This is a genomic window from Halopseudomonas salina (assembly GCF_014637955.1).
Taxonomy (GTDB): domain Bacteria; phylum Pseudomonadota; class Gammaproteobacteria; order Pseudomonadales; family Pseudomonadaceae; genus Halopseudomonas; species Halopseudomonas salina.
Genome location: NZ_BMFF01000003.1, coordinates 366,982 through 421,301, shown reverse-complemented (window position 1 = coordinate 421,301; position 54,320 = coordinate 366,982). Strand labels below are relative to the sequence as shown.

60 protein-coding genes and 1 riboswitch (2 of these 61 only partly in view) are annotated in these 54,320 nt (G+C 59.4%); of the genes, 25 read left to right on the top strand and 35 right to left on the bottom strand.

Going from position 1 to position 54,320, the window contains the following annotated elements; all coding sequences use genetic code 11:
• Positions 1-829, bottom strand: the start of a protein-coding gene (leuS, locus tag IEV54_RS09360) for a leucine--tRNA ligase (protein WP_150278355.1). Its footprint begins 1,778 nt before the window's first position; 829 of the gene's 2,607 nt are visible here — the first part of the coding sequence; it begins with the start codon at positions 827-829; its stop codon lies beyond the left edge, outside the window.
• A gap of 262 nt (positions 830-1,091) precedes the next feature.
• Between leuS and IEV54_RS09355 the strand changes: the two genes are divergently transcribed.
• Positions 1,092-1,385: a hypothetical protein gene (locus IEV54_RS09355; RefSeq protein WP_150278356.1), complete on the top strand. Its 294-nt coding sequence runs from the start codon at positions 1,092-1,094 to the stop codon at positions 1,383-1,385.
• Here IEV54_RS09355 and lnt read toward each other — a convergent pair.
• The 5 genes from lnt to miaB form a co-directional block, all read right to left on the bottom strand.
• Positions 1,305-2,858 (bottom strand): apolipoprotein N-acyltransferase, encoded by a 1,554-nt coding sequence (gene lnt / locus IEV54_RS09350; RefSeq protein ID WP_150278357.1) that lies wholly within the window; start codon positions 2,856-2,858, stop codon positions 1,305-1,307. The two genes, IEV54_RS09355 and lnt, sit on opposite strands and share 81 nt — an antisense overlap.
• A gap of 7 nt (positions 2,859-2,865) precedes the next feature.
• The gene (locus IEV54_RS09345; protein WP_150278358.1) at positions 2,866-3,705 is read right to left on the bottom strand and encodes a CorC family transporter; all 840 of its coding nucleotides are present in this window, start codon (positions 3,703-3,705) and stop codon (positions 2,866-2,868) included.
• Between the two features lie 64 nt (positions 3,706-3,769).
• Positions 3,770-4,243, bottom strand: coding sequence for an rRNA maturation RNase YbeY (gene ybeY, locus IEV54_RS09340; protein ID WP_150278359.1), 474 nt, complete (start codon positions 4,241-4,243; stop codon positions 3,770-3,772).
• Positions 4,233-5,246 carry a PhoH family protein gene (locus tag IEV54_RS09335; RefSeq protein ID WP_150278360.1) on the bottom strand — a complete coding sequence of 338 codons (1,014 nt, stop codon included), beginning with the start codon at positions 5,244-5,246 and terminating at the stop codon, positions 4,233-4,235. Before IEV54_RS09335 ends, ybeY begins: the two co-directional genes overlap by 11 nt.
• Before the next feature lie 145 nt (positions 5,247-5,391).
• Positions 5,392-6,732: a tRNA (N6-isopentenyl adenosine(37)-C2)-methylthiotransferase MiaB gene (gene miaB / locus IEV54_RS09330; RefSeq protein WP_150278361.1), complete on the bottom strand. Its 1,341-nt coding sequence runs from the start codon at positions 6,730-6,732 to the stop codon at positions 5,392-5,394.
• 137 nt (positions 6,733-6,869) lie between these two features.
• Between miaB and IEV54_RS09325 the strand changes: the two genes are divergently transcribed.
• Entirely contained in the window at positions 6,870-7,193 is a 324-nt protein-coding gene (locus IEV54_RS09325; RefSeq protein ID WP_150278362.1) for a DUF1820 family protein, read from the top strand.
• A gap of 7 nt (positions 7,194-7,200) precedes the next feature.
• Here IEV54_RS09325 and IEV54_RS09320 read toward each other — a convergent pair whose 3' ends face one another.
• The 5 genes from IEV54_RS09320 to IEV54_RS09300 are packed head-to-tail and all read right to left on the bottom strand — an operon-like array spanning position 7,201 to position 11,204.
• Positions 7,201-7,800, bottom strand: a complete 600-nt coding sequence (locus tag IEV54_RS09320; protein WP_188434398.1) for a tetratricopeptide repeat protein — start codon at positions 7,798-7,800, stop codon at positions 7,201-7,203.
• 8 nt (positions 7,801-7,808) lie between these two features.
• The gene (locus IEV54_RS09315) at positions 7,809-8,480 is read right to left on the bottom strand and encodes a hypothetical protein (protein WP_150278364.1); all 672 of its coding nucleotides are present in this window, start codon (positions 8,478-8,480) and stop codon (positions 7,809-7,811) included.
• Positions 8,477-9,757 (bottom strand): glutamate-1-semialdehyde 2,1-aminomutase, encoded by a 1,281-nt coding sequence (gene hemL / locus IEV54_RS09310; protein ID WP_150278365.1) that lies wholly within the window; start codon positions 9,755-9,757, stop codon positions 8,477-8,479. The genes IEV54_RS09315 and hemL overlap by 4 nt, the downstream gene beginning before the upstream one ends.
• 11 nt (positions 9,758-9,768) lie before the next feature.
• Complete coding sequence (thiE, locus tag IEV54_RS09305) at positions 9,769-10,407, bottom strand: thiamine phosphate synthase (RefSeq protein WP_150278366.1); 639 nt, start codon at positions 10,405-10,407, stop codon at positions 9,769-9,771.
• Positions 10,404-11,204, bottom strand: coding sequence for a hydroxymethylpyrimidine/phosphomethylpyrimidine kinase (locus IEV54_RS09300; protein ID WP_150278367.1), 801 nt, complete (start codon positions 11,202-11,204; stop codon positions 10,404-10,406). The genes thiE and IEV54_RS09300 overlap by 4 nt, the downstream gene beginning before the upstream one ends.
• Before the next feature lie 146 nt (positions 11,205-11,350).
• On the opposite strand from IEV54_RS09300, the gene IEV54_RS09295 reads away from it, so the two are divergent.
• Positions 11,351-11,773, top strand: coding sequence for an Mpo1 family 2-hydroxy fatty acid dioxygenase (locus IEV54_RS09295; RefSeq protein ID WP_150278368.1), 423 nt, complete (start codon positions 11,351-11,353; stop codon positions 11,771-11,773).
• Positions 11,774-11,818: 45 nt separating this feature from the next.
• On the opposite strand, the gene IEV54_RS09290 is transcribed toward IEV54_RS09295, so the two are convergent.
• From IEV54_RS09290 to IEV54_RS09260, 7 genes are all read right to left on the bottom strand, one after another.
• Positions 11,819-12,466: a pseudouridine synthase gene (locus tag IEV54_RS09290; RefSeq protein ID WP_150278369.1), complete on the bottom strand. Its 648-nt coding sequence runs from the start codon at positions 12,464-12,466 to the stop codon at positions 11,819-11,821.
• 121 nt (positions 12,467-12,587) lie between these two features.
• Positions 12,588-14,246 (bottom strand): acyl-CoA dehydrogenase family protein, encoded by a 1,659-nt coding sequence (locus tag IEV54_RS09285; RefSeq protein ID WP_150278370.1) that lies wholly within the window; start codon positions 14,244-14,246, stop codon positions 12,588-12,590.
• Complete coding sequence (locus IEV54_RS09280) at positions 14,233-14,883, bottom strand: TetR/AcrR family transcriptional regulator (protein WP_150278371.1); 651 nt, start codon at positions 14,881-14,883, stop codon at positions 14,233-14,235. The genes IEV54_RS09285 and IEV54_RS09280 overlap by 14 nt, the downstream gene beginning before the upstream one ends.
• Before the next feature lie 87 nt (positions 14,884-14,970).
• Complete coding sequence (locus IEV54_RS09275; protein ID WP_373286434.1) at positions 14,971-15,171, bottom strand: DUF2788 domain-containing protein; 201 nt, start codon at positions 15,169-15,171, stop codon at positions 14,971-14,973.
• Between the two features lie 103 nt (positions 15,172-15,274).
• Positions 15,275-15,772 (bottom strand): Lrp/AsnC family transcriptional regulator, encoded by a 498-nt coding sequence (locus tag IEV54_RS09270; protein WP_150278372.1) that lies wholly within the window; start codon positions 15,770-15,772, stop codon positions 15,275-15,277.
• Positions 15,773-16,123: 351 nt separating this feature from the next.
• Entirely contained in the window at positions 16,124-17,008 is an 885-nt protein-coding gene (locus tag IEV54_RS09265; protein WP_150278373.1) for a cation diffusion facilitator family transporter, read from the bottom strand.
• Positions 17,008-17,418, bottom strand: coding sequence for a polyribonucleotide nucleotidyltransferase (locus IEV54_RS09260; protein ID WP_150278374.1), 411 nt, complete (start codon positions 17,416-17,418; stop codon positions 17,008-17,010). Before IEV54_RS09260 ends, IEV54_RS09265 begins: the two co-directional genes overlap by 1 nt.
• A 115-nt stretch (positions 17,419-17,533) precedes the next feature.
• On the opposite strand from IEV54_RS09260, the gene hrpB reads away from it, so the two are divergent.
• The 3 genes from hrpB (at position 17,534) to IEV54_RS09245 (ending at position 22,455) form a co-directional block, all read left to right on the top strand.
• Positions 17,534-20,074, top strand: coding sequence for an ATP-dependent helicase HrpB (gene hrpB / locus IEV54_RS09255; protein ID WP_150278375.1), 2,541 nt, complete (start codon positions 17,534-17,536; stop codon positions 20,072-20,074).
• Between the two features lie 554 nt (positions 20,075-20,628).
• Positions 20,629-21,648 (top strand): methyltransferase, encoded by a 1,020-nt coding sequence (locus IEV54_RS09250; RefSeq protein ID WP_150278376.1) that lies wholly within the window; start codon positions 20,629-20,631, stop codon positions 21,646-21,648.
• A 26-nt stretch (positions 21,649-21,674) separates the two neighbouring features.
• Positions 21,675-21,793: riboswitch (yybP-ykoY riboswitch) on the top strand.
• An 89-nt stretch (positions 21,794-21,882) separates the two neighbouring features.
• A complete protein-coding gene (locus tag IEV54_RS09245) occupies positions 21,883-22,455 on the top strand; it encodes a TMEM165/GDT1 family protein (protein WP_150278377.1) in 573 nt (190 codons plus the stop codon).
• A 72-nt stretch (positions 22,456-22,527) separates the two neighbouring features.
• On the opposite strand, the gene IEV54_RS09240 is transcribed toward IEV54_RS09245, so the two are convergent.
• Entirely contained in the window at positions 22,528-23,166 is a 639-nt protein-coding gene (locus IEV54_RS09240; protein WP_150278378.1) for a peroxiredoxin, read from the bottom strand.
• Between the two features lie 115 nt (positions 23,167-23,281).
• Positions 23,282-24,097 carry a M48 family metallopeptidase gene (locus IEV54_RS09235; RefSeq protein WP_150278379.1) on the bottom strand — a complete coding sequence of 272 codons (816 nt, stop codon included), beginning with the start codon at positions 24,095-24,097 and terminating at the stop codon, positions 23,282-23,284.
• Positions 24,098-24,282: 185 nt separating this feature from the next.
• Between IEV54_RS09235 and IEV54_RS09230 the strand changes: the two genes are divergently transcribed.
• Positions 24,283-26,418 carry a methyl-accepting chemotaxis protein gene (locus IEV54_RS09230; protein ID WP_150278380.1) on the top strand — a complete coding sequence of 712 codons (2,136 nt, stop codon included), beginning with the start codon at positions 24,283-24,285 and terminating at the stop codon, positions 26,416-26,418.
• A 10-nt stretch (positions 26,419-26,428) separates the two neighbouring features.
• Here the strand turns inward: IEV54_RS09230 and IEV54_RS09225 are convergent, their stop codons facing one another.
• From IEV54_RS09225 to IEV54_RS09215, 3 genes are read right to left on the bottom strand one after another with little or no spacing between them, the layout of a single operon-like run.
• On the bottom strand, positions 26,429-27,079 hold the full coding sequence (locus IEV54_RS09225) for an SOS response-associated peptidase (RefSeq protein ID WP_150278381.1): 651 nt from the start codon (positions 27,077-27,079) through the stop codon (positions 26,429-26,431).
• Entirely contained in the window at positions 27,076-27,315 is a 240-nt protein-coding gene (locus tag IEV54_RS09220; protein ID WP_150278382.1) for a putative signal transducing protein, read from the bottom strand. Before IEV54_RS09220 ends, IEV54_RS09225 begins: the two co-directional genes overlap by 4 nt.
• Positions 27,316-27,317: 2 nt before the next feature.
• Entirely contained in the window at positions 27,318-27,512 is a 195-nt protein-coding gene (locus IEV54_RS09215; protein ID WP_150278383.1) for a CPXCG motif-containing cysteine-rich protein, read from the bottom strand.
• Positions 27,513-27,625: 113 nt separating this feature from the next.
• On the opposite strand from IEV54_RS09215, the gene IEV54_RS09210 reads away from it, so the two are divergent.
• Entirely contained in the window at positions 27,626-28,795 is a 1,170-nt protein-coding gene (locus tag IEV54_RS09210) for a 1-acyl-sn-glycerol-3-phosphate acyltransferase (RefSeq protein WP_150278384.1), read from the top strand.
• On the opposite strand, the gene IEV54_RS09205 is transcribed toward IEV54_RS09210, so the two are convergent.
• Positions 28,778-29,056 (bottom strand): hypothetical protein, encoded by a 279-nt coding sequence (locus IEV54_RS09205; protein WP_150278385.1) that lies wholly within the window; start codon positions 29,054-29,056, stop codon positions 28,778-28,780. The two genes, IEV54_RS09210 and IEV54_RS09205, sit on opposite strands and share 18 nt — an antisense overlap.
• Before the next feature lie 360 nt (positions 29,057-29,416).
• On the opposite strand from IEV54_RS09205, the gene IEV54_RS09200 reads away from it, so the two are divergent.
• The 14 genes from IEV54_RS09200 to IEV54_RS09135 all read left to right on the top strand — a co-directional run bounded on the left by IEV54_RS09200 (position 29,417) and on the right by IEV54_RS09135 (position 42,621).
• Positions 29,417-29,878: an outer membrane lipoprotein gene (locus tag IEV54_RS09200; RefSeq protein ID WP_150278386.1), complete on the top strand. Its 462-nt coding sequence runs from the start codon at positions 29,417-29,419 to the stop codon at positions 29,876-29,878.
• 284 nt (positions 29,879-30,162) lie between these two features.
• The gene (gene mbhE, locus IEV54_RS09195) at positions 30,163-32,886 is read left to right on the top strand and encodes a hydrogen gas-evolving membrane-bound hydrogenase subunit E (protein WP_150278387.1); all 2,724 of its coding nucleotides are present in this window, start codon (positions 30,163-30,165) and stop codon (positions 32,884-32,886) included.
• Positions 32,886-33,287 (top strand): sodium:proton antiporter, encoded by a 402-nt coding sequence (locus IEV54_RS09190; protein ID WP_150278388.1) that lies wholly within the window; start codon positions 32,886-32,888, stop codon positions 33,285-33,287. Before mbhE ends, IEV54_RS09190 begins: the two co-directional genes overlap by 1 nt.
• The gene (locus IEV54_RS09185; RefSeq protein WP_150278389.1) at positions 33,284-34,774 is read left to right on the top strand and encodes a proton-conducting transporter transmembrane domain-containing protein; all 1,491 of its coding nucleotides are present in this window, start codon (positions 33,284-33,286) and stop codon (positions 34,772-34,774) included. Before IEV54_RS09190 ends, IEV54_RS09185 begins: the two co-directional genes overlap by 4 nt.
• Positions 34,774-35,259: a Na+/H+ antiporter subunit E gene (locus IEV54_RS09180; protein WP_150278390.1), complete on the top strand. Its 486-nt coding sequence runs from the start codon at positions 34,774-34,776 to the stop codon at positions 35,257-35,259. The genes IEV54_RS09185 and IEV54_RS09180 overlap by 1 nt, the downstream gene beginning before the upstream one ends.
• Entirely contained in the window at positions 35,256-35,594 is a 339-nt protein-coding gene (locus IEV54_RS09175) for an MrpF/PhaF family protein (RefSeq protein ID WP_150278391.1), read from the top strand. Before IEV54_RS09180 ends, IEV54_RS09175 begins: the two co-directional genes overlap by 4 nt.
• Complete coding sequence (mnhG, locus tag IEV54_RS09170; protein WP_150278392.1) at positions 35,591-35,956, top strand: monovalent cation/H(+) antiporter subunit G; 366 nt, start codon at positions 35,591-35,593, stop codon at positions 35,954-35,956. The genes IEV54_RS09175 and mnhG overlap by 4 nt, the downstream gene beginning before the upstream one ends.
• 107 nt (positions 35,957-36,063) lie before the next feature.
• Complete coding sequence (locus tag IEV54_RS09165; protein WP_150278393.1) at positions 36,064-38,856, top strand: monovalent cation/H+ antiporter subunit A; 2,793 nt, start codon at positions 36,064-36,066, stop codon at positions 38,854-38,856.
• Positions 38,856-39,182 carry a Na+/H+ antiporter subunit C gene (locus IEV54_RS09160; RefSeq protein WP_150278394.1) on the top strand — a complete coding sequence of 109 codons (327 nt, stop codon included), beginning with the start codon at positions 38,856-38,858 and terminating at the stop codon, positions 39,180-39,182. Before IEV54_RS09165 ends, IEV54_RS09160 begins: the two co-directional genes overlap by 1 nt.
• Complete coding sequence (locus tag IEV54_RS09155; RefSeq protein ID WP_150278395.1) at positions 39,182-40,705, top strand: monovalent cation/H+ antiporter subunit D; 1,524 nt, start codon at positions 39,182-39,184, stop codon at positions 40,703-40,705. Before IEV54_RS09160 ends, IEV54_RS09155 begins: the two co-directional genes overlap by 1 nt.
• Entirely contained in the window at positions 40,705-41,208 is a 504-nt protein-coding gene (locus IEV54_RS09150; protein WP_373286439.1) for a Na+/H+ antiporter subunit E, read from the top strand. The genes IEV54_RS09155 and IEV54_RS09150 overlap by 1 nt, the downstream gene beginning before the upstream one ends.
• Positions 41,193-41,462 (top strand): K+/H+ antiporter subunit F, encoded by a 270-nt coding sequence (locus IEV54_RS09145; protein ID WP_150278397.1) that lies wholly within the window; start codon positions 41,193-41,195, stop codon positions 41,460-41,462. The genes IEV54_RS09150 and IEV54_RS09145 overlap by 16 nt, the downstream gene beginning before the upstream one ends.
• A gap of 9 nt (positions 41,463-41,471) precedes the next feature.
• The gene (locus IEV54_RS09140; RefSeq protein ID WP_150278398.1) at positions 41,472-41,819 is read left to right on the top strand and encodes a Na+/H+ antiporter subunit G; all 348 of its coding nucleotides are present in this window, start codon (positions 41,472-41,474) and stop codon (positions 41,817-41,819) included.
• A gap of 283 nt (positions 41,820-42,102) precedes the next feature.
• A complete protein-coding gene (locus IEV54_RS09135; RefSeq protein ID WP_150278399.1) occupies positions 42,103-42,621 on the top strand; it encodes an Hcp family type VI secretion system effector in 519 nt (172 codons plus the stop codon).
• Between the two features lie 112 nt (positions 42,622-42,733).
• Here IEV54_RS09135 and IEV54_RS09130 read toward each other — a convergent pair whose 3' ends face one another.
• Positions 42,734-43,294 carry an OmpA family protein gene (locus tag IEV54_RS09130; RefSeq protein ID WP_150278400.1) on the bottom strand — a complete coding sequence of 187 codons (561 nt, stop codon included), beginning with the start codon at positions 43,292-43,294 and terminating at the stop codon, positions 42,734-42,736.
• Between the two features lie 147 nt (positions 43,295-43,441).
• Here IEV54_RS09130 and IEV54_RS09125 point away from each other — a divergent pair, with 147 nt between their 5' ends.
• The gene (locus IEV54_RS09125) at positions 43,442-44,095 is read left to right on the top strand and encodes a hypothetical protein (protein WP_150278401.1); all 654 of its coding nucleotides are present in this window, start codon (positions 43,442-43,444) and stop codon (positions 44,093-44,095) included.
• 6 nt (positions 44,096-44,101) lie between these two features.
• Here the strand turns inward: IEV54_RS09125 and IEV54_RS09120 are convergent, their stop codons facing one another.
• From IEV54_RS09120 to IEV54_RS09100, 5 genes are all read right to left on the bottom strand, one after another.
• Positions 44,102-44,803: an ABC transporter ATP-binding protein gene (locus IEV54_RS09120; protein WP_150278402.1), complete on the bottom strand. Its 702-nt coding sequence runs from the start codon at positions 44,801-44,803 to the stop codon at positions 44,102-44,104.
• Positions 44,804-44,815: 12 nt separating this feature from the next.
• Positions 44,816-45,580, bottom strand: coding sequence for a high-affinity branched-chain amino acid ABC transporter ATP-binding protein LivG (gene livG, locus IEV54_RS09115; RefSeq protein WP_150278521.1), 765 nt, complete (start codon positions 45,578-45,580; stop codon positions 44,816-44,818).
• A gap of 5 nt (positions 45,581-45,585) precedes the next feature.
• Positions 45,586-46,845, bottom strand: a complete 1,260-nt coding sequence (locus IEV54_RS09110; protein WP_150278403.1) for a high-affinity branched-chain amino acid ABC transporter permease LivM — start codon at positions 46,843-46,845, stop codon at positions 45,586-45,588.
• Positions 46,842-47,768 (bottom strand): high-affinity branched-chain amino acid ABC transporter permease LivH, encoded by a 927-nt coding sequence (gene livH, locus IEV54_RS09105; RefSeq protein ID WP_150278404.1) that lies wholly within the window; start codon positions 47,766-47,768, stop codon positions 46,842-46,844. Before livH ends, IEV54_RS09110 begins: the two co-directional genes overlap by 4 nt.
• A gap of 110 nt (positions 47,769-47,878) precedes the next feature.
• Positions 47,879-49,000 (bottom strand): branched-chain amino acid ABC transporter substrate-binding protein, encoded by a 1,122-nt coding sequence (locus tag IEV54_RS09100; protein ID WP_223825504.1) that lies wholly within the window; start codon positions 48,998-49,000, stop codon positions 47,879-47,881.
• A 307-nt stretch (positions 49,001-49,307) separates the two neighbouring features.
• On the opposite strand from IEV54_RS09100, the gene IEV54_RS09095 reads away from it, so the two are divergent.
• Positions 49,308-49,616, top strand: coding sequence for a DUF2288 domain-containing protein (locus IEV54_RS09095; RefSeq protein WP_150278406.1), 309 nt, complete (start codon positions 49,308-49,310; stop codon positions 49,614-49,616).
• 14 nt (positions 49,617-49,630) lie between these two features.
• Here IEV54_RS09095 and phnE read toward each other — a convergent pair whose 3' ends face one another.
• Genes phnE through IEV54_RS09075 form a run of 4 tightly spaced genes read right to left on the bottom strand, consistent with a single transcriptional unit; the run spans position 49,631 to position 52,916 of the window.
• Positions 49,631-50,395, bottom strand: a complete 765-nt coding sequence (phnE, locus tag IEV54_RS09090; protein WP_150278407.1) for a phosphonate ABC transporter, permease protein PhnE — start codon at positions 50,393-50,395, stop codon at positions 49,631-49,633.
• The gene (locus tag IEV54_RS09085; RefSeq protein WP_150278408.1) at positions 50,392-51,231 is read right to left on the bottom strand and encodes a PhnE/PtxC family ABC transporter permease; all 840 of its coding nucleotides are present in this window, start codon (positions 51,229-51,231) and stop codon (positions 50,392-50,394) included. The genes phnE and IEV54_RS09085 overlap by 4 nt, the downstream gene beginning before the upstream one ends.
• Positions 51,222-52,046, bottom strand: a complete 825-nt coding sequence (locus tag IEV54_RS09080) for a phosphonate ABC transporter ATP-binding protein (protein WP_150278409.1) — start codon at positions 52,044-52,046, stop codon at positions 51,222-51,224. Before IEV54_RS09080 ends, IEV54_RS09085 begins: the two co-directional genes overlap by 10 nt.
• A gap of 3 nt (positions 52,047-52,049) precedes the next feature.
• Positions 52,050-52,916, bottom strand: coding sequence for a putative selenate ABC transporter substrate-binding protein (locus IEV54_RS09075; protein WP_150278522.1), 867 nt, complete (start codon positions 52,914-52,916; stop codon positions 52,050-52,052).
• A gap of 165 nt (positions 52,917-53,081) precedes the next feature.
• Between IEV54_RS09075 and IEV54_RS09070 the strand changes: the two genes are divergently transcribed.
• Complete coding sequence (locus tag IEV54_RS09070; RefSeq protein WP_150278410.1) at positions 53,082-53,894, top strand: hydroxypyruvate isomerase family protein; 813 nt, start codon at positions 53,082-53,084, stop codon at positions 53,892-53,894.
• On the opposite strand, the gene IEV54_RS09065 is transcribed toward IEV54_RS09070, so the two are convergent.
• A protein-coding gene (locus IEV54_RS09065; RefSeq protein WP_150278411.1) for a PA0061/PA0062 family lipoprotein crosses the window boundary here: on the bottom strand, positions 53,869-54,320 show its 3' portion. The gene runs 7 nt beyond the window's last position; only the last 452 of its 459 coding nucleotides appear in the window; the start codon falls outside the window, past its right edge — the gene reads right to left on this strand; its stop codon occupies positions 53,869-53,871. The genes IEV54_RS09070 and IEV54_RS09065 overlap by 26 nt on opposite strands.

Here is a 54,320-nt window from a genome sequence, read left to right as displayed (position 1 = left end):
TGGCAGCGATGGTGGCCAGCGGATGTTCCGCTGCAACTGCCATATAGGTCACACCCATCAAGGTGTCAGGGCGGGTGGTGAAGACCTTGAGCTTGCCGTTCTCGCCAATACTTGCCTGGTCGTAGGGGAAGTGCACTTCCATACCTACCGACTTGCCAATCCAGTTACGTTGCATGGTCTTGACTTGCTCAGGCCAGCCGGTCAGGCCGTCCAGGGAAGTCAGCAGTTCTTCCGCGTAGTCGGTTATACGGAAATAATACATCGGTATTTCGCGTTTCTCGATCAACGCGCCGCTGCGCCAGCCCCGGCCGTCGATAACCTGCTCGTTGGCCAGAACAGTCTGGTCGATCGGATCCCAGTTGACGGTGCCGTTCTTGCGATAGATAACGCCCTTCTCGAACAGCCGGGTAAACAGCCACTGCTCCCAGCGATAATACTGTGGCGTACAGGTGGCAAATTCCCGCGACCAGTCCATCGCCAACCCCAGGCTTTTCAGCTGGGTGCGCATGTAGTCGATGTTGTCGTAGGTCCACTTGGCCGGCGCTACGTTGTTGTTCATTGCCGCATTTTCCGCAGGCATGCCGAACGCGTCCCACCCCATGGGTTGCAGCACGTTGCGGCCCTGCATGCGATGGTAGCGGCTGATCACGTCGCCGATGGTGTAATTGCGCACGTGCCCCATGTGCAGCTTGCCGCTGGGGTAGGGGAACATGGACAGGCAGTAGAAGGTGTTCTGGTCCGGAGTCTCGGTTACCTTGAAGACTTCGTTGCGGGTCCATTCTGTCTGGGCTGTGCTTTCTATATCGCGGGGAGAATACTGTTCTTGCATGTGAACGGTCTGGGCTCGTCTGGCGGAAAAGGTAGTCATGCAGCGCGGGTCTGCGGTGATCCCGGAGACGCCCTTGGAGCAGTCAATCGATGCTGGACAGGCCGCTGCATAAATCAATAGCGCAGGATACACCACCGGGCTGCAAGCAGGTAGCCCATGCCATTCGTCGCCGCGGACCTGCGTAGCGGCTCAAGGCAACTATGCTCAGGTTATCTGGCGAGCGGATTTTCAACGCAGGCCTACACCAGAGGAGACGAGTTTCATGAAAGGGACGGTACCCGAATCGCACGAGCGGAGCCGGGATTCCTCCTACGGACGACTGTTGCGTCGTCTGGATCAGGCAATGGATATGGCGCGCACGCGCCAGTGGATGGAGGGAAACCCTCCGGCTCTGACGGAGCTGGAGCTCAACGGCCTGACACAGGAGGATCAACGGCTGCTCTGGCGTATTCTGCAGGCACTGGAGAGCGGCGTTTCACTTCCTGGTGGCGGGGGCAATTCTGCGAGCTCGCTGGCGCTTTACCGCGCAGCCTGCGAGACAGGCCAGCACCACTAGCCATAATGGCCAGTCTGGCCAGTGCAAATAGGGCGTCAGCCCTGTGCGGGGCTGCACTTCGCCAGTCAGTACCGCCTGCTCGAACTGCGGTATGCGCTGGGTAATTCTGCCCCGATGATCAATCAGCGCGGTCACCCCGTTGTTGGTGCCGCGGATCATCCAGCGGCCGCTTTCCATTGCCCTCATGCGCGCCATCTGCAGGTGCTGCAGGGGGCCGATCGAACGACCAAACCAGCTATCATTGCTGATGGTAATGAGCAGCTCGCTTTGCGCTGCCAGGCGTGCGGCAAAATGCGGGTATACCGCTTCATAACAGATGAAGGGCGCGAGTCGGTATCCGGCGGCTTTTAGTGGCTGCTGAACGGCAGGTCCGCGGGTAAAGCTCGACATGGGCAGGTCGAAGAAGGCGATCAAACCGCGCAGGACCTCCTCCAGTGGAACATATTCGCCGAAGGGGACCAGTTTGTGTTTCAGGTATTGCTCATCCTGCTGACCCGCAACCATGATGCCATTATAGATCTGTAGTACATCATTGTCGTACTCATCCACCGGGATGCCGGTAATCAGTGTGGTGCCCTGTTCCGCAAGGCGCGCGGCCATGCCGTTGGTAAAGGCCAGCGCCTGGCTCTGCAGAACCGGAACGGCGGTCTCGGGCCACAGGATCAGATCAACAGGCGCCAGGGCGATGCTCAGATCGCGATAGAGTGTCAGGGTCTGGTCAATGTGATCCGGATCCCATTTGCGTGACTGGGGGATGTCCGCCTGAATCAGTGCAACTGACAACGGCGAGCCGGTAGGTTGCGTCCATTCCAGTGTGGAAAGGCCCATACCGCCCAGCCAGATGACCAGCAACAGGGCAGTGCCCGTGCTGGCTGACCGGATACTCCGCCACAGGCCCGGCTCGCTCAGCAGGCAGGCGGACAAAACGCTCAGAAAGCTCAACAGCCAGACGCCGCCTAGCGGCGCCCAACCTGCCAGCCAGGTGTCGGTATGCCCATATCCGTGGTAGAGCCAGGGAAAACCAGTGAGAAACCAGCCGCGGAAAACCTCCTGCAGCACCCAGAGCGCAGCAAATCCCCAGCAGGCCAGCCAGGGATTGCCTGTGGGCCGCAACCAGCGGGCCCATAGCCATGCCATCAGCGCGATCACCAGGGCCAGACCGGCGACAAAGCCGGCGGTCAGCAGTCCGGCGAGAATCGGCGAAGCATAGCCATGCACATGGATGCTGATATATACCCAGGATACGCCGCTGGCGAACAGACCCAGACCCCAGAACCAGCCGCGCAGTGCTGCCTGACCGGGTTGTAATTGTTGGAGCCCCTGGAACAGCAAGGCGACCGAGAGCAGACCCAGCGGCCACAGCCCGAAAGGGCTGAGCGCAAGGGTACTCAGCGCGCCTGCCAGCAGAGCCAACAGATGGCCCGGCCAGCCGGGCGCGCGCAGCCAGTTGAGTAGGGTGTTCAGCAGGGGCATGGCATTCTCAGGATTCGACGACGGTTACCCGCAGCAGGTGCACCCGGCGGCTGTCTGAATTGAGCACGCGCACGCGGAACCCGTCCAGCTCGACGACCTCGTTGCGTCTTGGCAAATGACCAAATGCATTCATTACCAGGCCGCCCACGGTATCGAATTCCTCATCCGGGAACTCGGTGCCGAAATGCTCGTTGAAGTCTTCGATCGGAGTCAGCCCCTTAACCAGGAAATCACCGCTATGCAGCGGCTTGATCTGGCTGTCTTCGTCTATGTCGTGCTCGTCTTCGATGTCACCGACAATCTGCTCAAGCACGTCCTCGATGGTCACCAGGCCGGAAACGCCGCCGTACTCGTCAATCACGATAGCCATGTGATTGCGCGTGGCACGAAACTCCTTGAGGAGCACGTTCAAGCGTTTGGACTCGGGCACGCAGGTGGCCGGACGGAGGATTTCCTTGATGTTGAAACGCTCGGTGTTTTCCTCTAGCAGCAGGGGCAGCAGGTCCTTGGCGAGGAGAATACCCAGCACATCATCCAGGCTGTCGCCGGTGACCGGGAACCGCGAGTGGGCCGCCTCGATCACTTCAGGCAGAAACTCGCGGGGTGACTGGCTCGAGCGGATGGTGATCATCTGCGAGCGTGGGATCATGATGTCGCGTACCTGCATGTCGGAGACCTGCAGCGCGCCCTCGATAATCGACAGTGCCTCGATATCCAGTACTTCGTTGGCATGCGCTTCGCGCAACAGTTCCAGCAGTTCCTGGCGGTTCTTGGGTTCATGGACAAAAGCCTGGACCAGTTTGTCCAGCCAGGTCTTGTGTCCGTTGGTCGATCGATCTTCGCTCATGGTTCCTTTCTACTCGTTGTGGAAATGTGTATAGCGTTTGGAAACAGTTGTAATAGGTATTGTGTTACAGGGATTCGCTCAAATACGGGTCGGCAATACCCAATTGCGCCAGCAGCTGGCGCTCCAGCGATTCCATTTCATCGGCTTGTGCATCTTCCATATGGTCGTAGCCAATCAGATGCAGGCAGCCGTGAATGACCATGTGGGCCCAGTGTGCCTGCAACGGCTTTTCCTGCTCCTCGGCTTCGCGCGCCACAACAGGAGCGCAGATCACCAGATCGCCCAGCAACGGTATATTCAGCTCGGGTGGCAGGTCGGCAGGAAAGGACAGCACATTGGTCGGATAGTCCTTGTGCCGGTATTCCCGGTTGAGAGTCTGGCTTTCTTCCTCGTCGACCAGGCGAATAGTCAGTTCGTGGCCGGGTCGGTCCGAGAGGGCGAGCCCGGCCCAGTGCCTGAAGCTCTCGTCGTCGGGCAGCTCGGCAGCAGTGCTGGCGCGCTGTATATCCAGTTCGAGGGGTGCCGGATCAGGACTCATTACTGCGTTCCTTGCGCTCGCCTTCCTGACGCAACTCGAAGCGGTCGTAGGCCTCGACAATGCGCTGCACCAGCGGGTGGCGCACCACGTCCTTGGATTTGAAGTGGGTGAAGCCGATACCTTTCACGTCTTTGAGGACATCAACAACGTGTGACAGGCCCGACTTGGTACCGCGGGGCAGGTCGACCTGGGTCACGTCACCAGTTATTACCGCGGTGGAACCAAAGCCGATGCGCGTCAGGAACATCTTCATCTGCTCCAGCGTGGTGTTCTGGCTTTCATCCAGAATAATAAAGCTGTTATTCAGGGTGCGGCCACGCATGTAAGCCAGGGGAGCGACTTCGATTACCTGCTTTTCGATCAGCTTGGCCACGTTCTCGAACCCGAGCATCTCGTAGAGCGCGTCATACAGCGGGCGCAGGTAAGGGTCGATCTTCTGTGCCAGATCCCCCGGCAGAAAACCGAGTTTCTCGCCGGCCTCGACCGCGGGACGGACCAGCAGGATGCGCCGCACCTGTTCCCGCTCCAGCGCATCAACCGCGCAGGCAACGGCAAGATAGGTCTTGCCGGTGCCGGCCGGACCAATGCCGAAATTGATGTCGTATTCCTGAATTGAACGCACGTAGCTTTGCTGGTTCGGCCCGCGCGGCTGAATCGCCATGCGTCGGGTGCGCAAAACTACAGGTGCATTCCCTGCGCCGTTGTAGAGAGTCTCGCTGAGATTCTCCAGCCCGGATTCCTGTAGAAACAGGTGAACCGTATCGGGAGCCAGTTCGGCCTGGTCACGGGTTTCCCGGTACAGCTGGCGCAGCACTGCTTCAGCCGAGCGGGCCAGTTCGGCCTCGCCAATCAGCTCGAATTGATTGCCGCGATTACGAACCTCAAGACCCAGGCGCTGCTCGATGAGCAGAAGATGTTCATCGAACTGGCCGCACAGGCTGGCCAGGCGGCGGGGGTCGACGGGTTCGATGCTGAAACGATGGATGTGCAGGGGAGCGTTCAAAATAATCTGTCAGTAACCTCGTAATAGTCGGGAAATCACAGCATAGCGCGCCAGAGGCGCGATGCAAAGATGCCGCGATCAGCGGTCTGCGCGCACCGCGGGTGCGCGTTCCGGAAGGGCTTGCGGGCGTGTTTGAATGGACGGTTCAGTGGACGGTCTCGGCCATCAGCGTGCCACGCAGGGAATGCGGCAGAGCCTCATCGATAACCACGTCCACGAACTGTCCTATCAGGCGCGGATTGTCGCAGCGGAAGTTGACGATACGGTTGTGCTCGGTCCGGCCCTGGAGCATGCCTGGGTCCTTCTTAGAGTAATCACTGACCAGAATGCGCTGCACCGTGCCGATCATGCGACGACTGTTGTCGAATCCCTGCTGATTCAGACGATTCTGCAGAATTTGCAGACGCTGCTTCTTGACCTCGACAGGCGTTGTGTCGGGCAGGTCAGAGGCCGGTGTGCCGGGTCGGGCGCTGTAGATAAAGGAGTAGGAGAAATCGAATCCGACGTCCTCTACCAGCTTCATCGTCTGCTCGAAATCCTTTTCGGTCTCGCCGGGGAAGCCGATGATGAAGTCCGAGCTCAGAATCATGTCCGGCACCGCCGCACGCAACTTGCGCACCCGCGATTTGTATTCCAGGGCAGTGTGATTGCGCTTCATGCCAGCCAGCACCCTGTCTGAGCCGGACTGGACTGGCAGGTGGAGGTACTTGACCAGTTCCGGCACTTCGGCATGGGCGCGAATCAGGCTGTCGGAAAACTCCAGCGGATGCGACGTGGTGTAGCGGATACGGTCGATGCCGTCGATCTCGGCGATCACGCGAATCAGGTCGGCCAGGTCGGCTATCGTGCCTTCATGGGTCTGACCGCGATAGCCATTGACGTTCTGGCCCAACAGGGTGATTTCACGCACGCCGTTTTCGGCAAGATGTATGCACTCTGCGAGCACGTCATCGAAGGGGCGGCTGACTTCTTCGCCTCGGGTGTAGGGCACCACACAGAAGCTGCAGTATTTGCTGCAGCCTTCCATGATCGAGACGAACGCAGTAGGGCCGTCAACGCGGGGTTCGGGCAGACGGTCGAATTTCTCGATTTCCGGGAAAGACACATCAACCTGCGGCTTGTTTGTAGTGCGTGCGGCGTTGATCATTTCCGGCAGCCGGTGCAGCGTCTGCGGGCCAAAAACCACATCCACGTAGGGTGCGCGGTCGCGAATGGCCGAGCCTTCCTGGCTGGCCACGCAGCCGCCGACGCCGATGATCAGGTCAGGATTCTTTTCCTTCAGTGGTCGCCAACGGCCCAATTCGGAAAAAACCTTTTCCTGGGCTTTCTCACGAATCGAACAGGTATTGAGCAGGATGATATCGGCTTCATCCGGGCGATCGGTCATTTCCATCGCCTGGTTTTCACCAAGCAGGTCGGCCATGCGCGAGCTGTCATACTCGTTCATCTGGCAGCCGTGGGTCTGAATAAAGAGTTTCTTGGCCATGGGATGCGCTGGGCGTAGCCTCGTCAAAAGCGAAATTATACACTGATGAGGAAGCCGATGTCCTGCGCTGTGGTATCATCCGCGCCCGTCGGATGCACTGGTCCGGCTCGCTTGCCACAGGTTCTTACAGTTCAGCTATGAGCAAAGACAAACAACCGATTTTTCGCGTGATCTTCCTCAATCAGGGGCAGGTGTACGAGTTGTATGCGCGCAACATATTCCAGAGCGATCTCTGGGGATTCCTGGAAATAGAGGAATTGCTCTTCGGTGAGCGTTCCCAGTTGCTGGTTGATCCTGCGGAAGAAAAGCTCAAGACCCAGTTCGAGGGTGTGGAGCGCAGTTTTATCCCCCTGCAGTCGATTGTGCGCATAGATGAAGTTGAGCGAATCGGTCAGGCCAAGATCAGTGAAGCCAAAGGCGGTGGTAACGTCATGAGCTTCCCGATGCCTCCGCAAAACTGATCAAGCATCAAGGATCAGGGGACTCAACGGCGGGGACTGAGGGGCCGATCGGACCTGGCTGCTGATTCTGCAGTTGCTGCAGCTGTTCTTCGCGGAGTTGGGTCAGATAATCGCGGAACAGCGTACCCAGTACATGGGTGGCTACTGAAAGCTCGTTCTCGTTCATCTGCAGTGCTATCCGGTCGCTGGCATCCATGGCCGCTTCCTCGCCGTTGACTGCCGACATTTTCAGAATGATGTACGCCTGGGGCAGATTACGGGTAACGCCTTCTCCCTGGTAGTGCATGAGCCCCAATTGGTACTGCGCGCGGGGGTGCCCTTGAATTGAGGCCCGCTCGAACCACTCTAGGGCCTTTTCGATGTCGCGCTCGACCCGTTCACCCTGGTAAAAGAACTCCCCCATTTCATATTGTGCCTGCAGGTCGCCATTTTCTGCGGCGCTGCGGCAGGCCTCCAGTGCCAGCTCCAGGCTCTCATCATCCACCCGGTTGAAGGCACACCTTTCCTCGGTACTGACCAGCAGGGGATTGCCGTCCTGCTCCTGCGCGTACACCGTCGTGCTGGTAATTCCAGTCACCAGGCAGAGGAACAGAAAGGGTTTGCGCATGGGAATGATCATGACTCTGAAGGTGTCTCGTGTTCGGGTTGATTCTGGCTATCATTGTGCGCCTGTTCGGCAAGCACGCCAACCGCCATTCCGGCGGCTATGAAGCCGGGTATCAACCAGCTGGCGTGGCTCGAGGCATCCAGCAGGCTCAGCAACGGCAGTTGGCCGGTAAGTCCGCTGATCAGCGTCGGCGCCAGCAGGCAAACGATGGCAGCCAGACAGAGAATGCCCACCCTGCGGTCCCTGCCGATGTTGAGTAAGCCGCTTGCAGCCAGCCCCACTGCGCCGATCAGAGTCAGCAGCCAGAGGTAGCCCGTCTGCCACTCCAGGTACCGCGACAGCTCGTAGAAAGCGAGAATGCCCAGAATGATGCGGCTCCATATCACCGGCTGCCAGCGCCAGCCGCTGGCCAGATAGAGGCACGCAAACCCCAGCAGGGGCAGGCTCATATGTTGCGCCGCAAGCCCCATGATGCGTTGGGCATGCTCGACGCTCTTGCCAACCATGTCCCATTGCACAAACGCCAGGGGCAGGGCGCTACTGGCAACCAGCACCAGAGCGACCAGGCCGGCGGTTATGGCGCCCCGTGCGCCTTCGCGTCGGCCAACTCTATGGCGCCAAAGCCACACGCAGAGTCCCAGCGCACTTGCTCCAAGCAGCACATAGACGATGGCAGTCATAGGGCGGCAAAGGCCTTTTCTGCCGCATCCAGCGTGAGTTTGAGCTCGGTTTCGCCGTGGGCAATGGAAGTGAAGCCAGCTTCGAACGCACTGGGCGCCAGGTAAACGCCGCCAGCGAGCATCAGATGGAAAAAGCGCTTGAAGCGTTCCACATCGCCTGCCATCACATCATCAAAGGTCAGAATGTCATCGGCTCCGGAGAAATACAGGCCAAACATGCCACCTGCCTGGGTGGTAACAAAGGGTATTGACGCCGCGTCGGCCCGCTCCTGCAGCCCTGCGAGCATCCGTGCTGTGTAGTCGCTCAGCTCGGCGTGGAAGCCGGGGCGCTTGAGCAGTTTCAGCGTGGTCAGGCCGGCGGCCATGGCCAGCGGATTACCTGACAGGGTGCCGGCCTGATAAACCGGCCCCATGGGAGCGATCACCTCCATGATGTCGCGCTTGCCGCCGAAGCAGCCTACGGGCATCCCACCACCGATAATCTTGCCGAAGGTGGTGATGTCCGGTGTGACGCCATAGTGCGCCTGGGCGCCGCCGAGGGCCACGCGAAAACCGGTCATTACCTCATCGAATATCAACACCACACCATGCTGATCACAGAGCTGGCGCAAGCCCTCCAGAAAGCCCGGCACCGGTGGCACGCAGTTCATGTTGCCGGCCACTGGCTCGACGATAATGCAGGCTACGCTGCTGCCCAATTCCGTGAGCATGGTCTCGACGGCGCCGATGTCATTGAATGGCAGTGTCAGGGTGTGCTTGGCAAAATCGGCAGGAACGCCAGCCGAACTGGGCACGCCCTGGGTAAGAGCGCCTGAACCGGCCTTGACCAGCAGGCTGTCGGAGTGCCCGTGGTAGCAGCCCTCGAACTTGATGATGTTGTCGCGACCGGTATAGCCGCGGGCAAGCCGGATGGCGCTCATGGTGGCTTCGGTGCCCGAGCTGGTCATGCGTACCATCTCCATGGAGGGGACCAGGCTGCAGACCAGATCGGCCATCTCGGTTTCCATTGCCGTCGGCGCGCCAAAGGACAGGCCATGCTGCAGCTGCTCGCGAACTGCATCCAGCACCGCCGGGTGGGCATGACCGAGAATCATCGGTCCCCAGGAACCGACATAGTCGACGTAGCGCTTGTCGTCCTCGTCTACTACGTAAGCACCCTCGGCATGCTTGAAGAAAAGCGGCGTGCCGCCGACGCTTTTGAAGGCGCGTACCGGCGAGTTCACGCCGCCAGGTATGTGTTTCTGGGCGTTGGCAAAGAGGGTTTCGGAGCGGGACATGGAGGGTTCCTTCAAAATGTTGACTGGAAGAGTTCGGTAAAACCGCGGGCACGACGCTCGACTTCGACAGCACTGGGCGCGCCGAACAGGCCATTGACCACGGCGAGCATGTTGGCGCCGGCGCCAATAAGCTGCGGGGCGTTATGCAGCGTGATACCGCCGATGGCCACTATGGGCAGGCTGAATCGCTGACGAGCCTGCTCCAGCAGCACCGGCGTCGCCTGGGGCGTACCGGGTTTGGTAACGGACTGGAAAAAGCGGCCGAAGGCGATGTAGCTGGCACCGGCGGCCTGGGCCTGTTCGGCAAACATCAGGTCGGCGTGGCAGGTTGCGCCAATGATTGCGTTATTGCCGAGTTGTGCACGGGCTTCGCGCAGGCATCCGTCATCACGACCCAGATGCAGGCCCACACCCAATTCAGCAGCCAGCGGCAGATCATCATTGATGATCAGTGTTGCCCCATAATATTCGCACAGGCCCTTGAGCTGCCTGGCCTCGTCGAGCCGGCGAGCCGGATCGTCTGACTTGTCCCGGTATTGCAGTATCCGCGCGCCACCTGCGAGGGCAGCGTCTACCCAGGGCAAGAGTCGGCCCTGGGTGAGCAGATGACTGTCGGTGATCGCATACAGACCGTGGAGCTGTTCACTCATGAACAGAAATCCAGCGGTAGCCGCCGGGGCACGTACTGACCCAGGCCGGGCTGCTCGGCATCACGCAGAGTCCGCCAGGTATAGTCCAGCGCCGAGCGTACTGCGCTGACCAGCTCCTCCCCGAGCGCCAGGCGGCCGGCCAGGGCGCTGGCCAGGGTGCAGCCGGATCCGTGGTAATTGCCTGGCAGGCGCTGGCAGGTAAAGGTGTGCTGACTGCCGTCCCGGCAATACAAGCGGTTGTGAATTTCGCTCTCATCGCCATGGCCGCCGGTAATCAGCAGGTTACGACAGTAAGGCAGCAGCCGGGCGGCGCATTCATCGGCAGTGCCTTCGGGCAGCTCGGCCAGAATGCGCGCCTCGGGCAGATTGGGTGTGGCAATCAGAGCAATAGGCAGCAGATTTTCCCGCAGGGCCAGGGCGACGTCGTCCTTGCCCAACGAGCCACCGCCCCCTGCGCGCAGCACCGGATCGCATACCAGCGGGAGTTCAGGGTGATCCTGCAGCAACTCGATGATGGTCTCGACCATGGTCAGGTTGCCCAGCATGCCGAGCTTTACCGCCGACACGGGCATGTCATTCAGCACCGCGTTGGCCTGAGCCAGCACCCATTCGCGGTCTAGCACGCGGAAGTCGCTGACATTCACGGTGTTCTGTACGGTCAGTGCTGTTATTGTTGGCGCTGCATGACAGCCCTGGGCTATCAATGCCTCGATATCGGCCTGCAGGCCGGCTCCGCCGGACGGATCATGACCGGAAAGACAGAGAACCACGGGGCGAAAAGGGAGTAGTGTTTTCATGGGCTAAGCTTACCATCATGCGTTGGGTGTCGGCAGGGGAGCAGCAGTGCTTTGCGGCCGGTAATTATCACCGGACGTATCTTGGGCCGCCATGGCCTGTGGGCGAATTCTCAACTGACAACCTACAAAAATAATTGGAGTAGAGCATGCGTGCGATAGATCAGTGGTTCGATCAGTACGGAGAAAGTCATCAAAACGCGGTCAACAAGCTGCTGCACTGGATCTGTGTGCCATTGATAACCTTCAGTGTTCTGGGCATCCTCTGGGCAATTGATCCTTGGGTGTCGGTAATAGCGGTGGCCGCTGCCATGGCCTTCTATACGATGTTGTCCTGGCGGATAGCGGCTGTGATGCTGGTGGTCAGCCTGCTCATGCTGCTGACTCTCTGGAACATGACCGTTGTTTTCTGGCCCTGCGTCGCGATTTTTGTGCTGGCCTGGATCGGTCAGTTCATCGGCCATCACCTGGAAGGTAAAAAACCATCCTTTTTCAAGGATCTGCAGTTTCTGCTGATTGGTCCGATCTGGCTGGTTGGCGCGCTATTCCGGACAGTCGGACTGCGCTACTAGGTAACCGCGAGTCTCGTCTCGACAGGCAGGTCGGCAGCGTAATAGCTATGCCTGACAGTTATTGGCAGCCGCGTTCAGTTCCCGCCACTGACCCGGCTGCAGATCCCCCAAAGTCCAGTCGCCAATTCGTACCCGAACCAGGCGCAGCGTCGGCAAGCCGACCGCTGCAGTCATGCGGCGCACCTGCCGGTTGCGGCCCTCACGTATGGTAACGCTCAGCCAACTGGTAGGGATATTGGCCCGGTAGCGCACCGGTGGGTCCCGTGGCCATAGCTCAGGCTCGGCAATCTGCTCCACATCGGCAGGCAAGGTGGGGCCGTCCTTCAGGGTAACGCCATGACGCAGCGCCTGCAGTTGGATTTCGGTAGGTACTCCGTCGACCTGCACCCAGTAGGTTTTCGCCAGTTTGTGTTTCGGGTCGGTTATGCGTGCCTGTAAATGCCCGTCGTTTGTCAGCAGTAACAGACCTTCGCTGTCGCGATCCAGGCGGCCAGCCGGGTAGATACCTGGCACGTCGACAAAATCCTTGAGTGTCCGGCGGCCTTGTCCATCGGTGAACTGGGTTAGTACATCAAACGGCTTGTTCAGTGCCACAAGCAGGCAGACGGCCGGCCGCGGTGCGGGCTTGCGGCGCGGGGTTGTCGACTTGCCAGAAATTGGGGGGGTAGGGCGTCGAGGGTGTTTGGCAGGCATAGGCAAATCTGACAGTGGGTGAACAGGTGATGCTAGTGCGGGCCGGTAGATGTGTCGAGCCGAATTCCGGGAGTGGCCGAGTTCCATCTCGGCCGAGGAAGTTGAAATCAACGCCAGAAAATCAACCCGCCGGCGTTGCGCGTGCCACCAGGGCCGCGACATCGGTACCGCGCGGTAGGGTGCCGAAGGCGCGGCCGTGCCCGGCTATACGGCTGGCGATAAAGGCGTCGGACACTGTTGCATTGCCCGCCTCAAGCAGTAGTTTGGCCTGTAACGCTACGGCCACGTCTTCGGTCAGCTGCCGGGCGCGGTACTGGATGTCATCGGTATCGCCAAAATCCGCCTTTATCTGCTGGATATGGCGGGTCAGGTGAGCATCGCCGTGACCGTCTCCCAGTTCGCTGAACAGCACCTCCAGAACGCCCGGCTCCTTTGACAAGGCGCGCAGCACGTCCAGGCATTGCACATTGCCCGAGCCTTCCCATATCGAATTTACCGGCGCTTCGCGGTACAGCCGCGGCATGATGTTTTCCTCCACGTAACCGGCGCCGCCGAGGCATTCCTGGGCCTCATTGATCATTCCCGGCGCGCGTTTGCATATCCAGTATTTGCCTATTGCGGTGACCAGCCGGGCGAATTTTTTCTCGTGTTCGTCGCTGCCGCTGTCGATTGCCTTGCCCATGCGCATGGTCAGTGCCAGCGCGGCTTCGCTCTCCAGGGCAAGATCAGCCAGCACGTTCTGCATCAATGGTTGCTCGGCCAGCGGGCGGCCGCCTACTGCGCGGTATGCGCAGTGGTGTGTAGCCTGGGTCAGGGCCTGGCGCATCAGCGAGCTGGAGCCGATCATGCAATCAAAGCGGGTCAGCGAGACCATCTCGATAATGGTCGGGATGCCGCGGCCTTCTTCGCCAACCATCCAGGCCAACGCACCACGGTACTCCACTTCGCTCGAGGCATTGGCCCAGTTGCCGAGCTTGTTTTTCAGGCGCTGGATGTAAAACTGATTGCGGCTACCGTCAGGCCGGTGGCGGGGCAGCAGAAAGCAGCTCAAGCCTTTTTTGGTCTGCGCCAGGGTCAGGAATGCGTCGCACATCGGCGCTGAACAGAACCATTTATGGCCGACCAGTTCGTATGCCTGGCCTGGTCCGCCGGCGCCAATGGGCTGCGCGCGGGTGGTGTTGGCGCGTAGATCAGTGCCGCCCTGCTTCTCGGTCATCGCCATACCTATGGTCGCGCCCGTCTTCTGCCCTATCGGCAGATTGCGCGGATCGTACTGGCCCGAGAGGATCTTGGGCAGCCACGTCTCGGCCAGATCTGGCTGCATGCGCAGGCTCGGGATACACGCGTAAGTCATGGTCATCGGGCAGCAGGTGCCTGATTCAATCTGGTTGTGCAGGTACATGCTCGCCGCCCGAGCGACATGCGCGCCTGGCCTGGAGTTCGCCCAGGGCGCAGATGTTATGCCCTGGGCGATGCCTGCGGTCATCAGCTCATGGTAGGCGGGATGAAATTCAACCACATCGATCCGGTTGCCAAAGCGATCATGACTTTTCAATACAGGCTTGTTCTCGTTGGCGAGAAAGCCGGCCTGCATCAACGAGTCCCCGGTGAGTTTGCCATAGGCCTCCAGGTGCTCATCGGCCCAACCGCCGCCGAAGCGACGTACCCACTCCTGCAATGGCAGGTCCGCGCGGTACAGGTTGATACCTTCCAGGGGCGGAGCCTGATTGGTGACCTCATGGGTTTCCGCATACAGCGAGGCGTGGTCAGTGGTTTGCATGGTCAGACTCCTTGGCGCCGAGGGCGCGCAGACAGAACAGGGTGAGGGCGCTGGTGACGCTTTCGAGGCTTTCGCTGGGCAGGCCGCTGGCCCTGAGCGCACGTGCCTGTGGGGACAGCGGACCGATCAGTGATTCGGCCACGGTACCGACCATGCAGGCCGCAGTGACAGGGATATTGGGTACATTGAAGCTGCCGTCAGCGTTACCTTCACGAATCAGCCGGGTGAAGAGTTCGGCATAGGCCTCGCGGTAGCGCAGCCGCTGGGCATCAACCTCTGCTTCGACGGGTTCGGCGATCAATGCGTAGGCCAGCTGTCGGCTGTGCCAGGCGCGGGTGGCGAACTGGGTGATACCCCGGCGCAATCGGTGCGCCGCGTCACCCTGACTAGCGAAAGCGACTTTCAGGCTGTCTATTTCAACCCGGGTTGCGCGCGTGAAGACTTCGCAGGCCAGTGCTGCCTTGCCAGGAAAGTAGCGATACAGGCTGCCGGTAGCAATGCCTGCGCTTTCTGCCAGGGAGTTCATGGTCAGTGCGGCGAAGCCGCCATCGGCTACCTGGTGCAGCGCGCAACCCAGAATGTGTTCGCGCAGAGCCTGGTCACGCTCGAGTCGGGCTTCAGTAGTGCGATAGGCCATTGTATGAATCCTGATTCATCTATTCGAACAGTGAATCAGGATTCAGATCTTCATGCAGGAGGGAATTGCGCCATAGGGGCGGGGTTTTCAGACGTCCAGTTGTCCGATGAGGACTGCTTTGATAACGAAGCCCATGACGCCGAGTCCAAGGCCGGTGAAGAGAACTGCAGTGCCGTATCGGCCTGCTTTTGATTTTTTTGCCAGATCCCAGACGATGTAGCCCATGAATGCAACCAGAGCAAAGATCATCAGGGGCATGGCCAAGGCTTCAAATTCTTGATAGCTCACAAAACTCTCCCATTCGATAAAAGTTATTGATCTGGGTCAACATTATACCGAAATCTCTGCCTGGGGCCTGTGGTGCCTTGTCGCAGGTGTAAGGTTGGTGACGCTAGGATACGGAATTTTGCAGATGGCCAAGTGGCAGTTCGGTGCTGCCGACTATCTGGTTAAGTACGAAGCTTGAGCGTACGCTCGATACGCCGTCGATACGCGTCAGGCGGCCCAACAGGAACTGCTGGTAGTGTTCCATATCGGGAACGACGACCCGCAGCTGATAGTCTGCGTCCATACCTGTGACCAGGCAGCAATCGAGCACTTCGGGGCAGTCGCGGATCGCGGTTTCAAAGCCTGCAAAGCGTTCAGGTGTGTGTCTATCCATGCCGATCATCACAAAAGCGGTGAGGGTCAGGCCCAGTCGACGTGGCTCAAGCAGCGCGACCTGACGCCGTATATAGCCGCTGTCTTCCAACTGCTTGACCCGCCTTGAGCAGGGCGAAGGCGATAAGCCGATATGTTCTGCCAGTTCCTGGTTGCTGATGCTTGCGTCATGCTGCAATGCGGCAAGTATCTTCAGGTCGTAGCGGTCGAGATTGTGATCATTTGTCATGTTTTGATCCTTTATTGCTCAATAAAACGTAATAAGCATAATATATTGCTGAAAGGTAACGCATATGTGCAATATTAGACAAGAAATGCCGCCATGGGAGGGGTAATATAGTCCCAAGTTCGAAGCCAAGGCCGGTTCGTCCAGTCCGCTCCCCTATCCCGGGAGAGGAAGGCAAAAATCCTACCGGATTCTCGCCAGCCGGCCTCCCAGCTCACAAGGCCCGGGAATCAGGCAGCCTCCTATCCGGATGTGTACAGGACGCTAAAAAGAACGGCCGGCTCCATAGGGAAGCCGGCCGTTCTTTTGTATGGGGCCTGCGTGTTGCCATTGAACGCTACATTCCGGCCTGGTCTAGACCGGGTCCGTGTGAATCAGTACATCGACCTGGGGAAAACGCTCGACCAGCGCCGTACGTACTGATTCGCCCAGCTCATGGGCCTCCAGCAGCGGCATGTCGGCGGGTAGTTCCACGTGCATCTGCATGAACCAGAGGTGGCCGGACTGGCGACTGCGAAAATCATGCACGTCCAGCACGCCGGGCACGGCACGCGCCAATGCCAGGGCCTCGGTGCGCACTTCATCGGGCAGCTCGTGATCCATCAGAATCTGTATTGCATCAAGCCCGATACGCACGGCGCTATAGCCGATATATACCGCGATGCCCAGGCCCATCACCGCGTCAGCACGCTGGATGCCGTAGCTAGCCAGCAGCAGCGCGACTATGACACTGCCATTGAGAAGCAGATCCGAACGATAATGAAGCGCATCGGCACCGATTGCTGTTGAGCCGGTGCGTGCGATTACATGCTTTTGAATCGCCAAAAGGCCCAGCGTTGCAATGATCGAAAGAACCATTACCCCGATGCCAAGCCATGTGGCGGCGATGGGCTGAGGGTTGACCAGATGGTCAATACCCTGCAGCAATACCAGCAGCGCTGACCCGGTGATGAAGGCCGACTGGGCCAGGCCTGCGAGCGCCTCGGCCTTGCCGTGCCCGAAGCGATGCTCCTGATCCGCTGGCTTCAACGCGTAACGTACGGCGAACAGGTTGATGATCGAGGCGGCACTGTCCATCAGCGAATCAATCAGTGAGGCCAGTATGCTGACTGATCCTGATGCCATCCAGACGCCACTCTTGAGGGCAATCAGACTGAAAGCCACGGTTACCGAGGCGTATGTGGCTAGCTTGAGCAACCGTTCCCGTTCAGGGAGCTCCAGGTGATTGGGCTGAGTCATCACGCGCGCGACGGCAGACCCAAGGCTGCCATTTGCACAGCATCGGGGTGGTCCAGCTGCTGGGCGCGCTCAAGCGGCAGGTCCAAACCAATCTCCTCCTGAAGCAGCGCTTTGAGCTTGACGGTGTCCACCTGGCCATCTGCTCCCACAGCCTTGTTCAATTGCTCAGGGGCAATACTGTAGCGGTTGTCTGGCAGATAGATGGCGCCGGTGGCGAAATCCACAGCAAAGGCGATTACGCCGGGTATGACATAGAAGAGCAGGCCGATACCGTTGAGAATGGCCACGCCCGAGTCGATCTGGCCGCTTATCTGGCCACGGCGCTCAGGATAAAAAATGGTGCCGCAGGCTGCCAATTGGCTGGTAAGGGCCGTGACTAGCAGGGCGGAGGCCAGGGTTTTCATTCGCATGATCGAGTCTCTTGAGGTTGCTGGGTCTGAGTCGGGAACGTCGACGGGGCTACACCCCGCGGTGCGCATTTTATAGGGGTATGATAGCGGCTTTTACCGATGGTGCCGCAACCGAATGAATGATTTGCCCGTCAACCTGATCCTGCCTGAACTCAAGCGCGCGTTGGCTGCCAATCCCGCTGCAGTGCTGCAGGCACCACCGGGTGCTGGCAAGACCACGGTGGTGCCCTTGGCTCTGCTCGATAGCGACTGGCTTGTCGGACAGAAGATCATCATGCTCGAGCCGCGTCGCCTTGCTGCGCGGGCTGCGGCAGAGCGGCTCGCGCAGTTGCTTGGCGAACCGGTAGGACAGACGGTGGGTTACCGCATCAGACTCGAGAGTCGAGTCAGTGCTGCTACGCGTATCGAAGTGGTGACCGAGGGAATCCTGCAGCGCCTGCTCCAGGCTGACCCCGAGCTGCCCGGCGTCGGTTTGGTTATCTTCGATGAGTTTCACGAACGTAGTCTGGACGCTGACCTGGGGCTGGCGCTGTGCCTGCAGACCCAGCAATACCTGCGCGATGCCGCACCGCTGAAACTGCTGGTCATGTCGGCAACTCTCGATGCGGCCGCGGTCTGTGACCTTCTTGATGGTGCGCCTCTGATCAGCAGCCAGGGCAGGCAATACCCGGTGGACGTGCGCTACGGCAATCCCGTCAGACCGGGTCAGCCGGTGGATTATCTGGTCGTGCAATGCGTGCTCCAGGCACTGGCCGAGGAGAGCGGCAGCATTCTGGTGTTCCTGCCCGGGGTCGGCGAGATCCGCAGGGTACAACGTCAATTGCAGGAGGCCCTGGCAGCGCAGAACGAGGTGCAGGTGATCCCCCTGCACGGCGAACTGGATTTTGCCAGTCAGCGCCAGGCAATCGAGCCTGCGGCCCAGGGCCAGCGCAAGGTTGTGCTGGCCACTTCGATTGCCGAAACCAGCCTGACCATTGAGGGGGTGCGAGTAGTGATTGACTGCGGTCTCGCCCGGCAACCCGCCTTCGACCCGGTCTCGGGTATGACGCGCCTGCATACTGTCAGGGTGTCCCGAGCCGCCGCAGAGCAGCGTGCGGGCCGCGCTGGTCGGCTCGAGCCCGGTGTTGCCTATCGTTTGTGGTCGGTAAGCCAGCAGCACCAACTGGCGGCGCGCAGCGAGCCGGAAATATTGCAGGCAGACCTGGCCCCGCTGGCTTTGCAACTGGCTGGCTGGGGCATTCAGGACCCAGCCGAGCTGGCCTGGCTAGATCAGCCGCCGTCGGCCGCCCTGCAGCAGGGCCGTGAATTATTGGAACGCCTCGGTGCATTGCGGCAAGCGGATAACGGCTGGTTGCAAACGCCCCATGGTCTGGCGATGGCCGGCCTGCCGATGCATCCAAGACTGGCTCATATGCTCCTGAAAGGTCAGCGCCTGGGGCTGGGTGAAATGGCCTGCCGCGTGGCAGCGGTGGTAAGCGAACGCGACCTGCTCCGCGGGATAGAGGACGCGGACCTGGCCCGTCGCCTGGCATTGTTTGATGACACCCGCGCGGAACCCTCGGCAGACCGCGGAGCATTACACCGGGCGCGCACCCTGGCAAAGCAATGGCACAGACTGGTCGAGCGCTCGCCTGTTCCCAGTCCCGTGAGCGATCCGCGTAACGAATCCTGGGCGGGCGTGCTCCTGGCCATGGCCTATCCCGATCGTATCGCCAGCCGTCGCGCAGAGCTGGGCAGCGAATATCGGCTGGCCAACGGCCGAGCCGCCGCCTTTGCCAACGTCGACAGCCTGCAAGGCCAGCAGTGGCTGGCAGTAGCCAGTCTGGGCGGCCACGCAGGACAGAGCAGCGCACGAATCTTTCTTGCCGCAGCACTGCTGCCGGAGCAAATAGAAGCGCATTTGCCAGAGTTGCTTGTCTCCCGTGAAACCCTGGAATGGGACGCCAGAAGCGAAACCTTGCTGGCCGAACGGCAGCAGATGCTGGGTGCGCTGGTCTTCAGCCGCAAGCCCCTCACGCAGATCGACCCCAGGCAACGAAGCCAGGCTCTCTGCCAGGTAGTCCGCAAGCAGGGTCTGGAGCTGCTGCCATGGACGCCGGCCCTGCGTCAGTGGCAGGCGCGCGTCAACCTGCTACGCGATCTGGATGTGCAAACCACAGCCGACAGCCGCTGGCCTGACCTCTCCGACCAGGCATTGCTTGATTCCCTAGAGCAGTGGCTGGCGCCATGGCTCGACAAGGTCACCCGACTGGCGCATTTCGGCAACCTCGACCTGAGCTCCATTCTGACCGGCCTCCTGCCCTGGCCCTTGCCTCGCGAACTGGACGAGCAGGCACCCACCCATTGGGAGGTGCCCACAGGCTCGCAGATTCGTATCGATTACAGTGACAGTCCTCCGGTGCTCGCGGTGCGTCTGCAGGAGATGTTTGGCAGTACCGATACTCCCCGCATTGCCGGTGGCCGGGTCGCGCTCAAGCTGCACCTGTTGTCGCCGGCCCGCCGTCCCGTGCAGGTCACCCAGGACCTGGCCGGTTTCTGGACCGGTAGTTACCTTGAAGTCAAAAAAGACATGAAAGGACGTTATCCCAAGCACTACTGGCCGGATGATCCACTGCAGGCAGAACCAACCACGCGCGCCAAGCCCCGCAAAAACTGAAGCCAGCACTCCCTATCCTGCCGAGCCTTGGCTTTTGACCCTGGACAGCAAACCCCTGTGATTCTTGAATATCGAGTCAGGCAGCCCCAGGCCGAGAGTCCACGCCGACACGCTGCAAGTACGTCCCTGTAAGCTCGACGATGGCATCCCTGCCATCGACGGTCGTCTTAGTCCTCTCGCCCTGCGTCTGCTGCCAGCTACTGAGTAACCCGAGAGAAAACCAAACCGTTCCGCGGTCATGTGGGGCTTGGTTTTGACCTTGGACAGCAAACTCTACATCACACCGATGCCAGTTGAGCGCACAGCCTGGCGGGGTGGAGAAAGTGTCTGAAACAGGGACGTTTCTGACAAGCCTCCAAGGACGGATTCACGGCGGCTTTCGGAACCCTGCCAGGCTGGGAGCTACAAGGCTCAGAACCCATTTCGACAATATTGAATCAGGCCACGACAAACTATGTAGCCCAATCTCCTCCTCGCGCACTTTCAGTCTGCGCAGCCCACGCTTACAATCCCCAGCCCCGGGCAATCAGCTTTCACCCAGAAGCGGAGTTTTTATGGAAAACATCAGCCAGATACTTGAGCGCAGCGAAGAGCTCTTTGCCGGAAAGCGCTTGCTGCTGGTCAATCCACCCGCTGACGACCTGGTCAGCAGCATCGACGCCGACTGGCAGGTGTGGACCTGGGACTGGTCAGTGCAGCGGAGCCTGGCAACCCAGCTTGACGAAGAGCGGCTATGTTTCTCACATCTGTGCCCCAGGTTTGAAGGTCTGGATGCCGCCATACTTGTCGTGCCCAAAGCCCTCGAGCGTGCCGAGTACGCATTGGCCCAGATCGTGCCCCTGCTGACACCCGGATGCCCGATTTATCTGGTTGGCGAAAAGAAGGGCGGCATCAGCCGCGCCGAGAAGCTCCTGCAACCCTATGGCAATGGCGCCCGGAAAATCGACTCCGCCCGGCACTGCCAGCTCTGGACCATGCAGGTAGCAGACGGCGCAGAGCCCTTTGAACTGGGCTCCTGGCAACGCGAAGTTCACATCGAGTTGGCTGATCAGAGCATAGACCTGGTGAGCCTGCCCGGCGTTTTCAGCCATGGCCGACTGGATGAAGGCAGTCAGTTGCTCCTCGAAGAACTCGCCCCATTGCCGCCCGGGAAAGTACTGGATTTCGGTTGCGGCGCAGGCGTGCTGACGACAGCGCTGGCCCGGCGTAATCCGGGTAGCCGCTTCGAGATGGTCGATGTTGACGCCCTAGCGCTATACTGCGCTCGCCAGACCCTGGAGCGCAACGGCGTGGAAGCGGAGATCTACCCATCCGACGGCTTGAGCGACGTACATGGACGCCTGGCAGCAGTGGTCAGTAATCCACCGTTTCATACCGGCATTAAACATGACACCAGTATCGCTGAACGCTTTTTCGAGCAGATGACCCGCAACCTGCTGCCCGGTGGTGAGATGCGCATCGTCGCCAATGGTTTCCTGCGCTATCCGGCACTGATCGAAGCGCATATCGGACCCTGCAATGTGCTGCGCGAGAATAACCGCTTCAAGGTCTACTCCGCAGTAGCTCCCGGTTGACCATGCGTAGCCTGTGGGTTATCTTTGCGCCCGTCTTGGGGGAGTAGTCTCTCGATAGAGGCAAGTATCAACATAATTGGTCCGCAGACCATGGTACTTGCGACCCGCCGTCGCTCATGTGTTCAACATGGAACCGACAGGGTTTGACGAGACCTTTGACATATATCGACCAACCGGGGGCGGGGGGTAGATATATGTCAATGGTTTGTCTGACCCGCCCTCTCTGGAAACTCCGTGGAATCCTTTCTGGTCTCGACCGGTATAGTTGCGCTGGCAGAAATTGGCGATAAGACTCAATTACTGGCACTGGTGCTGGCGCTGCGTTTTCGGCGGCCATGGCCTATCGTGCTGGGTATTCTGGTTGCCACCCTGGCTAACCACGCGCTGGCGGGTGCCGTCGGTCAGTTTGTCAGCTCCCTGTTAAGCGATACCTGGCTGTACGGCATGCTTGCCTTGTCTTTTTTCGCAGTGGCAGCCTGGACGCTGGTGCCTGACAAGCTGGACGAAGATGATACCCCGCCCATCAGTCACTACGGCGCCTTCATGGCAACGCTGGTCGCTTTCTTCATTGCCGAGATGGGGGACAAGACGCAGATCGCAACCGTTGTGCTTGCCGCGCAATTTGAAACCTATATCTGGGTAGTCATGGGTACCACCCTGGGCATGATGCTGGCCAACGTACCGGTGGTGTTCCTGGGCAATGCCGCCGCCGCGAAACTGCCTCTGGGCATCATCCGCAGTGTTGCGGCCTTCGCCTTTTTGCTGATGGGTCTGTATGCCGGCTGGCTGGCATTGACAGCGGGCTAGGTGCTGAAAAGCCGGAAGCGCTACTGGCGACTTCCGGCTTTTCGGTTCTTGCGCTTGCTACAGGTGATGCGCTCAGCGATTGGGCTGAGGCGTCATCCGCAGGTAAGGCTTGACCTTGCGGTAGCCTTTCGGGAAGCGACGCTTGATCTCTTCCTCGTCCTGAAGGGACGGCACAATGACCACGTCATCACCGTCGACCCAGTTGCCCGGGGTGGCGCACTTGTAATTGTCGGTGAGTTGCAGGGAGTCGATAACCCGCAGGATCTCGTTGAAGTTACGCCCCGTACTGGCCGGATAGGTGATCATCAATCGGACCTTCTTGTTCGGGTCGATTATGAATAGCGAGCGCACCGTCAATGTGTCGCTGGCATTGGGGTGAATCAGGTCATAGAGATCCGAGACCTTGCGGTCATGGTCGGCAATGATCGGAAAGTTCACCACGGTAGCCTGGGTCTCATTGATGTCGTCGATCCAGCGAGTGTGTGACTCGACCGGATCTACCGACAAGGCTATGGCCTTGACGCCGCGTGCGGCGAACTCGTCTTTCAGCTTGGCTGTCAGGCCCAGTTCGGTGGTGCAAACCGGTGTGAAGTCCGCCGGATGCGAAAACAGCACGACCCAGCTGTCTCCAATCCAGTCATGAAACTTGATGGGGCCCTCACTGGAATCCTGCTCGAAGTTGGGTGCTATATCGCCGAGTTTGATACTCATGTCTTTATCTCCATTTAATGTGAAGCCGACCGCTGCGGCTGGCTACAGCCTAGACAGACTTCCCGCTTTTTGCCTGTTCCGCTGCAGCCGCCGCTCATTGGTAGGTCTGGATCTGTCAGCGCTTGGCTGACGATTCATACAAGGGTTTGACCCTGGGTATGGTCGCTCGCAGGGTTTCAATTCGACCGCCAGTGGAAGGGTGAGTGCTGAGAAACTGCGGAGGGCTGCCCTGAGAGGCGCTGGCCATTTTCTGCCAGAGGCTTACTGCCGCTTCCGGTGCGTACCCGGCGCGTGCAGCAAGCTCCATGCCGATCAGATCGGCTTCGGTTTCATTTGAACGGCTGTTGGGCAGCATCAGGCCGTATTGCACAGCGGCATCGGCCACCTGCATGCTGCCCTCACCCAGGCCGAGTAGGGCGCCAGCGATCTGGGTGCCCATCTGTGAAGTATAGGCGCGGGAAATCGCTTCCCGGCCGTGCTCGCGCAGGGCGTGGGCAATCTCGTGACCCATGATCTGAGCTATCTCGGCATCAGTCAGTTTCAGCTTGTCGACTATGCCGGTATAAAACAGAATCTTGCCGCCTGGAGCCGCGCTGGCGTTGATCTGATCGCTCTTGATCAGATTGACCTCCCAATTCCAGTTTTTCGCTTCTGGCCGGAAGTGGGTTACCTGGGGTATCAGGTGGTTGGAGATGCGGCGCAGGCGATTGAGCATCGCCTTGTCAGTATTCAGGAGGCCCTTGGAGCGCGCCTCGGCCAGCTGTTTGGCGTAAGACTGTGCGGCCATCTTGTCGACTTCGTCACTGGAGAGGCCGCCGAACATGTATTGGGTACGGTCAACGCCTACGGCACCGCCCTGGGTAGTTTGCACTGCCTGGCACCCGGTCAGTATCAGCAGAGGGAGCAAGAGTAGTATGAGACGACTGCGCATTTGGGAATAATCCTGTGTTATGAATTCGACCGATCGAGTCGTTTGATTCGATTGTTTGGTCAGCAGTGTGCACTAGATAGGTACCTGCCAACCGATTATAAATGCCTATCCGTTGAAAATGGTGCTGAAGATCCGCATGTGCCAGCCGATAACGCTATAGGGAATATGTCCAGCCGGGGTAACGCATGAAATTCAAATCCATTCAGTCAGCCATTGTAGTACTTGCTGGGGCTTGCCTGTTCGCTGCAGTTGGTCTGGTCACGCTGTACAGCATCAACTCTGCGAACCGCAGTCAACAATTTGTGCAGGATAGCAGCCGTGAGCTGATCGAGCGCCAGGTCAGGGAGCGACTCACCGCTGTCGCCACCGCTGAAAGTCAGCGCATTCGCCGGCGCTTGAGCGACCCCTTCATGGTTGCCGATCAACTCTCCCAGCTTAACCGCTTGCTGGGTGAACTGGAGCCCGATGGTTTGTCCACACTGATGATGAGCCGGGAGGAAATGGTCCGGGTGTTGCGCAATACCCTGGTGCAGAACCCCGAGCTGTTAGGCGTGTACGTCGGCTGGGAACCCAATGCGTTTGATGATCTCGACCAGTACTTTGAAGGTATCGAAACCGACGGTTACGACGGCACCGGCCGTTTCATGCCCTGGTGGTTCCGCGACGACAACGGAGAGCCGCAGCTGGACGCCTTGTCTGACCTTGAGAGCGAGACGCTCACGGCTACCGGCGTGCGGGAGGGCGAGTACTATCTGTGCCCGCGCGATACCCTCAAGCCCTGTGTCGCCGATCCTGCCCCCTATGACCTGGGTGGCAAGCAGGTCATGTTGTCCTCGTTCACTGTCCCGATTATGTCCGAGGGTGAGTTCCGCGGAATAGTGGGGGTGGATCTGTCACTGGACTTTATCCAGCAGACACTCCAACAAAACAACGCCGGCCTCTTCAACGGCCTTGGCGACCAGGCGCTGATCAGCAGTAATGGCAGGCTGGTTGCCTATACCGGTGATGACGCCCGGCCCGGTGACCCTGCGAGTAATATCCTTGATGCCAATGAGCTGGCCAATATTCAGGCTCTGGGTGATGAGCTGATTTACGATGTGGACCAAGCGGGTGGCCATATCGAACTGGTGATGCCGGTTCCTATTGGCGATACGGGCACACGTTGGACCTTGCTCATCACCTTGCCGTTGGATGCCGTCATGAGCGATGTGGCTACGCTGACCAACGAAATGAAAACCCGTCAGGCAAGCGATACCGCAACGCTGATAGCCATTGGCGTTGTTGTGGCCCTGGGCGGTTTGCTGGTGATGGTGCTACTGGGGCTCAGCCTGTCGCGTCCAGCGCGTCGCCTGGTAGCCATGCTGGATAATATTGCCCAGGGGGAGGGTGACCTGACCAAGCGCCTGACGGTAGATCGGGGTGACGAGCTGGGTTCTATTGCCATAGGCTTCAACCGATTCCTGGACAAATTGCAGGCGATGATTCGCGAAGTAGTCGGGTCTGTTGCCCAGGTCACCGACGCCTCCGAACACACCGCTGATATTGCCATGCGTACCAACGACGGTATTCAGCGGCAGCTGAGCGAGATTGATCAGGTGGCAACAGCGGTGACACAGATGACTGCCACCGCGCAGGACGTGGCTCGTAATGCCTCCCAGGCTGCGGAAGCGGCGCGAAACGCTGATGGATCGGCCAGTCACGGACGTGATGTGGTCAAGGCCAGCGCGGCTGCAACGCTGAGCCTGGCAGAAGATATCAACAAGGCCGTCGCCAGCGTGCAGTCCCTGGCTCGCGATAGCGATAATATTACCGGCATTCTGGCGACCATCCGCGGGATCGCGGAGCAGACCAACCTGCTTGCGCTGAATGCGGCCATCGAGGCAGCACGCGCGGGCGAACAGGGCCGCGGATTTGCAGTGGTGGCGGACGAGGTCCGGAACCTGGCCCAGAAAACGCAGAGTTCGACTGAAGAAATTCAGACCATGATCGAACAGTTGCAGAAGGGCACCCGCGATACTGTGAAAGTCATGGAGCAGAGTCGTAGCCGGACTGAGGAGAGCGTGCTGCAGGCAGAAGAAGCCGACGCTGCGCTGACGTCCATTACCCAGGCTGTGTCGATCATTACCGAGATGAACACCCAGATTGCCAGCGCCGCCGAAGAACAGAGCGCAGTGGCCGAAGATGTAAATCGCAATGTATCAACCATCGATCAGGTGGCCAAATCCGTTGCCGGTGGTGCCCAGGAAGCATCCGAAGCCAGTGCGGGTCTGACCCGTCTGGCTGAGCAGCAGCGCCGATTGATCAATCAGTTCAAGGTCTGATCCGTCCGCGTCACTCCAGGGTCACGGCCTTGCCGCTGGGCGCACAGCATTGTGCGCCCAGCGTGGTCGGGCTGCTCATGGACGGATTGACCGGGTGCATCATGGTTACCTGGGATGTCGCGTTGAGTAACAGGGGCTGAAGAGCGCCGAGGGCGGTTGCTGAGGCGAGCCAGATGGCCTGCTCGGCAGCATTCAAGGTTACCGGCATTCGCGCGGACAGGCGCGCAGGCAGGCCCTTGGCAGGCGCAGTCACCAGGGCGCAGCTATCCCAGAAACTGCCATCCTCCAGGCTGTATCGCTCCCAGAGCCCGGCTATCGCCAGCCCGCCCTGGTGGCGACGAAGGTACCAGGGTTGTTTGCGCTTGCCCTGGGCATGCCAGACAAAGAACCCATCGACCGGAATGATGCAGCGCCGCTGGGCAAAAGCCTCTCCGAACATGGGTTTTTCGTGAAGGAATTCGGCCTGGGCGCTGAAAGCCGCACGATCAAGCTGCCGCAGCCAGCCAGGTGTGAGGTTCCATAGCACCTTGGCACATTCCATCTTGCTTGCAGCTTTGCGCAGAATCAGCAGCTGCTGTCCCGGTGCCAGGTTCCATTGCGGCTTCCAGCCCTCTGGCAGGTCCTTCACGGGCGCGGTAAATTGCGCCAGGCGACCGCTCACAGATCGTCCATTTCAGGCATGATCGGGGTGGCCTGCTGCCAATCACCGATCAGTTCCCGCGCCAGCCCTAGGTCCTCGGGGGCTACCCACAGGCCGAGCAGATCCATTGCCGGTAGTTCGCCCATGCCGCCCTGCAGATACTCACCGCTCAGGTAGCAGTTAATGTGATGGTCAGTCAGCAATTGACGCAGCAGGTGCGCTTCAGACATGTCCTGCGGTTTGTAGGCACACAACATGTTCAGTCCTGTTCCCTGCGCAGATCTACGTGATAATCATCGTTGGCGTGGTCGATCCACAGGTTGACGAGGATCGGCTGACAGCAGACCTGACAGTCCTCAACATAGGCTTGGGTGCCTCCGGACAGGTCAAGCAGCAGTGATATGGGCTCGTCACAGTGCGGACAGTGCAACTGGGCTTCTTCGATCGCCTGCATGTGATTTTGCTCCTGTTATTGGCTTCCCGGCAGTGTAGCCCTATCGGCAATCTGGCGAAACCGGCCGTCGGAACGCATAATGCGCGGCTTGAACACCTTCAAACGAGGATGACATGGTCGAGTTCGACGCGATAAGACCCTATACCGATGAAGAGGTCCCTGCAGTATTGCAGCGACTGACACGGGACAATGAGCTTCTGGGAATCCTGGCCAGCCATCATTTTCCACGATTGAATCGGTGGTTCCCCGGCCTGGTCAAAAAGACGGTAGGGGCGGGGCTACGCCGGGAAGCGCGTCGAATCGATAGCGTGGATGCGCTGCAACAGCGCATCGAGCCTTACCTGGATCGTCTTATCGAGCGCAGCGTCGCTGATGTCAGTTACAGCGGGCTGGATCGTCTGGCCAAGAACAGTCCTTATCTGTTTCTTGCCAATCACCGTGACATCGTCATGGATCCGGCGTTCGTCAATTATGCGCTCTACCATGCGGGACATCCCACGCCCCGTATTGCCATCGGTGACAACCTGCTGCAAAGGCCCTTTGTCAGTGACCTGATGCGCCTGAACAAGAGCTTTATTGTGCATCGCTCGGTGACTGGCCGGCGGGAGAAGCTTAGCGTTTATCAGACATTGTCGGCGTATATCAATCATTCCATTGCAACTGGCAATTCCATCTGGATTGCTCAGGCCGAGGGACGCGCCAAGGATGGCCTGGATGAAACTGATACCGCGATCATCAAGATGCTGTGCATGAGCCGCAAGGGTGAAGACTTCGCCCAGATCGTCCGCAGTCTGAATATCGTGCCTGTTTCCATTGCCTATGAATGGGACCCTTGCGATCAGATGAAAGCGCGCGAGTTGGAGCAGCGTGCGCGCACCGGCACCTATGTGAAGGAGCCAGGGGAGGATGACCGTTCCATTGCGAAGGGATTGACTGGCTACAAAGGGCATGTACACGTGGCGTTCGGTGAGCCATTGACGGGCGAGTACCCCGATGCGAAAGCCGTTGCCCGTGAGGTAGACAGACAGATATTGCAGAGTTACAGGCTGCAACCGAGCAATTTCATGGCTGTCGAAAATCTGCCTGATTTCATGGCCATGCCGGGCATACAGGCGTTCATGGGCAACTGGCGGGAGGGCTTCAAGCCGGAGCGGCTGGCCAGTGAAAAGGCGCGCTTCGAGGAGCGTCTCAGCGGCTGCTGCGCTGCGCAGCAGAAATGGTGGTTGCTGCAGTATGCCAACCCGGCGATCAGTGCGTTGGCTGCTTCAGACCAGAGTGCTTAGCAGGCTCAATGCCATAGCCAGCGCCAGGCAACCGAGCCCAATGCGACGGAACATCCGATTCACCCGGTTATCAAGGGGCGCTTCTTCGCTATTCAGAGTGTTAGCGATGCCTGCAGTCAGTTGTAAGCTTCCGCGCGCTGCGCGCCACTGCGCAGCAAACACCAGCCAGCTACCCGACAGCGCATAGAATAGTGCCAGGCCATTGATGACCAGTGCTGGGTTGCTCAGGTAATACAGCCAGGCAGCCTGAAAAAGGGGCATACAAAAACCTCCGGACATGATGATGTTCGGCAACCTGCCCGGTATTGTTGTTATGTTGGCCTGGCTACGACGAAGCGCGAATTCGAGTTAAAAAGGTACCTGAACGCCACCGTACTCTGCTGGCGGTCCGCCCAGAAACGGGCGCGATTATAGCGCGCCCGCCTGCCTTTTTCGACCGCCTGTTGGGGTAAATCACTCTGTATGGAAACGAAAGAAGGAGTGCTGCAGGCATACTATTGCAGCTAATCCCGGTATTCTTGGCTTTGGATAGCGCCCCCTGCGTGGGTCAATACGATCACTACGCAACATCGGTGGGTTTTCGGCGTCCAACGTTCAGGCCTTATCTAATTGGAGTACCCCATGAAAAGACAATTTGTGTTGATCTGTATGCTCGGTAGCCTGCTCGTTCTGTCGGGTTGCGCCTCCTCATTGACGGGCGAGACTTATAGCCGAGATGACGCTCGCAGGCCCCAGGTAGTGCGCACGGGGGTTGTCGAGACAGTGCGGCCGGTTCAGATCGAAGGCAGCAAGACGATTATCGGCCCGGCTGCAGGCGCCGCAATCGGCGGTGTTGCTGGCAGCGGTGTGGGTGGTGGCCGCGGCGCGGCGATTGCCACGGTGATCGGTGCAGTGGCAGGCGGCATGGCAGGTGCTGCGGCTGAGGAGGGTATCACCCGAGCCCAGGGCGTCGAAATCACCGTTCGCGAGGATGATGGCAGCATGCGTGCCTATGTGCAGGAAGCCTCGCCCGAGGTGACCTTCAGGCCTGGAGATCGCGTCCGGATACAGACGCTCAATGGGCAGACCCGGGTCGTCAAATAGTCTGCAATCGGCTGTTTCAAGGAGCGTTGGGTGGGTGACTGGAACCACCTGACGCTCTTGGGGGATGCATTGTCATGGCCAGATCCCATCAGATTTTGATTCAAAGTGTTTCAGAGGTAACAGTTCTTCTTCTTATTTATAGCGCTCTGGCCGTCGGCCTTTGCAGTTTGATTGTCGGCGTTAGTCAAGATATTCCATCAGGTTCTTAATGTGTAAATTGAGTGTTCCAGGGTTTACGGGAGCGCACTTGATGTCATTACACGATCTACCGGGACCGGCCTGAGATGCTGGCCAGTCTTCTAGCCATTTTCATCAACGGGCTTTGTGCGCCTTTGGTGTATCGCGCGGTTCCGCGCTATGCGGGTTTGCTGCTGGCGCTGGTGCCCGCTGCGTGCTTCGCCTGGTTTGCCTCACAGATATCAGCGGTGGCAGGCGGCGAGATTCTATTCGAGAGTTTTGCCTGGGTGCCCTTGCTTGATGTCGCGGTGACCCTGCGACTGGACGGCCTGGCTCTGCTGTTTGCGTTGCTGATCAGCGGGATCGGCACTCTGATCGTGATGTATTCCGGCGCCTATCTACATGATCATCCGCAACTTGGCCGGTTCTATGCCTACCTGTTGATCTTCATGATGGCCATGCTCGGCCTGGTGCTGGCGGACAATCTGATCGTGATGTTCGTGTTCTGGGAACTGACCAGTATTGCCAGCTATCTGTTGATCAGCTTCAACCACGAAAAATCCGAATCCCGTCGGGCAGCCCTGCAGGCCTTGTTGATTACCGGCGGCGGTGGCCTGGCGTTGCTGGCCGGGCTGGTGCTACTGGGTACTGCTGCAGAGACCTGGCAGTTTTCCCAGTTGCAGGCGGGACTGGTGCAGGCCCACGGTCTGTTTCCGGCAATCATGGTGCTGGTATTGATTGGTTGTTTTACCAAGTCGGCACAGTTTCCCTTCCATCTGTGGCTGCCCAACGCGATGAACGCGCCTACGCCGGTGTCGGCGTATCTGCACTCGGCGACCATGGTCAAGGCGGGGATCTACCTGTTGGCCCGACTCAATCCTACGCTTGGTGGTGGCTTTGGCTGGAGTACGGTGCTGATCACACTGGGTGCTCTGACAGCTTTGCTGGGCGCTGTGCTGGCAATTCGGCAATATGACCTCAAGCGCATGCTGGCCTTTACCACGGTGGCAGTGCTGGGCCAATTGACCATGCTGATCGGCACCAACACCAGCTACGGCCTGCAGGCCTTCGTGCTGTATCTGGTTGCCCACTCGTTCTACAAGGGCGCCTTGTTCATGGCTGTCGGCGCTATCGATCACTCCACAGGCACGCGAGATATCCGCAAGCTGGGGGGGCTTTTCGCGTTGATGCCCCTGACTGGTATCGCAGTGGGGCTGGCCGCCTTTTCCAATGCCGGCCTGCCACCTTTCTTCGGATTTATCGCCAAGGAGTTCAAGTACGCCGGGCTGATGGAAATGGGAGCGGTTGGCTGGAGTGTCACGCTGGTGATGATTCTCACCAATGCCCTGTTGGTCGCTGCCGCCGGTCTGATCTTCTTCAAGACCTTCTTCGGCCAGCGCGGGCATTGGGAAGGGCAGCCCCATGAAGTGAGCCCGGTCATGTGGGCCGGTCCGCTGCTGCTGGCGGTGGGTGGTTTTGGTCTCGGCGCCTGGAACCAGTGGCCTGAAACCTGGTTGGTGAATACCGCCGTTCAGGCCGCAGCCAGTGGCGAGGTCGATGTCAGTCTGTATCTGTGGGGGGGCATAACCCCGGCAGTGCTGGCCAGCGTATTGACCCTGGGGTTGGGGACCATGTTCTACTTTCGGGCTGATTCGGTGCGCGCGCTGGCCAGGCGCCTGGGCAGTGTCTGGGAGTTCAGCGGTGACCTGGTCTGGGACAAGTCGCTCAAACGCCTTTTCCAGTTTGCGGGCGCAGTGGCCGGCCTTTTCCAGCACGGCTCATTGCGTTTGCATATGGCCTTGATGACGTTGATCGTCAGCATCAGCGTACTCGGGGGTCTGTTGTTGATGAAGGCTCAGCCCTTTGACGGTCCGGCGTTATCAGCGGTGTCACTACCGGGGCTGATTGGCTGTCTGTTGGCCCTTGGCGGCGCAGCGGGTGCCGCCTTCATGGGCGGGCGTCTTGCGTTGGTGGCCTCCCTTGGGGCTAGCGGTCTGGGCCTGGCGCTCTTCTTTGTGTCCATCAACGCGCCGGATGTGGCGCTTACTCAACTAATGGTGGAAACCCTGACGGTGGTATTTCTGGCCATGGTGCTGCGCCGGATGCGGGGGGTGCCAGCCAGTGGCAACAACACCCGTGCCATGAATATCTGGCATGCCGGAGTTGCGATGCTCTTCGGCCTGGCTGTTACGCTGCTGATCATGACGGCGGTCAGCCAACCTCTGCCTGGCGATCTGGCAGACTGGTTTCTGGCTAACAGCCTGCCGGCAGGCTACGGCAGCAATGTGGTCAATGTGATTCTGGTGGACTTCCGAGCGGTGGATACCCTTGGGGAGATCCTGGTAGTGGCCATCGCTGCCCTGGCTGCCTCCACGCTGCTGGGTGCCGGCCAGTTACCCGAAGGCAAACCGCGCGGCTTGCCCGAATTTGGTTCTCTGATGCTGCGCCAGGGCATGCGCCCTCTGGCAACCATTCTGCTGGTGGTATCACTGGCTATTCTCTGGCGTGGCCACAACCTGCCCGGTGGGGGGTTTATCGGAGGCTTGGTGGCGGCCACAGGCTTTACCCTGCTGGTGGTTACATTCGGGCGGGGTATTCAGCGCGGGCTCTCGCGGATCGCGCCGCCTACGATTATTGGCCTGGGGCTCGCCTGTGCGGTGGGAGCGGGTTTGTTCGGCCTGGGAGCCCAGGTGGCGTTCATGACCGGCTTCTGGATCGAGCCATTCGGCGTCAAGTTGGGCACGCCATTATTGTTTGATGTGGGGGTTTTCCTGACAGTATTCGGTTCGGTCATGCATATGGTTCGCAACCTGATCGGGAGGACCGCCTGATGGAATGGATTGGTGCCATTACCGCCGGCCTCATGTCGGCGTTGGGGGTCTGGATGATGCTGGACCGGCATCTGATGCGTGTTGTGCTTGGCATCGCGGTGCTGGGCAATGCGATCAATCTGGGGGTGCTTACCGCGGGCCGTTACTCGGGCAGTGAGGCGGCTTTTACCTTCGCCGGTGAGGGTGCACTTGACGCTGCCAATCCCTTGCCCCAGGCGCTGGTATTGACGGCCATTGTGATCGGCTTTGCCTTGTTCGTGTTTGCCCTGTCGGTACTCAAGCGCACCCACGAGCTGCATGGGGACAAGGATACCGACGGTGTCAGCCAGGTAACCGAAGAGCCGGCTCCGGACGAGGACGCTGAACAGGGTCACGGTCAGAGCCAGGGGGGCAGGGAATGAATACCCTTATCGTTCTGCCGATCCTGATTCCCCTTGTGACGCTGCTGCTGGCACTGCTGGTCAGGCGTCATCACGCCTGGGTGACCGCGATCAGCCTCACCGGTGCCGTGCTGCTACTGCTGACCGGCCTGTATCTGGTAGTGATTGCCGCTGGCGGTACTGTGCTGAGCGCGCAGATGGGTGGCTGGGGGGCGCCCTATGGCATCAGTCTGGTGATCGATCGACTCTCCGCCGTCATGGTTGCTATCACCGGTGTGATCGGCCTGGCGACACTGGTCTATTGCTTACGCCAGCCGATGCCGGCAGATTTTCTGCGCGATACGCATCTGTTCATACAGGGGCTGCTGGCCGGTATCTGCGGCGCATTCATCACCGCTGATGTATTCAACCTGTATGTCTGGTTTGAGGTCCTGCTGATCGGTTCCTTCGCGCTCATTGCCCTGGGCGGCGGCGAGCGGCGGTTGTCCGGGGCGATGACCTACCTGGTGCTCAACATGCTGGCGACGCTGCTGTTTCTCCTCGCGGCGGGGCTGGTCTATGGGGCTACAGGCACCCTGAACATGGGGGAGCTTGCGCTGCTGTTCCGCGCCGAGCAAGCCAGCGACGGAGCCTGGCTGGGCGTGATTTTGATGCTGGTGTCCTTTTCGATCAAGGCGGCGCTGTTTCCGCTGTTTGGCTGGCTGCCGGCCAGTTACCACGTGGCCTGGACGCCAGTCTCTGCGCTCTTTGCCGGTCTCCTGACCAAGGTGGGCGTGTACGCCCTGATCCGACTGGTGACCCTGCTCTGGCCGGAGCCGGGCGTTATTCATACGGTGCTGTTGTGGGTAGCCTGCGCGACCATGATCATTGGCGTGCTGGGCGCGGCGGCCCAGACGGAGGTGCGGCGTATCCTGTCCTTTCATATCGTCAGCCAGGTGGGCTACATGGTGCTGGGCCTGGCCCTGGCCACGCCGCTGGCGCTGGCGGGCGCGGTTTTCTACCTGATCCACCATATCGTGGTCAAAGCCAACCTGTTCTTTGTTGGCGGCATTGCGGCCCGTATAACCGGCTCCGAGCGCCTGGCCGCCATGGGCGGCCTGTATGCGCGCACGCCTTTGCTGGCGATTCTCTTTGCCATACCCGCTCTGTCCCTGGCGGGTATACCGCCCCTGTCCGGTTTCTGGGCCAAGTTTGTACTGGTCAAGGCGAGCCTGGACGCAGGCATCTGGGTGGCTGCATTCTTTGCGCTCTTCACTGGCGTCTTTACTCTGCTTTCGATGAGCAAGATCTGGAACGAGAGCTTTCTCAAGGCGCACCCGCAGCCAGCAATGCTTGGCGTGACAGGGCAGGGGCCGGCAGGTGCCTGGATCACGGTAGGCGTACTGGCGATGATTACCGTGTCAATCGGACTTGGTGCCGGGCCGGTTATGGAATACGCGATGGCCGCTTCGGCCCAGCTGATAGAAGCGCCGGCCTATCTGCAACTGCTCGACGGGAGGCGTGAGTGATGTTCTACATTCATCTGCTCCTTGCTGCCGCCCTGGCCGCATTCCTGGCGTCGCTGAGCCCCATGTACTGCTTGTTAGGATTTGCAGCGCTGTATCCGGTCATCAGAGTCGTCGGGCTGATGCATCAGGGCAGTCGTTTGTATGCGTTGCGTCTTGAGGCGGCACTGGTGTTTGTACCCTGGTTCATCTGGCAGGTTTTCAGCGCCTCTCTTGACGTGGCAAAGATTGTGCTCAATCCCCACTGCAAGGTCGAGCCGGCAGTTGTGTGCGTACCTGTCCACACTCGGGACAAGCGCCTGATTACCCTGCTGGGTTGTTTGCTCACGCTGACTCCGGGCACCCTGGCGCTGGATTACCGGGCACGAACCGGTGACCTGTTTGTGCATGTACTGGATACCCGTTCGGTTGATTCTGTGATTTTGGCCGTCAGCGAGATAGAACGCCGCCTGATGCGCTGGGTACAACCCCTAGGAGGTGACCTGTGAATGTGACACTGGCTGGAGCCGGTTGGGTCCTGCCCCTGGCAGGCGGCATGCTGTTGTTGAGTACGTTGCTGATCATGTGGCGTCTGCTGGTGGGCCCTAGTCGGCCGGACCGGGCGGTGGCCGTCGATGCACTGACCATGATCGGGGTCGCCGGGGTGGCGGTACTGGCGATGATGAGTGAGCAGGCGGTATTGCTCGATGTGGCCATCGTGTTGGCGATCGTCAGTTTTCTGGGTAGCGTGGCCTTTGCGCTGCTTTTCCAGGGCACCCACAGTACTGACCGCCCCCAGGTCGCAGGCGAGAGCGATGAAGGTAAGCGGGAGGGCGGATCATGAATGACCTGCTTGCCTTCGCTGGCTCCATGCTGATCTTGCTGGGCGCGGCTTTCAGTTTGCTGGGAGCCCTGGGAGTCTTGCGTTTGCCTGATGCCTACACGCGAATGCACGCGGCCAGCAAAGCCGGCGCGCTGGGGGCAATCCTGGTGTTGCTTGGCGTGCTGGCTGCTACTGCTGGCACCGCATGGGTGGAGATATTGCTGGCGATAGCGGTATTGCTGATCACCGCACCTTTGGCAGCCCACGCCATTTCCCGTGCCGGGCATATGGCGGGCGTCAGACCCAGCGTCGGGCCGCTAGGTGATGCGCTTGATTCCGACCGGGCTCGGGGGGATTTAGTCGGCAGGGAAAGGTCTGAATAGAAAGTCCAAATCCAATCGATTGGCTGAATTCATGACAGTGCAAGGCTGTGTGTGGATAATGAACGGCTTGAAGAAGCCTGAACGGCCATTGATGGAGTAAGTCCTGCATGACCCTGGCGCTGATTGTATTCCTTCCCCTGTTGGGGTGCCTGTTACCCCTGTTGACGGTTCGTTATGGCCGCTCCCTTTGTGCACTGGCAACCATGTTGCCTCCAGCCATCGGCCTGTTTCTATTGTGGCGGCTCTCCGGGGACGTTTTTGCCGGGAAGGTGCTGGTGCAAACCTGGCCCTGGCTGGAACAGATTGGTCTGAATCTGAGCTTCCGACTCGATGGTCTGGGGTTCATGTTTGCGCTCCTGATCCAGGGTATTGGTCTACTGGTTATTCTTTACGCCCGGTATTACCTGTCTAAAAGCGATCCGATGGGTCGTTTCTTCGCCTATCTGCTGCTGTTCATGGCCGCGATGCTCGGCGTGGTCTTGTCGGAAAACCTGTTGCTGATGATGTTCTTCTGGGAGATGACCAGCTTGTCATCCTTCCTGCTGATCGGCTACTGGTCGCACTCCACCGATGCCCGCAAGGGCGCTCGCATGGCGCTGGCGGTCACTGGCGGGGGTGGCTTGGCACTGCTTGCCGGCGTTCTATTGCTGGGTCATATAGTCGGTAGCTACGAGCTGTCGGCAGTGCTTGCGGCCGGCGACCTGATCCGGGCCCATAGTCTTTACCCGGTAGTGCTGGTGCTGGTGCTGCTTGGCGTGTTCACCAAATCGGCGCAGTTCCCGTTCCATTTCTGGCTGCCCCACGCAATGGCTGCGCCCACTCCGGTCTCGGCCTACCTGCACTCGGCGACCATGGTAAAGGCAGGTGTGTTCCTGCTGGCGCGAATGTATCCGGCCCTGGCCGATACCGATCTGTGGTTCTTCCTGGTCAGTATTACGGGGATGATCACGCTGTTGCTCGGCGCCTTTACGGCGTTGTTCAAACATGATCTCAAGGGGCTTCTGGCCTATTCGACGATCAGCCACCTGGGCCTGATTACCCTGCTGTTTGGTCTGGATACCAAGCTTGCCGCTGTGGCGGCGGTTTTTCACATCATCAATCACGCGACCTTCAAGGCGTCACTGTTCATGGCTGCCGGGATCATCGACCATGAAACCGGTACTCGTGACATGCGCCGTATCAACGGGCTCTGGCGCTTCATGCCGCACACGGCCACGCTGGCCATGGTGGCTGCTTCTGCCATGGCCGGGGTGCCGCTGCTCAACGGCTTCCTGAGCAAGGAAATGTTCTTTACCGAAACGCTGCAACAGACCCAGTTCGGCAACTTCAGCTGGGTGATCCCGCTGGTCGCGACGCTGGCGGGGGTGTTTTCGGTCGCCTATTCGTTGCGCTTTATTCACGACGTATTTTTCAACGGCAAGCCGTTCAACCTTCCCAAGTATCCGCCCCATGAGCCGCCGCGCTACATGAAGGTGCCGGTTGAGATTTTGGTCGCCCTGTGTCTGCTGGTTGGCCTGGCGCCCGCGTTTACCGTGGCCGGGTTACTGGCTGTGTCGGCGAGCGCTACTGTGGGTGGCGATTTACCCTATTACAGCCTGGCGATCTGGCACGGGCTCAACCTGCCGCTGGCGATGAGCGTGGTCGCCCTGGTCGGCGGTGTGCTGGTATACGCTGGTCGCAGCCGGCTCTACAACTGGTATGAGGGGCTGCCGGTACTGGATGCCAAGCTGATGTTTGAAAGTGCGGTGCAGGCTCTGGTACGCGGTGCCGGGCAGTTCACTCTATTACTTGAGAACGCTTCCTTGCAGCGCTACCTGGCCTGGATGCTTGTCGCGGCCCTGTTAACCAGCGGTTTCTGGTTGCTGCAGCTGCCGGAGCTGCGCGGCGATGTGGCAATGACTCCGATTGATGGGGTAACGCTGGTAGGCGCCCTTATGTTGATGGCGGCCGCACTGGCGACAGTGCTCTGGCACCGTCAGCGGTTGATTGCACTGGTGATGCTCAGCGTGGTCGGCCTCTTTGTGGCTCTGGCCTTTGCGCGCTTCTCTGCTCCGGACCTGGCACTGACCCAACTGTCGGTCGAAGTGGTGACCATCGTTCTGCTGATGTTGTCGCTGTTCTTCTTGCCCCGTCGCACGCCGGTGGAATCCTCCAGCCTGCGTCAGGTACGCGATCTTGTTGTAGCGGGATTTGCGGGCCTGCTGGTATCGGGCCTGGCGGTTGCAGTGCTGACGCGTCCGTACGAGAGCATTGCCGGCTTTTTTCTGGCCAACAGCAAGACCGGGGGCGGCGGGACCAATGTGGTCAACGTGATCCTGGTCGATTTCCGCGGATACGACACCCTGGGCGAAGTCACGGTGCTGGCGATTGCCGGTATCGCGATCTATGCACTGATCGACGGCCTGCGCCTGCTCACACCGGTAACCGACGCCAATGGCCGGCCCTGGGCCCGGGATGCGCATCCGCTGATGCTGGTAAATCTGTCCCGGGTCATCCTGCCGCTGGCGTTGATGATCTCGGTGTATATCTTCCTGCGCGGCCACAACCTGCCTGGCGGTGGATTTATTGCCGGCCTGATAACCGCGGTAGCCTTGATTCTGCAGTACTTCGCCAGTGGCGTGCAGTGGACCGCCGAGCGCTGGCGCATCGATTACCATTATCTGGCCGGGGCTGGCGTCATTATCGCAGGGCTTACCGGCCTGGGCAGCCTGCTGTTTGGTTACCCATTCCTGACCAGTACGTTCGAGTACGTTGGCATACCGCTGGTGGGCAAGGTAGAACTTGCCAGCGCATTGCTCTTTGATCTGGGGGTCTATCTCACTGTGGTGGGTGCAACGCTATTGATTCTGACCAATCTGGGTAAATTGTCGGTTGGCCGTAATGCCGGGGAGGCAAGCTGATGGAACTGCTCTATGCCATTACGCTGGGCGTGCTGACCAGTTGCGGTGTGTATCTGATGTTGCGGGCCCGGACTTTTCCGGTGGTACTGGGTCTGACTCTGCTCAGCTACGCGGTTAACCTGTTTCTGTTCGCCATGGGACGGCTGGCCACCGGCATGCCAGCCATTCTCGGGGAGGCCCGGGAGTACGCTGACCCCTTGCCCCAGGCGCTGGTGCTGACGGCGATTGTTATCGGCTTTGCGATGACTGCCTATGTCCTGGTGCTGGCGCTGCGGGCCCAGGGTGAACTCGAAAGTGATCACGTTGATGGCAAGGGAGACCATTGATGAATCACTTGCCGGTTCTTCCTGTTCTGATACCCATGTTTGTCGGTGCCTTGCTGCTGCTGATGGCGCGCAGCAGCATGACCCTCAAACGGAGCCTGTCCCTGCTGGCCACCCTGGTACAGGTGCCGCTCGCACTGGTCCTGATGAGCCAGGCCGATGCCGGGACTATTGTCTATGCGCTGGGTAACTGGGAGCCCCCGTTCGGCATAGTGCTGGTGGTTGATCGTCTGGCGGCTCTGATGCTGGGGATTGCTGCGGTGCTGGCCAGCGGCGTGATCATCTATGCTGCGCGTGGTGACGATGGGCTGGGTCGCAACTTCCATGCGATTTTCCAGTTTCAACTGATGGGTATCACCGGTGCCTTCCTCACCGGTGACCTGTTCAATCTCTTCGTGTTCTTCGAGATTCTGCTGATCGCCTCGTACGCCTTGCTGCTGCATGGGGCGGGGTCTGCCCGCGTGCGCGCCGGCCTGCATTATGTGGTGCTCAACCTGTTCGGGTCGGCTCTGTTCCTGATCGCGGCGGGAACGCTCTATGGTATTACCGGCACGCTCAACATGGCTGACATGGCGCTGAGAGTTGCCACGCTGGATCCGGCCGATGCGCCCGTGGCCGGTGCCGCAGGCATGTTGCTGCTGATTGTATTCGGCCTCAAATCGGCGATCTTCCCGCTGTACTTCTGGCTGCCCAAGGCTTATGCGGCGGCGACTGCCCCGGTGGCTGCACTTTTTGCGATCATGACCAAGGTTGGGCTGTATTCCATTCTGCGCGTCTACACCCTGATCTTCGGCGCTGAAGCGGGGGAGCTGGCGAATCTGGCAAGCGCCTGGATCTGGCCGGTGGCGCTGGTCACCATAGCGTTAGGCGCTATCGGCGCACTGGCGGCAGCCAGCCTCAATGGCCTGATTTCGTATCTGATCGTGGTCTCCGTGGGTACCCTGCTGGCGGGTATTGCGCTGGGAACCCAGGAGGCGTTGACCGCCAGCCTTTATTACCTGATCCATACCACCTGGGTCAGCGGGGCCCTGTTTTTGCTGGCGGGTATCATCAGCCGCTTACGCGGCCCCCGCTTCGGGTCCCGTCTGATACCCGGCCCGCAAATGGAACATGCCAAGTTGGTCAGTGCCCTGTTCTTTATCGCTGCGATATCGGTGATAGGCATGCCGCCGTTCTCTGGCTTCCTCGGCAAGGCGATGCTCCTTGCCGCGGCAGGCACAGGCTTAAAAGCGGCGCTGCTTTACCCTGCGCTGCTGGTCGGCAGCCTGGTTGTACTTGTGGCCATGAGCAGGGCAGGCACCACTTTGTTCTGGCGTCATGATGCGGCTCCGGCAATTGCCGAGCCACTGGACAGGCTGCGCCTTGTGGCAGCTCTGTTGTTACTCGTTGGTAGCCCCGGGCTGGTGCTTTTTGCCAATCCGGTACTTACCTACCTGGATGCTACCGCGGCGCAATTACTTGCACCTGCTACCTACATCGAGCAAGTCATGTCGGTCGTTCCAGTCGCTTCGGGAGTTCAACCATGATGGCTCGCAGTGCGTTTTTTCCACACCCCTGGCTGAGCCTGGTGCTGCTGCTCGTGTGGTTGCTGCTCATGAACAGTCTTTCTGCCGGTACCTGGGTATTGGGCGTCTTTCTTGCCTGGGGCATACCGCAGCTGACCGATGTGTTCTGGCCCAATCCGCCAAAACTGCATCATCCCCTGGTGTTACTGCGCTTTGCTGTCCGGGTTCTGGGTGATATTGCTATTGCCAACCTCGAGGTGGCCAAGCTGGTGGTTGGCGCCAATACCAAGTTGCAGCCCGGTTTTATCGAGTATCCACTGGAGCTCACCGATGATTTTGCCATCAGTCTCCTGGCCAGCACTATTTCCCTGACGCCAGGCACCGTCTCGTCCGATATAAGCGATGACCGCCGGACTCTGCTTATTCATGCGCTGACCGTTGACGACGAACAGGCTCTGATCGAGACGATCAAGCAGCGTTATGAGCGACCCCTGATGGAGGTGTTCGAATGCTCTCAGCCGTAATTTTTCTGTGCATGGGCATCATGTCTGTTGCGATGGTGCTGAACATGTTGCGTCTGTTCAAGGGCCCTGATCTGCCTGACCGCATACTGGCGCTCGATACCCTGTACATCAATGCCATTGCACTGATCGTGCTGCTTGGGCTCTATCTGAGGTCCGATCTGTTTTTCGAGGCAGCCCTGTTGATTGCGGTCATGGGGTTTGTGGGTACGGTCGCGATTGCCAAGCATCTGTTGCGTGGTGACATCATTGAATAGGAAGCCAAGATGCTAGAAGCCATACAAAGCGCCAGTGCCGTAGAATGGGTTGTGGCTGCGCTCATTTTGCTGGGCAGTGTATTTGCCCTGATCGGCTCTATCGGGCTCTGGAAGCTGCCGGATTTCTATATGCGGCTGCACGGCCCTACCAAGGCGTCAACGCTCGGTGTAGGTGCTCTGGTGATCGGCTCACTGGTGTATTTCAGTGCCACCCGCGACGGGATCAGCCTGCATGAGCTATTGATAACACTTTTTCTGTTTATCACTGCGCCGGTCAGCGCACATATGTTGGCCAAGGCCGCGATGCATGGTCGGGTGACTCGCGTCGAGAGAACCCGGGGCAAGCCCTGGGAGTAGGTCGGGGGTGTGCAGCTTCTTGCGCAATTGCTTGCACCTCAAAGGCTTATCTCGGCTGGCGGGTGAGGCCCTCAGCGGCCTCCGGTCTCTCTGGCAACTTCCTGCGCGCAGCTGCGCAAGGCTTTGCGCAATATCCCGTGAACTGGCGCACAGTTTGATTTTTCGGCTGATGAAAAATAGCGTATGTACTTGATTTTAAAAGATAATATAAGTTCGGCACAGGTCTTGTAAGTAGATGAGCTCCAGGGCGTAGAACGTCCACAACCCCGCAAGGAGAGCTCCGATGCCAACACCCGCTTATATGTCCCTCGAAGGCACCAAGCAAGGTCTGATCACAGCAGGTACTTTTACCGAGGACTCGGTCGGCAATATCTTCCAGGAAGGCCACGAGGATCAGATTCTGGTTCAGGCCTTCGATCATCAGGTAATCATCCCGCGTGATCCGCAATCCGGTCAGCCAACCGGTCAGCGCGTTCACAAACCACTGATGATCACCAAGGTGTTCGACAAGTCTTCCCCGTTGATCTTCAACGCCCTGACCTCAGGTGAGCGCTTGAGCAGTTGCCGCCTGGAGTGGTATCGCACCTCCGCTACCGGCACCCAGGAGCACTACTATACGATTGAGCTGCAGGACGCGATCATCGTTGATGTGCAGTCGCACATGCCCAATTGTCAGGATCCGAATCTGTCGCACTTCACCCATCTGGAAGATGTGTACTTTACCTACCGCAAGATTATCTGGACCCACGAAGTCTCCGGCACTTCCGGTTCCGATGACTGGCGCACGCCGATCTCTGCCTGATCCCAGGCTTGCCGGTTAAAAGCCAGGCATTAAAAAACCACCTTCGGGCTCAAGCCCTTGGGTGGTTTTTTGTTTCCATACTGCGCGGTGCGCTGGGTAAAGGCTTCGCGGTTCAGGGCTGCGTAGCGGCCAGCGCAATACTGCGAGCAGGATAGGGTGTCAGACGAATCTCCACCCGGCGGTTGAGATCGCGGCCGGTCAGTGTGGAGTTATCAGCCATCGGCCTGTCTTCACCCATGGTGTGCAGGCTCATGCGCTGGCTACTCACACCGCCGAGCATCAGCACGCTGGCCACAGCCTGAGCGCGCTCCATGCTCAGGCGCCGATTGAGCTCCCGGTCACCGTCGCTGCTGCTGTGCCCGATTACCGCGTACTGACTGCCCATGTCATCCTTCAGCGCTTTCGCCACCTTGCCCAGCGGTGCCAGGCCCGAAGGCAACAGAAGCGTGCGCTTGGGGTGGAAAGTGCCGTCGACGGGAATGATCAGCCGGATCTGCTCGCCTTCACGCTGTACTTCAAAACCCTGCGCCTCGGCAACCGCGGTCAGGCTGGCTATCCTGGGCTCTGCCCAGGGCGGCGGCGGTGCTACAGCCACAGGGGCGGGTGGAGGGGTAGAGCAGGCGGTCAATGCCATTGAGATGATGACGGCGGAAACGGCGGTTAGTTTTTTCATATTGCCCTGGGAGTCGTGCTCAAATGTTATTGGTTACTGGCGTTGCTAGGGTAGTTGCGATACTCCTGCTAGGCTAGCACCAGTTGATCTTTTTGTGACCAGTTACCTTTAAGTATTTCTGTATATTATTGATTTCGAGGACCGCAAATGCCCGTTTCCCGTTGTTCGATGCCCGCAATGAGCACCACGCTCGCGCTCGTTACCCTATCCGGCTGCGCCTGGTTGCCGCAATCCGATGGGGAAGGGTCCTCGCGAACCAGTGGGCTGATGCACCTGACAGAGGAGGGGGCACGGCTTGAAACCTGTTCCGGCTCTGCCCATCAGGTGCGGATAGACGGTGAGTTGAGAGCTCTTTTTGAGCGCGTGGCGGAGCCAGCCCAGAACGTGCTCTTTGTCGAACTCCGCGGACAACTTGTTGACGGCAACAGCATCAGCCCCGGCGCTGTTGTGCGCCTGGGTGCTACTGGTGATGGTTGTGCAGACGAGGTTGCTGCGGCCAGCCAGTGGGTTGCGGAAGGCGAGCGGCCCGAATGGATGGTACGCATTGCCGGCTCCGGCCTGCAGCTGACTACCCTCGGTGACGAATGGCAACCGATCATCACCGAAAAACTACCCGACGGCGTGCGGAGTTTCCGCACTCTTGAGGGCGAGCCAGTTGAGCTCTGGGTATACCCGAAACCCTGCTTCTCCCGTCTCAACGGATATTACTATCAATCCAGTACACGGCTGCTGACAGCGGGTGAGAGCTTCGCTGGCTGTGCCTACCCGGGCCTCCTGACAGGCCCGCCATCCGCTGACTAACCCAGCCTAGCCGCCGAGATAGGCGCTGCGCACCTGCGGGTCGCTGAGCAAGGCTTCCCCGGTGTCCTGGGTCACGATGCGACCGTGCTCCATCACGTAGCCGCGATCAGCCAGCTTCAATGCCTGGTTGGCGTTCTGCTCGACCAGAAAGATGGTCACGCCCTGTTCGCGCAGTTGTTCGATAATCTCGAATATCTGCTGGATAATGATGGGAGCCAGGCCCAGGGAAGGTTCATCGAGTAGCAACAACTTCGGTTTGCTCATCAAGGCTCTGCCGATTGCGAGCATCTGCTGTTCGCCACCCGACATAGTGCCGGCCCGTTGCTGGAACCGCTCCTTCAGCCGTGGAAACAGGGTCAGGGTGGTATCCATCTGCTCCTGGAACGCGTCCCTATGGGTAAAGAACCCGCCCATGCTTAGATTTTCTTCCACGGTCAGGCGCGAAAACACCCGCCGACCCTCGGGTACTATGGCGATGTCCTTGCGCATGATCTCGGCAGTGGTAAGCCCCGTCAGCTCTTCACCGGCATAGCGGATACTGCCGGTGGTAGCGGCCGGATCGCCGCACAGCGTCATCAGCAGGGTAGTCTTGCCAGCCCCGTTGGCGCCGATCAGGGTAACAATCTCGCCGCGCTCCACCTCCAGACTCACATCATGCAGTGCCTGAATCTTGCCGTAGTGGGTTGATACGTTCTTCATGTACAGCATGCAGATTAACCCTCAGGTTTCGCCAAGATAGGCCTTGATGACGTCAGGATTCAGCCGGACTTCTTCCGGTGTGCCCTGGGCCAGCGGACAGCCCTGGTTGATCACCACGATATGATCGGAAATATCCATAACCAGCTTCATGTCATGCTCGATGAGCAAGACCGTGAGGTCGTGGTTATCGCGCAACTCGGCGATCAGCTCCTTGAGATCCTCTGTTTCCCGCGGGTTGAGGCCGGCAGCTGGCTCATCGAGCATCAGCAGGCTGGGCTGAGTGACCATGCAGCGGGCAATTTCCAGACGACGTTGCTGGCCGTAAGCCAGGGTATTGGCGGTGCGGTTGGCGAATTCGTGCAGATTTACTCGGTCGAGCCAGTAAGCCGCGCGGTCCAGGGCTTCCTTTTCGCTGCGACGGTAACCCGGGGTCTTGAACAGACCCGCCAGCATGCTGGTATTCATGTTCTGATGTTGTGCGACCATCAGGTTCTCGACGACGGTCATTTCCTTGAACAGGCGCACATGCTGGAAGGTCCTGATCATGCCTTTGCGGGCAACCTTGAAGCCCGGCAGACCCTGAATCTCTTCGCCGCGAAACACGATCTTGCCATCGCTAGGCTTGTAGAATCCGGTCAGGCAGTTGAATACCGTAGTCTTGCCCGCGCCATTGGGCCCGATCATCGAGACGATCTGTTTTTCGTGTACCTGCAGGCCTACACCGTTGACGGCCAGCAAACCGCCAAAACGCATGGTCAGGCCCGATACGTCGAGCAGGGGAGTCATCGCAGTCATGTTCTGAGCTCCATATGCGGACGCTTCATCGGTAATAGACCCTGGGGCCGCCAGATCATCATCAGCACCATCATCAGACCGAACAGCAGCATGCGGTATTCATTAAACTCGCGCGCCAGCTCCGGCAGGATAGTCATGATGATCGCCGCCAGAATAACACCCACCTGTGAGCCCATGCCGCCCAGCACGACGATCGCCAGAATGATCGCCGACTCGATAAAGGTGAAGGACTCGGGGCTGATAAAGCCCTGCCGCGCAGCAAAGAAACAGCCTGCGAAACCAGCGAAGGTGGCGCCGATGGTGAAGGCGTTGAGTTTGATTGCAGTGGGGTTGATGCCCAGCGAACGGCAGGCTATTTCGTCCTCGCGCAAAGCTTCCCAGGCGCGACCGATGGGCATGCGCAGCAGGCGATTGATTACATAAAGAGTGATCAGCACCAATGCCAGGGCCAGCAGGTACAGGAAAATGACTCGATGGCTGGAATCGTAGTCCAGGCCAAAGAACTCGTGAAAGGTCTGCATGCCCTCACTGGCACGGCGGCTGAATTCCAGGCCGAACAGGGTAGGCTTGGGGATGCTGCCGATACCGTTCGGGCCATTGGTCAACCAGGTCATGTTGTTAAGCAGGATTCGGATGATTTCCCCGAAGCCCAGCGTCACGATCGCCAGATAGTCGCCGCGCAGCCGCAGAACGGGAAAGCCCAGCAGGAAGCCGAAAAGCGCAGCCATGGCGCCGGCGACCAGCAGGCCGGTCCAGAATCCCAGGCCGAAATACATCGCCAGCAGCGCGTAGGTGTAGGCGCCTACTGCATAAAAGCCGACATAACCGAGATCCAGCAAGCCCGCCAGACCGACCACGATATTCAGGCCCAGGCCAAGCATGATGTAGATCAGCACCAGCGTCGCCAGATCCACACCGCCACGGTTGGCCATGAACGGGAAAACCACTGCCCCGGCAATCAGAAAACACCAGAACAGACGCTGCAATGCCGGTTTGTCACGCAGATCGGCAAGCTTGGGTGGCGTTTTTGGCACGCTGGGAATCGCGCGCCACAGACCATTTATCTGGTCGCGGAACAGGTTGAAGAAGAACAGGAATGCGGCCGCTGCGGCAATCTTCCACAGTACGTCTTCACCTGCGCCGGTGACCGTCAGCCCGGCTCCGCTTTGCTCCAGGCGCACGCCCATCAGCAGTGCGGTGAGCACTATCACTACCACGGCGGAAATGCAGGCCGCCTTGAAATTGAGAGACCTCATACTTTCTCTACCTCCGGGCGACCGAGAATGCCGCTGGGGCGGAAAAGCAGAATGAGAATCAGCAGACTGAAGGCCACCACATCCTTGTACTCGCTACTGAAATAGCCTGCGGTGATGGCCTCGGTGATACCCAGCAGCAAACCACCCAGCACCGCTCCAGGTATGCTGCCAATGCCACCCAGTACCGCGGCGGTAAAAGCCTTGAGGCCGGCCATGAAACCGATATAGGGGTTGATCACGCCGTAGTACATGCCAAGCAGAACGCCGGCAACAGCTGCCAGTGCGGCACCAATGATGAAGGTCAGCGCAATGATGCCGTTGGTATTGATACCCAACAGATTGGTCATTTTCAGGTCTTCAGCACAGGCCCGGCAGGCGCGGCCCATGCGCGAGCGGGTAATGAAGAAGGTCAGGCCGGTCATGGTGATCAGTGTGACGGCAAAGATGATCATCTGCATGTAAGAGAGAGTTGCTGCAAAGCCGTCTTCCGGGCCGATGGTGATGCCACCGGTGATCATGCTGGGCATGGCGATATCCCGTGAGCCTTGCGCCAGGCGTACCAGATTCTGCAGGAAGATCGACATACCGATAGCAGAGATCAGCGGAATCAGTCGGTTACCACCGCGCAAGGGGCGGTAAGCAACACGTTCGATACTGTAGCCGTAGGCACTGGTTACTATCATGCTGACGATGAACGCACCGATAATCATCAGCGGTACATATTCGATGCCGAATAAAGCGAGGGCGGCAATGGTTATGAATGCAATGTAGCTGCCGATCATGTAGACCTCGCCGTGGGCGAAGTTGATCATGCCGATGATGCCGTACACCATCGTATAGCCGATCGCGATCAGCGCGTAGGTACTGCCGACCGTAAGGCCGTTCAGTATCTGTTGCAGGAAATAATAGAGTGACTCGGGCATGGTCACGACACCTGGAATAGCAGGATGAGCAATGCGGGTCAGGACAGACGGGCATCAAAAAAACGGGCCCCGGGGCGAATGTAGCTTTGCCCCGGGGCCCGAACCTGGTGTTACTCGGTCAGAGCAGACTTGGTTGCGTCAGCGTGCCATTTGTAGACAACGAAGTTGAAGTCCTGCAGGTCACCCTTTTCGTTAAAGCTCAAGGTGCCGGTAGGTGTATCGAACTCGTTGCTGCGCAGGGCCTTGGCTACTTCGAAGGTATCATTTTCGCCGGCCAGCTTGATGCCGTCAGCAATGATCTGCACCGCTGCGTAAGCCGGGAATACGAAAGGACCTGATGGATCTTCGTTTTTTGCCTTGAATGCAGCAACCAGTTCGGCGTTACGCGGATCCTGATCGAATGCCTTGGGCAGGGTAACCAGCAGGCCTTCTGACGCCTCACCGGCGATCGCGGAGATGTCGGGGTTACCCACACCTTCAGGGCCCATGAAGGTCACATCCAGACCCTGTTCGGAAGACTGACGCAGGATCAGGCCCAGTTCGGGATGGTAGCCACCGTAATAGACAAAATCGACGCCTTCCTGACGCAGCTTGGCGATCAGTGCAGAGAAGTCCTTGTCACCGGCAGTGATGCCTTCAAATACCGGTACCGCTACACCACCCTCGACCAGCACGTCGCGCACGGCTGTGGCGATGCCTTCACCATACTGCTGCTTGTCGTGAATAACAGCGACTTTCTTCGGCTTGACCTGCTCGACAATATAGTTGCCAGCAGTTGGGCCCTGCAGGCTATCCAGACCGATGGTGCGGAACACCAGCTCGTAGCCACGCTCGGTGATTTCCGGGCTGGTGGAGGCGGCGGTAACCATCAGAATGCCTTCGTCTTCGTAGATATCAGAGGCGGGCTGCGTAGAGCTTGAGCACAGGTGGCCTACTACGTACTGGATCTCTTCGTTGACAATGCGGTTGGCCACGGCTACAGCCTGCTTCGGATCGCAGGCGTCGTCGAATACGACACCTTCGAGCTGGCTACCGTTCACGCCACCGGCCTTGTTGATCTGTTCGATGGCCATCTTGGCACCAATGAACTGCATGTCGCCGTACTGGGCAACGGGGCCAGTGACGGGGCCGGCGAGGGCGATCTTGATGTTGTCTGCTGCGAGCGCAAAGTTGCTGGCACCGGCAACTGCGGCGGCGGCAATAAACAGGGAGATTGCTTTTTTCTGAGCCATTTTCATTTTATTTTCTCGCTTGATGTTCGTTAGATCGAAGAGTTGGCGGTGTCGGCAGGTGCCATATCCTGTCCCTCTCCCGGAACTGTACCGGCGCAGTTTAGCAATGTGCGTGTGCGCAGGGAATCAGCGGTTGGTAATTTCCGGGTCATTTATGGGCCAATGTCCTCTTGCTGCAACATTATGTCTGAAAGTCGACACGCCCTTGTCACAATAGGCTTTTTTCCCGGACTTGCCGACCAATTGTTGCAAGTGCAGGCAGGATGGTTACCATGCGCTGAATCAATATTGATGAGGATGCATCGCCATGACAGGCCCCGATGAGACCTACGCCGCAATTCTGGGCGCGACTTCGCAGATCGAGTGGCAGGCGCTGGAGCGGCACTTTGCTGCAGGCAACCTGCTTTCGGTAAGCCGCGAGCTGGACCTGGTGGAAGTGGCTGGCGCCTTTACCCGTGACGACACAGGGCAGGTTCGTCGCTGGATGGAAGACAAGCAGCTGGGCCCCGCCTCGGATGAGGAGGCGGCGGACTGGAGCCGGCGCAACCCCGACACTTTGTGGGCGGTGGTCATTCGCCCCTGGGTGCTGGTGCAGGAGCGCGCCGCAACACATTGATGCGGCCAGCTCTTTCAGGCCAGGCGCCGTCTCAACCAGGCGCTCAGACCATCCACCGCCAGGACCAGTAGCAGCATGGCCAGAATCACGCTCAGCGCCCTTGATTGCTGAAACAGGCTGAGCGTGACATAGAGCATCTGGCCGAGCCCGCCCGCTCCCACAAAACCCAGCACCGCGGCCATGCGAATATTGTTTTCCCAGCGATACAGGCTGTACGACAGCCATTGCGGCAACACGTTGGGCAGGGTGCCGTAGAAAAAAGCTGCAGTGGCCCCGGCGCCGCTGTCCTGCAATGCTCTTGCTGGCTGCCGGGGGCTGTTTTCCAGAGCCTCGGCAAACAGCCTGCCGAGCACGCCGGTGGTATGCAGGGCAATAGCCAGCGTGCCGGCAAAGGGTCCGAGACCCGCGGCCAGTACCATCAATGCAGCCCATACCAGCTCCGGTACCGATCTCAGTGCGTTGAGCAGCAAGCGCGCCAGCCCGCGGGCTATTTCCCCCAATCGGCCTGCGGCGAGCAGACTGATAATGGCCCCGGCAATAACGGCGAGCAGCGTGCCGACGGCGGATATTGCCAGGGTTTCCAGCAGCCCCCAACCGATCTTGCGCAGCCAGGGCGCAGAGGTATCGGGTGGGAAAAACGACTGTGCGTAGGTTGCCATCTGCGCGGGCCCGTCGCCCCGCGTCAGGGCGCCCAGATCCATGCTCAGGTACAGGAACGACGCGATAATCGCTGTCAGGATCGAGCCAATCAGAATAAGTGTCTGCCAGGGCCGGTTCATGCCAGCCTCCGGCGCAGTACGGAGCTGAGCTGATCGGCCAGCAACACCAGAAGCAGAAAGCTCGCCAGGATGGTAACCACTTCGCCGCCGGCAAACATGCGAATCGATAGATCAATCATCTGCCCCAATCCGCCAGCCCCGACAAAACCCATGATGACCGAGGCGCGAATGGCGCATTCCCAACGATACAGGGTGTAGGAAGTCAGCTCCTGTGCGGCGCCCGGCAGAATGCCGTAAAAGAACGCGGCGAGTCGCGAGCTGCCACTCTGCAGCAGGGCGCGTGCGGGGGCCTGATCCACAGATTCGTAGATCTCGGCGTATACCTTGCCGAGCATGCCACTGTAGGTGATGGCGATGGCCAGTACCCCGGCAGTGGGGCCAAGCCCGACAGCGCGCACAAAGAGTAACGCCCAGACAATCTCCGGAATACTGCGCAGCAGTATCATCACCAGCCTCACCGGATAGCGCGCCACGGATGACCAGCGCGCCGGCTGGCCTGTCAGCAACGATGAGACCGACAAGGATCGGGTGGCCAGCAGACTCATGGGTACGGCCAGTAACAAAGCCAAAGTCAGGCCTGCGGTGGCCATCGCCAGGGTTTCCAGGGTGGCGGTTGCCAGCAGGGCAAGAAAGCGGGGGGATAGATCAGGTGGCCAGAAACCTGCCAGAAATCGTCCCATGACTGATGCGTTATCAGGGTCGATCAGAGTGGCCGGGTTGAACTCGGTCAATACCAGTCCCGGCCAGAGAATAATCAGCGCCGCGACGGTCATAAGCAGGCGGGGAAGTGCTGCCGGATCACGCCATCGGTTGCGCGGCGGTAATCCTACAGGCATCGCGGAGCGACCCCTGCCACAGGCCCGAAAGTCTGGGGAACCGGATGGTTTGCTTGCGCTTGCACCGGGCCCAGTTCGTCGTTGGCATACAGGGACTCGAGCAATGCGTCGGTTACCTGCCCGGCGGGGCAGTCAAAATGAACCCGCCCCGCGCGCAGCCCGATTACCCTGGGGAAGTGCTTCAGCGCCAGATCCACGGCGTGCAGGCTGGCCACCAGGGTTACCTGGCGCTCAGCGGCAAGCCGGTTAAGCAGAGCGACAGTGTGATCTGCCAGCAAAGGGTCCATGGCCGCAACGGGCTCGTCAGCCAATACCAGTTCCGCACGCTGATACAACACACGGGCAATGCCGACCCGTTGCAGTTGGCCGCCGGAAAGTTGATCGCAGCGGCTGAACAGCTTGTCGGTCAGGTCCATGGGCGTGAGGACCTGCTCGACCCCGTCGATATCCAGCGGATAGCACAGCGACATCAGCGCCCGGGGCAGGGACCATTGCCCCAGCCGCCCGGCCTGCACCGCTGTTACCACACGCTGGCGGGGTGGCAGCGGCGGGCTCTGATGAATCAGGCCGATACGGCTGCGCAGCTTTTTCAAGGCAGCGGAACCCAGTTGCGCGGGTGTCTGCCCCAGCAGCATCAGTCGCCCGTTACTGGGCATCAAGCCGGTGGCAAGCAGACGCAAAAGGGTGGTCTTGCCAGCACCTGAGGAGCCTATGACGGCGACCCGCTCACCGGCCTCGATGCGCAGGTCGATACCCTGCAGTGCTGGCAACCCGCCGGCGTGGGTCAGGCCCACACCCTCGAGTACGACGCCCACGGCTTACTGCAGCAGGCCGGCAGCGCGTGCGGCCTGCTCGATGCCTGCGTAGTTTTCCGGGCTGGTCTCGATGAAGCGACTGGCGCGCTGCAGATCAAGGATTTCCTTGTGCTCGGGGTTTTCGGGATCCAGCTTGAGAAACGCCTGGCGGATGTTCTCGACCAGTTCCGGATCCAGGTCGCCGCGCACCGTCCAGTTGTAGTCGAAATAGGTAGGCGTGCGTTGATAGACGCGTACCTTGTCGGTATCGACCTTGCCTTCGGCAACCAGCTTGTCCCATACCGAAGCATTCAATACACCGGCATCCACACGGCCCGATTCGACCCAGGCGGCGGTGGCATCATGGGCACCGGAGAAGGCGATGCGGCTGAAGAAGCTGTCTGCATCAATGCCGTCCTGCTGCATGAAGTAGCGTGGCATCAGATGACCTGAGGTTGAGGAGACAGAGCCGAATGCAAAGCTTTTGCCTTCCAGGTCCTTGTGCTCTTTCACATCAGGGTTGGCGGTAATAAAGGTGCTGGTAAATACGGCGTCCTGTTCACGCTGCACCACGGGAATCGCGTCACCACTGCGCAGGTGCGCCTGCACAAAGGTAAAACCGCCGAGCCAGGCCAGATCAAGGCGACCGGCGCCCAGAGCTTCAACCACCCCGGCGTAATCCGATACCGGCTGGAAGCTTACGGGCATGCCCAGTTCCTGCTCCAGGTACTTGCCCAAGGGCTCGAACTTGCGCAGCAATTCAGTGGGCGCTTCATCGGGAATGGCAGATACACGCAGGGTGGTGGTTTCTGCAGCGGCAGGTAGTGCAGCAAACAGGGAGGCAACAGACAGGCACAAGCCAGCCATGACGGCCAGCGGACGTTTTGAGATCGACATGTATTTCTCCGGTTCAATAGCGGAAGACTCCCAACCAGGTGTCGAGTCCGGCCGGGGCGTGGCGCGATTGTAGCATGGGCATCTGCCAGCGGCTGCCTTTGGTCCGCAGGCTTGTTGCGCTTATCATCGCTGCATTGATCATCAAGAGGTGTTCACGTCATGTCCTGGCCACTGTCTGCCAATCTGTCCATGCTTTTTAACCACTTACCCCTGATCGAGCGCACCGGGGCAGCAGCGCGCAATGGTTTTGATGGTGTGGAAATCCAGTTTCCTTATGCGGTACCGGCGCAGCAGCTCAGCGAGGCAATGCAGCAGGCCCGGATGCCTCTGGTGCTGTTCAATCTGCCCGCAGGTGATCTGCTTGAGGGCGGGGCAGGGTTGGCCGGGGTGCCGGGTCGGGAAGAGCTGTTTCAGGCGGCGCTGGAGCAGGCGCTGGCCTACGCAGCGATTGCGCGGCCACAACGGGTCAACGTGCTGCCGGGCCGTTTGCTTGCAGGCACCACCCGCGACAGCTCCCTGGAAACCCTGGCGAGGAATCTGGCCACTACGGCAGAGGCTTTTGCCGGGTTGGATGTAAAGGTGGTATGCGAGGCGATCAACCGGATCGATATGCCCGATTTTCTGCTGGCCACTGGCGAGGAGCTGGCGCAGATGATCGACTGTGTCGGTCACCCGAATCTGTCGGCGCAGTTGGACTTTTACCATATGCAGCGCATGGGTGAGTCATTGCCCGCGGTTATAGGGCGGCTGAAGGGCAAGATCGGGCATGTGCAGTTCGCCGACACGCCGGAACGGGGCGCACCGGGGACCGGGGATCTGGACTTTGCAGCCGCTTTTGCAGCTCTGGCGGCCAGCGACTATGCAGGCTGGATAGGCGCCGAGTACCACTCGGCTCAGGATTCAGATGATCTTGCCTGGCTGCCACTGTGGCGTCAGACAGGCTTTATCAGGCAGCCGGGCCGCAACGTATGACTTGTGCCTCTGCCAGTTTTTCGCCGTTGGCAGAGCGCAGCGACCCCGACGCTCGAAACCCCATGGGTTGTGCCTGAAAAATGTAATCCTGGCCCCCGTCAAAGCCCGCATAGCGCACGCCGAGAATGCAACGCTCCCATCGAGACTCCCCGAGTGAGCCCGCGCCGCCAGCGGAGCCGGGAATTTCGAAATAATAACGTACCCGAAGGTCGTGGTTACCAGGCGCCAGATCATCAAAATGCAGACCACTAACCAACTGGCCATCCAGCCTGTAAGCTTCGATGCGATCTTGGGGCCGGGTTTCCAGCGTTACCCGCGCAAGCTTCTCGCTTAACGGGCCCTTGGGTTGCGGCGCAGCGCAGCCCACAAGCAGAACCCCGGCCGCCAGCATAAGACTGCAAGCGGTCGTGATGCGTTGGCTGGTGC

What these genes read in the sequence shown, in the direction of transcription:
- IEV54_RS09150 (WP_373286439.1), top strand. Translation starts at nt 40,705, where the DNA reads ATGGCTCGCAGTGCGTTTTTTCCACACCCCTGGCTGAGCCTGGTGCTG.
- IEV54_RS09155 (WP_150278395.1), top strand. Translation starts at nt 39,182, where the DNA reads ATGAATCACTTGCCGGTTCTTCCTGTTCTGATACCCATGTTTGTCGGT.
- IEV54_RS09235 (WP_150278379.1), bottom strand. Translation starts at nt 24,097, where the DNA reads ATGCGCAGTCGTCTCATACTACTCTTGCTCCCTCTGCTGATACTGACC.
- IEV54_RS09070 (WP_150278410.1), top strand. Translation starts at nt 53,082, where the DNA reads ATGTCCTGGCCACTGTCTGCCAATCTGTCCATGCTTTTTAACCACTTA.
- IEV54_RS09130 (WP_150278400.1), bottom strand. Translation starts at nt 43,294, where the DNA reads ATGAAAAAACTAACCGCCGTTTCCGCCGTCATCATCTCAATGGCATTG.
- IEV54_RS09220 (WP_150278382.1), bottom strand. Translation starts at nt 27,315, where the DNA reads ATGTTGTGTGCCTACAAACCGCAGGACATGTCTGAAGCGCACCTGCTG.
- miaB (WP_150278361.1), bottom strand. Translation starts at nt 6,732, where the DNA reads ATGGCCAAGAAACTCTTTATTCAGACCCACGGCTGCCAGATGAACGAG.
- IEV54_RS09085 (WP_150278408.1), bottom strand. Translation starts at nt 51,231, where the DNA reads ATGCCTGTAGGATTACCGCCGCGCAACCGATGGCGTGATCCGGCAGCA.
- IEV54_RS09300 (WP_150278367.1), bottom strand. Translation starts at nt 11,204, where the DNA reads ATGAAAACACTACTCCCTTTTCGCCCCGTGGTTCTCTGTCTTTCCGGT.
- IEV54_RS09250 (WP_150278376.1), top strand. Translation starts at nt 20,629, where the DNA reads ATGGAAAACATCAGCCAGATACTTGAGCGCAGCGAAGAGCTCTTTGCC.
- IEV54_RS09200 (WP_150278386.1), top strand. Translation starts at nt 29,417, where the DNA reads ATGAAAAGACAATTTGTGTTGATCTGTATGCTCGGTAGCCTGCTCGTT.
- IEV54_RS09165 (WP_150278393.1), top strand. Translation starts at nt 36,064, where the DNA reads ATGACCCTGGCGCTGATTGTATTCCTTCCCCTGTTGGGGTGCCTGTTA.
- hemL (WP_150278365.1), bottom strand. Translation starts at nt 9,757, where the DNA reads ATGTCCCGCTCCGAAACCCTCTTTGCCAACGCCCAGAAACACATACCT.
- IEV54_RS09270 (WP_150278372.1), bottom strand. Translation starts at nt 15,772, where the DNA reads ATGACAAATGATCACAATCTCGACCGCTACGACCTGAAGATACTTGCC.
- IEV54_RS09265 (WP_150278373.1), bottom strand. Translation starts at nt 17,008, where the DNA reads ATGACTCAGCCCAATCACCTGGAGCTCCCTGAACGGGAACGGTTGCTC.
- IEV54_RS09230 (WP_150278380.1), top strand. Translation starts at nt 24,283, where the DNA reads ATGAAATTCAAATCCATTCAGTCAGCCATTGTAGTACTTGCTGGGGCT.
- IEV54_RS09345 (WP_150278358.1), bottom strand. Translation starts at nt 3,705, where the DNA reads ATGAGCGAAGATCGATCGACCAACGGACACAAGACCTGGCTGGACAAA.
- IEV54_RS09320 (WP_188434398.1), bottom strand. Translation starts at nt 7,800, where the DNA reads ATGCGCAAACCCTTTCTGTTCCTCTGCCTGGTGACTGGAATTACCAGC.
- IEV54_RS09180 (WP_150278390.1), top strand. Translation starts at nt 34,774, where the DNA reads ATGTTCTACATTCATCTGCTCCTTGCTGCCGCCCTGGCCGCATTCCTG.
- IEV54_RS09145 (WP_150278397.1), top strand. Translation starts at nt 41,193, where the DNA reads ATGCTCTCAGCCGTAATTTTTCTGTGCATGGGCATCATGTCTGTTGCG.
- IEV54_RS09290 (WP_150278369.1), bottom strand. Translation starts at nt 12,466, where the DNA reads ATGCCTGCCAAACACCCTCGACGCCCTACCCCCCCAATTTCTGGCAAG.
- lnt (WP_150278357.1), bottom strand. Translation starts at nt 2,858, where the DNA reads ATGCCCCTGCTGAACACCCTACTCAACTGGCTGCGCGCGCCCGGCTGG.
- IEV54_RS09210 (WP_150278384.1), top strand. Translation starts at nt 27,626, where the DNA reads ATGGTCGAGTTCGACGCGATAAGACCCTATACCGATGAAGAGGTCCCT.
- thiE (WP_150278366.1), bottom strand. Translation starts at nt 10,407, where the DNA reads ATGAGTGAACAGCTCCACGGTCTGTATGCGATCACCGACAGTCATCTG.
- hrpB (WP_150278375.1), top strand. Translation starts at nt 17,534, where the DNA reads ATGAATGATTTGCCCGTCAACCTGATCCTGCCTGAACTCAAGCGCGCG.
- IEV54_RS09120 (WP_150278402.1), bottom strand. Translation starts at nt 44,803, where the DNA reads ATGCTGTACATGAAGAACGTATCAACCCACTACGGCAAGATTCAGGCA.
- IEV54_RS09190 (WP_150278388.1), top strand. Translation starts at nt 32,886, where the DNA reads ATGGAATGGATTGGTGCCATTACCGCCGGCCTCATGTCGGCGTTGGGG.
- ybeY (WP_150278359.1), bottom strand. Translation starts at nt 4,243, where the DNA reads ATGAGTCCTGATCCGGCACCCCTCGAACTGGATATACAGCGCGCCAGC.
- IEV54_RS09100 (WP_223825504.1), bottom strand. Translation starts at nt 49,000, where the DNA reads ATGGCTCAGAAAAAAGCAATCTCCCTGTTTATTGCCGCCGCCGCAGTT.
- IEV54_RS09240 (WP_150278378.1), bottom strand. Translation starts at nt 23,166, where the DNA reads ATGAGTATCAAACTCGGCGATATAGCACCCAACTTCGAGCAGGATTCC.
- livH (WP_150278404.1), bottom strand. Translation starts at nt 47,768, where the DNA reads ATGCCCGAGTCACTCTATTATTTCCTGCAACAGATACTGAACGGCCTT.
- IEV54_RS09295 (WP_150278368.1), top strand. Translation starts at nt 11,351, where the DNA reads ATGCGTGCGATAGATCAGTGGTTCGATCAGTACGGAGAAAGTCATCAA.
- IEV54_RS09110 (WP_150278403.1), bottom strand. Translation starts at nt 46,845, where the DNA reads ATGAGGTCTCTCAATTTCAAGGCGGCCTGCATTTCCGCCGTGGTAGTG.
- IEV54_RS09140 (WP_150278398.1), top strand. Translation starts at nt 41,472, where the DNA reads ATGCTAGAAGCCATACAAAGCGCCAGTGCCGTAGAATGGGTTGTGGCT.
- IEV54_RS09205 (WP_150278385.1), bottom strand. Translation starts at nt 29,056, where the DNA reads ATGCCCCTTTTTCAGGCTGCCTGGCTGTATTACCTGAGCAACCCAGCA.
- IEV54_RS09135 (WP_150278399.1), top strand. Translation starts at nt 42,103, where the DNA reads ATGCCAACACCCGCTTATATGTCCCTCGAAGGCACCAAGCAAGGTCTG.
- IEV54_RS09260 (WP_150278374.1), bottom strand. Translation starts at nt 17,418, where the DNA reads ATGCGAATGAAAACCCTGGCCTCCGCCCTGCTAGTCACGGCCCTTACC.
- IEV54_RS09095 (WP_150278406.1), top strand. Translation starts at nt 49,308, where the DNA reads ATGACAGGCCCCGATGAGACCTACGCCGCAATTCTGGGCGCGACTTCG.
- IEV54_RS09315 (WP_150278364.1), bottom strand. Translation starts at nt 8,480, where the DNA reads ATGACTGCCATCGTCTATGTGCTGCTTGGAGCAAGTGCGCTGGGACTC.
- mbhE (WP_150278387.1), top strand. Translation starts at nt 30,163, where the DNA reads ATGCTGGCCAGTCTTCTAGCCATTTTCATCAACGGGCTTTGTGCGCCT.
- livG (WP_150278521.1), bottom strand. Translation starts at nt 45,580, where the DNA reads ATGACTCCCCTGCTCGACGTATCGGGCCTGACCATGCGTTTTGGCGGT.
- IEV54_RS09215 (WP_150278383.1), bottom strand. Translation starts at nt 27,512, where the DNA reads ATGCAGGCGATCGAAGAAGCCCAGTTGCACTGTCCGCACTGTGACGAG.
- IEV54_RS09185 (WP_150278389.1), top strand. Translation starts at nt 33,284, where the DNA reads ATGAATACCCTTATCGTTCTGCCGATCCTGATTCCCCTTGTGACGCTG.
- mnhG (WP_150278392.1), top strand. Translation starts at nt 35,591, where the DNA reads ATGAATGACCTGCTTGCCTTCGCTGGCTCCATGCTGATCTTGCTGGGC.
- IEV54_RS09325 (WP_150278362.1), top strand. Translation starts at nt 6,870, where the DNA reads ATGAGCAAAGACAAACAACCGATTTTTCGCGTGATCTTCCTCAATCAG.
- IEV54_RS09285 (WP_150278370.1), bottom strand. Translation starts at nt 14,246, where the DNA reads ATGCAAACCACTGACCACGCCTCGCTGTATGCGGAAACCCATGAGGTC.
- IEV54_RS09280 (WP_150278371.1), bottom strand. Translation starts at nt 14,883, where the DNA reads ATGGCCTATCGCACTACTGAAGCCCGACTCGAGCGTGACCAGGCTCTG.
- phnE (WP_150278407.1), bottom strand. Translation starts at nt 50,395, where the DNA reads ATGAACCGGCCCTGGCAGACACTTATTCTGATTGGCTCGATCCTGACA.
- IEV54_RS09355 (WP_150278356.1), top strand. Translation starts at nt 1,092, where the DNA reads ATGAAAGGGACGGTACCCGAATCGCACGAGCGGAGCCGGGATTCCTCC.
- IEV54_RS09125 (WP_150278401.1), top strand. Translation starts at nt 43,442, where the DNA reads ATGCCCGTTTCCCGTTGTTCGATGCCCGCAATGAGCACCACGCTCGCG.
- IEV54_RS09160 (WP_150278394.1), top strand. Translation starts at nt 38,856, where the DNA reads ATGGAACTGCTCTATGCCATTACGCTGGGCGTGCTGACCAGTTGCGGT.